Origin of the sequence: Aeromonas sp. FDAARGOS 1410, from assembly GCF_019048745.1 — a bacterium.
Lineage (GTDB): Bacteria > Pseudomonadota > Gammaproteobacteria > Enterobacterales > Aeromonadaceae > Aeromonas > Aeromonas jandaei.
In genome coordinates this window covers 3,997,312-4,052,027 of sequence record NZ_CP077401.1, presented here as the reverse complement: position 1 = coordinate 4,052,027, position 54,716 = coordinate 3,997,312, and the positions used below count along the sequence as shown (strand labels likewise).

General features: G+C 58.4%; 61 protein-coding genes (2 of these 61 only partly in view). 25 read left to right on the top strand and 36 right to left on the bottom strand.

The window, feature by feature from the left end:
• The 5 genes in view from I6L40_RS18860 to I6L40_RS18840 are tightly spaced (at most 26 nt apart) and all read right to left on the bottom strand, a layout consistent with a single transcriptional unit that may run on beyond the window.
• A protein-coding gene (locus tag I6L40_RS18860) for a hypothetical protein (RefSeq protein ID WP_208737773.1) crosses the window boundary here: on the bottom strand, positions 1 to 89 show its 5' end (the start). 475 nt of this gene lie to the left of the window's left edge; the window shows 89 of its 564 coding nt (coding positions 1-89); its start codon is at positions 87 to 89; its stop codon lies off the left edge, out of view.
• Positions 89 to 334: an acyl carrier protein gene (locus I6L40_RS18855; protein ID WP_033114589.1), complete on the bottom strand. Its 246-nt coding sequence runs from the start codon at positions 332 to 334 to the stop codon at positions 89 to 91. The genes I6L40_RS18860 and I6L40_RS18855 overlap by 1 nt, the downstream gene beginning before the upstream one ends.
• Positions 335 to 339: 5 nt before the next feature.
• Positions 340 to 600, bottom strand: a complete 261-nt coding sequence (locus I6L40_RS18850) for a phosphopantetheine-binding protein (RefSeq protein WP_208737774.1) — start codon at positions 598 to 600, stop codon at positions 340 to 342.
• On the bottom strand, positions 581 to 1,333 hold the full coding sequence (locus I6L40_RS18845; RefSeq protein ID WP_254204058.1) for a 1-acyl-sn-glycerol-3-phosphate acyltransferase: 753 nt from the start codon (positions 1,331 to 1,333) through the stop codon (positions 581 to 583). Before I6L40_RS18845 ends, I6L40_RS18850 begins: the two co-directional genes overlap by 20 nt.
• A 26-nt stretch (positions 1,334 to 1,359) precedes the next feature.
• Positions 1,360 to 2,073 carry a beta-ketoacyl synthase chain length factor gene (locus I6L40_RS18840; RefSeq protein WP_216994702.1) on the bottom strand — a complete coding sequence of 238 codons (714 nt, stop codon included), beginning with the start codon at positions 2,071 to 2,073 and terminating at the stop codon, positions 1,360 to 1,362.
• Between the two features lie 252 nt (positions 2,074 to 2,325).
• Here I6L40_RS18840 and I6L40_RS18835 point away from each other — a divergent pair, with 252 nt between their 5' ends.
• From I6L40_RS18835 to I6L40_RS18825, 3 genes are read left to right on the top strand one after another with little or no spacing between them, the layout of a single operon-like run.
• Positions 2,326 to 2,721: a hypothetical protein gene (locus tag I6L40_RS18835; RefSeq protein WP_201931388.1), complete on the top strand. Its 396-nt coding sequence runs from the start codon at positions 2,326 to 2,328 to the stop codon at positions 2,719 to 2,721.
• A gap of 12 nt (positions 2,722 to 2,733) precedes the next feature.
• Positions 2,734 to 3,795: a methyltransferase gene (locus I6L40_RS18830; protein WP_209297076.1), complete on the top strand. Its 1,062-nt coding sequence runs from the start codon at positions 2,734 to 2,736 to the stop codon at positions 3,793 to 3,795.
• Between the two features lie 19 nt (positions 3,796 to 3,814).
• Entirely contained in the window at positions 3,815 to 4,027 is a 213-nt protein-coding gene (locus tag I6L40_RS18825) for a hypothetical protein (protein WP_209297075.1), read from the top strand.
• A gap of 41 nt (positions 4,028 to 4,068) precedes the next feature.
• On the opposite strand, the gene I6L40_RS18820 is transcribed toward I6L40_RS18825, so the two are convergent.
• Positions 4,069 to 4,977, bottom strand: coding sequence for a pseudouridine-5'-phosphate glycosidase (locus I6L40_RS18820; protein WP_216994701.1), 909 nt, complete (start codon positions 4,975 to 4,977; stop codon positions 4,069 to 4,071).
• Complete coding sequence (locus tag I6L40_RS18815; protein WP_043850319.1) at positions 4,971 to 6,062, bottom strand: PfkB family carbohydrate kinase; 1,092 nt, start codon at positions 6,060 to 6,062, stop codon at positions 4,971 to 4,973. Before I6L40_RS18815 ends, I6L40_RS18820 begins: the two co-directional genes overlap by 7 nt.
• A gap of 204 nt (positions 6,063 to 6,266) precedes the next feature.
• Here I6L40_RS18815 and I6L40_RS18810 point away from each other — a divergent pair, with 204 nt between their 5' ends.
• Positions 6,267 to 6,719 carry an RNA methyltransferase gene (locus I6L40_RS18810; RefSeq protein ID WP_071914654.1) on the top strand — a complete coding sequence of 151 codons (453 nt, stop codon included), beginning with the start codon at positions 6,267 to 6,269 and terminating at the stop codon, positions 6,717 to 6,719.
• Positions 6,720 to 6,736: 17 nt separating this feature from the next.
• Here I6L40_RS18810 and I6L40_RS18805 read toward each other — a convergent pair whose 3' ends face one another.
• Both I6L40_RS18805 and I6L40_RS18800 read right to left on the bottom strand, forming a co-directional pair.
• Positions 6,737 to 7,006, bottom strand: coding sequence for a FlxA-like family protein (locus I6L40_RS18805; RefSeq protein ID WP_239693843.1), 270 nt, complete (start codon positions 7,004 to 7,006; stop codon positions 6,737 to 6,739).
• Between the two features lie 181 nt (positions 7,007 to 7,187).
• Positions 7,188 to 7,928: an ABC transporter substrate-binding protein gene (locus I6L40_RS18800; RefSeq protein WP_071914696.1), complete on the bottom strand. Its 741-nt coding sequence runs from the start codon at positions 7,926 to 7,928 to the stop codon at positions 7,188 to 7,190.
• Positions 7,929 to 8,122: 194 nt separating this feature from the next.
• Between I6L40_RS18800 and I6L40_RS18795 the strand changes: the two genes are divergently transcribed.
• On the top strand, positions 8,123 to 8,554 hold the full coding sequence (locus I6L40_RS18795; RefSeq protein WP_033114597.1) for a universal stress protein: 432 nt from the start codon (positions 8,123 to 8,125) through the stop codon (positions 8,552 to 8,554).
• A 67-nt stretch (positions 8,555 to 8,621) separates the two neighbouring features.
• On the opposite strand, the gene I6L40_RS18790 is transcribed toward I6L40_RS18795, so the two are convergent.
• The 4 genes from I6L40_RS18790 to crp form a co-directional block, all read right to left on the bottom strand.
• Positions 8,622 to 9,257 (bottom strand): murein L,D-transpeptidase catalytic domain family protein, encoded by a 636-nt coding sequence (locus tag I6L40_RS18790; protein WP_033114598.1) that lies wholly within the window; start codon positions 9,255 to 9,257, stop codon positions 8,622 to 8,624.
• A gap of 176 nt (positions 9,258 to 9,433) precedes the next feature.
• Entirely contained in the window at positions 9,434 to 10,546 is a 1,113-nt protein-coding gene (locus tag I6L40_RS18785; protein ID WP_041210524.1) for a porin, read from the bottom strand.
• 327 nt (positions 10,547 to 10,873) lie between these two features.
• Positions 10,874 to 11,674, bottom strand: a complete 801-nt coding sequence (locus I6L40_RS18780; protein WP_071914650.1) for a putative RNA methyltransferase — start codon at positions 11,672 to 11,674, stop codon at positions 10,874 to 10,876.
• Positions 11,675 to 11,782: 108 nt separating this feature from the next.
• Positions 11,783 to 12,421 carry a cAMP-activated global transcriptional regulator CRP gene (gene crp / locus I6L40_RS18775; RefSeq protein WP_005335304.1) on the bottom strand — a complete coding sequence of 213 codons (639 nt, stop codon included), beginning with the start codon at positions 12,419 to 12,421 and terminating at the stop codon, positions 11,783 to 11,785.
• A 333-nt stretch (positions 12,422 to 12,754) separates the two neighbouring features.
• On the opposite strand from crp, the gene I6L40_RS18770 reads away from it, so the two are divergent.
• On the top strand, positions 12,755 to 13,159 hold the full coding sequence (locus I6L40_RS18770; protein ID WP_033114601.1) for an OsmC family protein: 405 nt from the start codon (positions 12,755 to 12,757) through the stop codon (positions 13,157 to 13,159).
• Positions 13,160 to 13,208: 49 nt separating this feature from the next.
• Entirely contained in the window at positions 13,209 to 13,505 is a 297-nt protein-coding gene (locus I6L40_RS18765; RefSeq protein ID WP_033114602.1) for an MliC family protein, read from the top strand.
• Between the two features lie 88 nt (positions 13,506 to 13,593).
• Here the strand turns inward: I6L40_RS18765 and I6L40_RS18760 are convergent, their stop codons facing one another.
• The 3 genes from I6L40_RS18760 to I6L40_RS18750 are packed head-to-tail and all read right to left on the bottom strand — an operon-like array spanning position 13,594 to position 15,290.
• A complete protein-coding gene (locus I6L40_RS18760) occupies positions 13,594 to 14,127 on the bottom strand; it encodes a DUF4136 domain-containing protein (RefSeq protein WP_071914647.1) in 534 nt (177 codons plus the stop codon).
• A gap of 16 nt (positions 14,128 to 14,143) precedes the next feature.
• Positions 14,144 to 15,013 carry a phosphoribulokinase gene (locus tag I6L40_RS18755; RefSeq protein ID WP_041210528.1) on the bottom strand — a complete coding sequence of 290 codons (870 nt, stop codon included), beginning with the start codon at positions 15,011 to 15,013 and terminating at the stop codon, positions 14,144 to 14,146.
• A gap of 52 nt (positions 15,014 to 15,065) precedes the next feature.
• Positions 15,066 to 15,290: a YheU family protein gene (locus tag I6L40_RS18750; protein ID WP_041210529.1), complete on the bottom strand. Its 225-nt coding sequence runs from the start codon at positions 15,288 to 15,290 to the stop codon at positions 15,066 to 15,068.
• Positions 15,291 to 15,387: 97 nt separating this feature from the next.
• Here I6L40_RS18750 and I6L40_RS21090 point away from each other — a divergent pair, with 97 nt between their 5' ends.
• Together I6L40_RS21090 and I6L40_RS18745 are read left to right on the top strand one after the other, a co-directional pair.
• The gene (locus I6L40_RS21090) at positions 15,388 to 15,861 is read left to right on the top strand and encodes a hypothetical protein (protein ID WP_254204057.1); all 474 of its coding nucleotides are present in this window, start codon (positions 15,388 to 15,390) and stop codon (positions 15,859 to 15,861) included.
• On the top strand, positions 15,747 to 16,538 hold the full coding sequence (locus tag I6L40_RS18745) for a membrane-associated sensor domain-containing protein (RefSeq protein ID WP_254204110.1): 792 nt from the start codon (positions 15,747 to 15,749) through the stop codon (positions 16,536 to 16,538). Before I6L40_RS21090 ends, I6L40_RS18745 begins: the two co-directional genes overlap by 115 nt.
• Here the strand turns inward: I6L40_RS18745 and I6L40_RS18740 are convergent.
• From I6L40_RS18740 to I6L40_RS18730, 3 genes are all read right to left on the bottom strand, one after another.
• A complete protein-coding gene (locus tag I6L40_RS18740; RefSeq protein ID WP_216994700.1) occupies positions 16,517 to 17,503 on the bottom strand; it encodes a hydrolase in 987 nt (328 codons plus the stop codon). The two genes, I6L40_RS18745 and I6L40_RS18740, sit on opposite strands and share 22 nt — an antisense overlap.
• Before the next feature lie 68 nt (positions 17,504 to 17,571).
• A complete protein-coding gene (locus tag I6L40_RS18735) occupies positions 17,572 to 18,471 on the bottom strand; it encodes a chemotaxis protein (RefSeq protein ID WP_041210532.1) in 900 nt (299 codons plus the stop codon).
• Positions 18,472 to 18,629: 158 nt separating this feature from the next.
• Entirely contained in the window at positions 18,630 to 19,280 is a 651-nt protein-coding gene (locus tag I6L40_RS18730) for a hypothetical protein (RefSeq protein WP_216994699.1), read from the bottom strand.
• Between the two features lie 39 nt (positions 19,281 to 19,319).
• Here I6L40_RS18730 and I6L40_RS18725 point away from each other — a divergent pair, with 39 nt between their 5' ends.
• Both I6L40_RS18725 and slyD read left to right on the top strand, forming a co-directional pair.
• A complete protein-coding gene (locus I6L40_RS18725) occupies positions 19,320 to 19,523 on the top strand; it encodes a YheV family putative zinc ribbon protein (RefSeq protein WP_033114610.1) in 204 nt (67 codons plus the stop codon).
• 143 nt (positions 19,524 to 19,666) lie between these two features.
• A complete protein-coding gene (gene slyD / locus I6L40_RS18720; protein WP_216994698.1) occupies positions 19,667 to 20,344 on the top strand; it encodes a peptidylprolyl isomerase in 678 nt (225 codons plus the stop codon).
• A gap of 82 nt (positions 20,345 to 20,426) precedes the next feature.
• On the opposite strand, the gene I6L40_RS18715 is transcribed toward slyD, so the two are convergent.
• Positions 20,427 to 20,642: a SlyX family protein gene (locus I6L40_RS18715; RefSeq protein WP_033114612.1), complete on the bottom strand. Its 216-nt coding sequence runs from the start codon at positions 20,640 to 20,642 to the stop codon at positions 20,427 to 20,429.
• Positions 20,643 to 20,656: 14 nt separating this feature from the next.
• Entirely contained in the window at positions 20,657 to 21,625 is a 969-nt protein-coding gene (locus tag I6L40_RS18710) for a WD40 repeat domain-containing protein (protein WP_216994697.1), read from the bottom strand.
• 118 nt (positions 21,626 to 21,743) lie between these two features.
• Between I6L40_RS18710 and fkpA the strand changes: the two genes are divergently transcribed.
• Together fkpA and I6L40_RS18700 are read left to right on the top strand one after the other, a co-directional pair.
• Entirely contained in the window at positions 21,744 to 22,538 is a 795-nt protein-coding gene (gene fkpA, locus I6L40_RS18705; protein ID WP_033114614.1) for an FKBP-type peptidyl-prolyl cis-trans isomerase, read from the top strand.
• 150 nt (positions 22,539 to 22,688) lie between these two features.
• Positions 22,689 to 24,095, top strand: a complete 1,407-nt coding sequence (locus tag I6L40_RS18700) for a sigma-54 dependent transcriptional regulator (protein ID WP_071914637.1) — start codon at positions 22,689 to 22,691, stop codon at positions 24,093 to 24,095.
• 56 nt (positions 24,096 to 24,151) lie between these two features.
• On the opposite strand, the gene I6L40_RS18695 is transcribed toward I6L40_RS18700, so the two are convergent.
• The 3 genes from I6L40_RS18695 to I6L40_RS18685 all read right to left on the bottom strand — a co-directional run bounded on the left by I6L40_RS18695 (position 24,152) and on the right by I6L40_RS18685 (position 25,970).
• Positions 24,152 to 25,021: a tetratricopeptide repeat protein gene (locus tag I6L40_RS18695; protein WP_071914635.1), complete on the bottom strand. Its 870-nt coding sequence runs from the start codon at positions 25,019 to 25,021 to the stop codon at positions 24,152 to 24,154.
• A gap of 113 nt (positions 25,022 to 25,134) precedes the next feature.
• Entirely contained in the window at positions 25,135 to 25,470 is a 336-nt protein-coding gene (locus I6L40_RS18690) for a hypothetical protein (protein ID WP_042030818.1), read from the bottom strand.
• 155 nt (positions 25,471 to 25,625) lie between these two features.
• Positions 25,626 to 25,970 (bottom strand): DUF2956 domain-containing protein, encoded by a 345-nt coding sequence (locus I6L40_RS18685; RefSeq protein WP_071914633.1) that lies wholly within the window; start codon positions 25,968 to 25,970, stop codon positions 25,626 to 25,628.
• Between the two features lie 259 nt (positions 25,971 to 26,229).
• Between I6L40_RS18685 and ushA the strand changes: the two genes are divergently transcribed.
• Complete coding sequence (ushA, locus tag I6L40_RS18680) at positions 26,230 to 27,954, top strand: bifunctional UDP-sugar hydrolase/5'-nucleotidase UshA (protein WP_071914631.1); 1,725 nt, start codon at positions 26,230 to 26,232, stop codon at positions 27,952 to 27,954.
• Positions 27,955 to 28,423: 469 nt separating this feature from the next.
• On the opposite strand, the gene I6L40_RS18675 is transcribed toward ushA, so the two are convergent.
• Positions 28,424 to 29,296 carry a Tim44 domain-containing protein gene (locus I6L40_RS18675; protein WP_216994696.1) on the bottom strand — a complete coding sequence of 291 codons (873 nt, stop codon included), beginning with the start codon at positions 29,294 to 29,296 and terminating at the stop codon, positions 28,424 to 28,426.
• Positions 29,297 to 29,431: 135 nt separating this feature from the next.
• On the opposite strand from I6L40_RS18675, the gene I6L40_RS18670 reads away from it, so the two are divergent.
• The 4 genes from I6L40_RS18670 to I6L40_RS18655 all read left to right on the top strand — a co-directional run bounded on the left by I6L40_RS18670 (position 29,432) and on the right by I6L40_RS18655 (position 32,737).
• On the top strand, positions 29,432 to 29,581 hold the full coding sequence (locus I6L40_RS18670; protein WP_216995458.1) for a hypothetical protein: 150 nt from the start codon (positions 29,432 to 29,434) through the stop codon (positions 29,579 to 29,581).
• A gap of 77 nt (positions 29,582 to 29,658) precedes the next feature.
• Positions 29,659 to 31,053 carry a replicative DNA helicase gene (gene dnaB, locus I6L40_RS18665; RefSeq protein WP_041210543.1) on the top strand — a complete coding sequence of 465 codons (1,395 nt, stop codon included), beginning with the start codon at positions 29,659 to 29,661 and terminating at the stop codon, positions 31,051 to 31,053.
• 191 nt (positions 31,054 to 31,244) lie between these two features.
• A complete protein-coding gene (gene alr / locus I6L40_RS18660; RefSeq protein ID WP_043850337.1) occupies positions 31,245 to 32,318 on the top strand; it encodes an alanine racemase in 1,074 nt (357 codons plus the stop codon).
• The gene (locus tag I6L40_RS18655; protein WP_058058222.1) at positions 32,318 to 32,737 is read left to right on the top strand and encodes a secondary thiamine-phosphate synthase enzyme YjbQ; all 420 of its coding nucleotides are present in this window, start codon (positions 32,318 to 32,320) and stop codon (positions 32,735 to 32,737) included. The genes alr and I6L40_RS18655 overlap by 1 nt, the downstream gene beginning before the upstream one ends.
• A gap of 120 nt (positions 32,738 to 32,857) precedes the next feature.
• Here I6L40_RS18655 and pepE read toward each other — a convergent pair whose 3' ends face one another.
• From pepE to I6L40_RS18615, 8 genes are all read right to left on the bottom strand, one after another.
• A complete protein-coding gene (gene pepE / locus I6L40_RS18650; protein ID WP_071914629.1) occupies positions 32,858 to 33,595 on the bottom strand; it encodes a dipeptidase PepE in 738 nt (245 codons plus the stop codon).
• Between the two features lie 213 nt (positions 33,596 to 33,808).
• Positions 33,809 to 35,617: a carbon starvation protein A gene (locus I6L40_RS18645; RefSeq protein ID WP_071914626.1), complete on the bottom strand. Its 1,809-nt coding sequence runs from the start codon at positions 35,615 to 35,617 to the stop codon at positions 33,809 to 33,811.
• A gap of 213 nt (positions 35,618 to 35,830) precedes the next feature.
• Entirely contained in the window at positions 35,831 to 36,568 is a 738-nt protein-coding gene (btsR, locus tag I6L40_RS18640) for a two-component system response regulator BtsR (protein ID WP_071914624.1), read from the bottom strand.
• Positions 36,562 to 38,256, bottom strand: coding sequence for a sensor histidine kinase (locus I6L40_RS18635; RefSeq protein ID WP_071914622.1), 1,695 nt, complete (start codon positions 38,254 to 38,256; stop codon positions 36,562 to 36,564). Before I6L40_RS18635 ends, btsR begins: the two co-directional genes overlap by 7 nt.
• Before the next feature lie 246 nt (positions 38,257 to 38,502).
• Entirely contained in the window at positions 38,503 to 39,882 is a 1,380-nt protein-coding gene (locus I6L40_RS18630; RefSeq protein ID WP_071914620.1) for an endonuclease/exonuclease/phosphatase family protein, read from the bottom strand.
• Between the two features lie 214 nt (positions 39,883 to 40,096).
• On the bottom strand, positions 40,097 to 40,897 hold the full coding sequence (locus I6L40_RS18625; RefSeq protein ID WP_071914619.1) for a heme ABC transporter ATP-binding protein: 801 nt from the start codon (positions 40,895 to 40,897) through the stop codon (positions 40,097 to 40,099).
• Between the two features lie 11 nt (positions 40,898 to 40,908).
• On the bottom strand, positions 40,909 to 41,940 hold the full coding sequence (locus I6L40_RS18620; protein ID WP_071914618.1) for an iron ABC transporter permease: 1,032 nt from the start codon (positions 41,938 to 41,940) through the stop codon (positions 40,909 to 40,911).
• Complete coding sequence (locus I6L40_RS18615; RefSeq protein WP_216994695.1) at positions 41,937 to 42,788, bottom strand: hemin ABC transporter substrate-binding protein; 852 nt, start codon at positions 42,786 to 42,788, stop codon at positions 41,937 to 41,939. The genes I6L40_RS18620 and I6L40_RS18615 overlap by 4 nt, the downstream gene beginning before the upstream one ends.
• 167 nt (positions 42,789 to 42,955) lie before the next feature.
• On the opposite strand from I6L40_RS18615, the gene hutX reads away from it, so the two are divergent.
• Both hutX and hutZ read left to right on the top strand, forming a co-directional pair.
• Positions 42,956 to 43,468, top strand: coding sequence for a heme utilization cystosolic carrier protein HutX (hutX, locus tag I6L40_RS18610; RefSeq protein WP_071914616.1), 513 nt, complete (start codon positions 42,956 to 42,958; stop codon positions 43,466 to 43,468).
• Positions 43,465 to 44,022, top strand: a complete 558-nt coding sequence (gene hutZ / locus I6L40_RS18605) for a heme utilization protein HutZ (protein ID WP_041210555.1) — start codon at positions 43,465 to 43,467, stop codon at positions 44,020 to 44,022. Before hutX ends, hutZ begins: the two co-directional genes overlap by 4 nt.
• 77 nt (positions 44,023 to 44,099) lie before the next feature.
• Here hutZ and I6L40_RS18600 read toward each other — a convergent pair whose 3' ends face one another.
• Genes I6L40_RS18600 through I6L40_RS18590 form a run of 3 tightly spaced genes read right to left on the bottom strand, consistent with a single transcriptional unit; the run spans position 44,100 to position 46,070 of the window.
• Positions 44,100 to 44,483: a hypothetical protein gene (locus I6L40_RS18600; RefSeq protein ID WP_071914615.1), complete on the bottom strand. Its 384-nt coding sequence runs from the start codon at positions 44,481 to 44,483 to the stop codon at positions 44,100 to 44,102.
• Positions 44,484 to 44,521: 38 nt separating this feature from the next.
• On the bottom strand, positions 44,522 to 45,076 hold the full coding sequence (locus tag I6L40_RS18595; protein ID WP_071914614.1) for a cysteine hydrolase family protein: 555 nt from the start codon (positions 45,074 to 45,076) through the stop codon (positions 44,522 to 44,524).
• Between the two features lie 25 nt (positions 45,077 to 45,101).
• Positions 45,102 to 46,070 (bottom strand): ChaN family lipoprotein, encoded by a 969-nt coding sequence (locus I6L40_RS18590; protein WP_071914694.1) that lies wholly within the window; start codon positions 46,068 to 46,070, stop codon positions 45,102 to 45,104.
• A 181-nt stretch (positions 46,071 to 46,251) separates the two neighbouring features.
• Between I6L40_RS18590 and I6L40_RS18585 the strand changes: the two genes are divergently transcribed.
• From I6L40_RS18585 to I6L40_RS21085, 5 genes are all read left to right on the top strand, one after another.
• Entirely contained in the window at positions 46,252 to 48,357 is a 2,106-nt protein-coding gene (locus I6L40_RS18585; protein WP_216994694.1) for a TonB-dependent hemoglobin/transferrin/lactoferrin family receptor, read from the top strand.
• A gap of 116 nt (positions 48,358 to 48,473) precedes the next feature.
• Positions 48,474 to 49,370, top strand: coding sequence for a LuxR family transcriptional regulator (locus I6L40_RS18580; protein ID WP_083593539.1), 897 nt, complete (start codon positions 48,474 to 48,476; stop codon positions 49,368 to 49,370).
• Positions 49,371 to 49,597: 227 nt separating this feature from the next.
• Entirely contained in the window at positions 49,598 to 50,116 is a 519-nt protein-coding gene (hcp1, locus tag I6L40_RS18575) for a type VI secretion system effector Hcp1 (RefSeq protein WP_010634242.1), read from the top strand.
• Between the two features lie 333 nt (positions 50,117 to 50,449).
• Positions 50,450 to 52,531, top strand: a complete 2,082-nt coding sequence (gene tssI / locus I6L40_RS18570; protein WP_216994693.1) for a type VI secretion system tip protein TssI/VgrG — start codon at positions 50,450 to 50,452, stop codon at positions 52,529 to 52,531.
• A 9-nt stretch (positions 52,532 to 52,540) separates the two neighbouring features.
• Positions 52,541 to 54,716: the 5' portion of a hypothetical protein gene (locus I6L40_RS21085; RefSeq protein WP_239693824.1), read on the top strand. It continues 407 nt past the right edge of the window; the window shows 2,176 of its 2,583 coding nt (coding positions 1-2,176); the start codon lies at positions 52,541 to 52,543; its stop codon lies off the right edge, out of view.

The window sequence follows — 54,716 nt, the reverse complement described above, 5'->3', positions numbered from 1 at the left end:
AGGCTTCTCTCCCCGTGGGACAGGCCAAGATAGACCAGCAGGGGATAGAGCAGCAGCAAGGCGCCCGCCAGCAGGTTGATGCGACGCATTACTCGGCGAGCAGGCGTTCGACGGCGTCGACCACGTCGGCGACGGTGCGTACCGACTTGAACTCTTCCGGCTTGATCTTCTTGCCGGTCAGTTTTTGCAGGTGCACCACCAGATCGATGGCATCGATGCTGTCGAGTTCAAGCTGTTGATAGAGCTTGGCATCCATGGTGACGTCTTCGGGGTCGATTTCGAACAGCTCGACCAGGGCGCGGCGAATTTCGTTGAAGATCTCATCTCTGGTCATGGCGATTATCCCCGCTGCTGGGTGACGAGGGCAGCCAGGGCTGCAACAGAGGCAAAGTGACGACGGGTATTCTCGTCATCAGCCGAGAGCACGATGCCGTAGCGTCCCTTGATCGCCAGTCCCAGCTCCAGTGCATCGATGGAGTCGAGGCCGAGACCGTCATTGAAGAGCGGGGCGTCGGTGTCGATATCGGCAGTCGTCATGCCTTCGAGGTTGAGGCTGTCGATGATCAGTTGTTTGATTTCTTCAGTTAATGTTTGTTGCATCTTGAGTCCATACAGAGGCGGATTGGGCCGGGCTCAATACCCGTTTGAAATAGTGAGTGAGATGCCGCGCGGCCAGCGAAGGGGCCTCTTCGTGCGGCATCAGGTCCCGAGCCTGACACTGTGGCAGAAACTCTACCGTAAAGAGTGGCTTGTGCGCGGGCACATGGAACCATTTGTGCTGTTTGGTCAGAAACGGGGCCGAGCAGTGAATGCGAACCGGTTGTAGCCAGGCCTGACAACGGACGGCCAGATGGGCTGCGCCGCGTTGCAGTTGCAGCGGCTCGCCGGGGGTCGTGCGGGTGCCTTCCGGAAAGACCAACAGTACCGCACCTTGTTGCAGGCGTTCACAACATACCGGTAATAGTGTTTCGGCCGCGGCATTGGGAATATAACCGGCGGCCCGCACGATGCCGGCGACAAACGGATTATGCCAGAGCGCCTCTTTGACAATACAGTCGCACTCCGGCATGTAAGCCGCCAGCAATACATAATCGAGCAGGCTGGGGTGGTTGGCCAATACCAATACGCCACTCAGTTGTTGGGGCATATTGTGAAAGCGATAATCCAGCACCCTTAATTGCCTGAGCACATTGAGGAAAAAACGAAAACTTATTCTGATGGTGCTTTGGGCAAGGTGGCGACGCGTTTCCCCGCGTACCAATAACCAGAGCAGTGGAAACCAGACCAGCGTCAGCAGCAGGCAACCAATTCCGAACAGGGTAAATCCCAGCATGGTACCAATCAGGCGCCAGAGCCGATTCAATTGCGCTGCCATAGCCACTCCCTGCGCCCGTCGGTGATGCTAAATTCTGGCATGCCGTCCAGCAAGGCGCGCCAGCACGCGAGTGCATCGCTCTTGCCGGTTGCGCCAGTGTCCGTCGCCAGCGCACTCCCCTGCCACTCATCGCCCCGGCTCAGCAACATTGCCACCGCATGGGGCGGTGGTTCATCGCCGAGCCAGGGTTGGCTAAATGTCGGCAGCGTACCCTCAAAGGCCACCACCAGTACCCGTTCCATACCGTCGGCGAGCATGCCGATGGCTTCCTGCAGGGCCGCGGCAAAGGTACCGCTCCCCGCTGCCAGCGAGCTCATGGGGATGGGCTGCTTGCCCTGAATGGAGGTCAACCCGGCTGCGGTGTTGTGTACTGACTGGGAGAAATCGGTGGGGGAGAGACTGCGCGCCTGTGCCAGTGCCGTCAGCAGGCCAATGGAGCGATCCAGCTCCCCGTGGCGGCTGGCAAACACAGCCCCCTCTACCGTATGGCGCGACATCATGTCGAGGGCCATTTCTACCGCAAGGCGGCTACCCAAGCTCATGCGGCGTGCCACCATCATGGGGATGTGGGGCGTTGCCACAGGCGATTGCGTTGGCCAGATCCCCTCTTTCGCCCAGCCTTGCCACTGCTCCCGGGTGGTGAGACCCGGCGCCAGCGCGTAGCTTTCAACGATGGAAAAAGAGGAATTCTTGTACACGAAACGACCTTGACAGGATGATGCTAACGGGGAGACTCGACCACGGGCTCCCCCAGTGGTTCAGCTCCAGTTAAGGATTTGAATAGGACGTGCATATTACCACCATTTCAAATCAAGAACAGAGGCAAGCAGTGACGCAAGTTACAAGTATGAAGAAAGTATTCACCCTCACCTTTATTTATTGAAAGGACACACATTTTATTGTCTCATTGGGTCGGCTTTGACAGGTTCCAATTACAAAGGGTTACAAAAATGAAAATGCTCAAAATTATTATCAGCGCATTAACACTGCTGTTGGTTGCCGGTTGCTCCACTTCCCAGCCGGTCATGAATATGACCAATAGTCTGGTTCCGGCCAATCTGAGTGAAAAGGATGTTTCTCGCGCCATTATTAATGCCGGTGTTAGTAAAAAGTGGGTAATGCGTGAAGATCAGCCCGGGTTAATTACTGGCCATATTCAGGTTCGCCAACATCAGGCCAATATCAGCATTCCTTATAACACCGTTAATTACTCCATTAATTATGTGAGCAGCGTCAATTTGGATGACAAGGGTAAAGGAAAAATCCACCGCAATTACAACCGCTGGATTATTGGGCTGAACGAAGCAATTCAAATCGAATTGAATCGCGCCAGCAGCAACAAGTAAGGTCGGTGTCTCTTGAATCACTATCAGGCGGATCGTCATAACGCACTGGATGCCATCAGTCAGGCCCAGCGGATCGCTTTTGCGCCCATGCTGTTTCAGGCAGCCTGGAGCTTGCGTGAGTTCGGCATTCTGGCGTTTCTTGCCAAAGAGCGGCAAGGGGCGACCGCGGCGCAGATCGCCGAGGCGACCGGCTTGACCGAGTATGCGGTCAGCGTACTGCTCGACATGGGGCTGGGGGGCGGCATCTGCCACCTCAACGGGGAGTGCTACCTGCTGGACAAGGTGGGTCACTATCTGTTGAGCGATCCCATGACCCGGGTCAACATGGATTTTGTCCAGCACGTCTGTTACAAGCCCCTTGCCCACCTGCAGCAGGCCATCGAAAGCGGTACGCCTGCCGGGCTCAAGGAGTTTGGCGACTGGTCAAATCTCTATGCCCATCTGAAGGATCTGCCTGAGCCTGCGCGCAGCAGCTGGTTTCGTTTCGATCACTTTTATTCGGACTGGGCGTTCAAGCAGGCGCAGGATCTGGTACTCGGCTACGAGCCGCGCCACCTCTACGATCTGGGGGGTAATACCGGCAAGTGGGCCATCTCGTGTGCCCGGCGCAGTCCCGAACTGCAGGTGACCATTCTCGATCTGCCCGAGCAGATTGCCATGGCCAGCGAGCAGATCCGGGTCGCGGGGCTTGCCGAGCGGGTGCAGGGGTATCCTGTCAACCTGCTGTCGGAGCAAGCGTTGCCCGGTGAGGCGGACATCTGGTGGATGAGCCAGTTTCTCGACTGCTTCAGCCATGACGAGATTGTGGCCATGCTGCGGCGGATCAGAAGCAGCATGAAGGAGGGGGCCAGGTTGTGCATTCTGGAGCTGTTCTGGGATCGGCAGCCGTTCGAGGCAGCGAGCTTCAGCCTCAATGCCACCTCTCTCTACTTTACCTGTCTGGCCAATGGCAACAGCCGCTTCTACCACTCCAAGGAGTTGTACCAGTGTCTGCGCGAGGCCGAGTTCCATGTCGAGGAGGATCACGACATTCCGGGGCCGGGCCATACCCTGCTGGTTGCCAGACCACTGTGATAACGCCGGGAGAAGTGACATGAGCACAGTACAGATGAAATGCGTTCTGCTGATTGCGGGCGTGTTGCTGACGGGGTGTGCCGAGATGAAGGGGGTTGGTCGAACGATTGGCCATACCTCTCGTGATGTCACCCGGGAGATCGGTCATACGACCCGTGATGTGACCAGGGAGATAGGTCACGGCACGCGCGATACCGTCAAGGGCATCGGCAACGAGATAAAAAACATGTGATAGCAGGAGGGCCAACAGGCCCTCCTTTCATTTGCGCTTGATTACAGTGCGGCGGCGATGCGGGCACCGAGCGCCGCGTTGTTCAGTACCAGCTGGATGTTGGCCGCCAGCGAGTTGCCGCCAGTCAGCTCGCAGACACGTGCCAGCAAGAAGGGGGTAGACACCTTGCCCTTGATCCCCTGCTCGTCCGCTTCATGGAGCGCTCGGGCAATGGCTGCGTCGATATCGGCTTTCGGCATGGCGTGTGCGGTCGGGATGGGATTGGCCACCACGGCGCCGCCCGCCAGTCCCAGCTCCCACTTGAGGCGCAGCGCCTCGGCGATGGCTGCCGGACTCTCCAGTCGATAATCAACCTTGAAGCCGCTCTCGCGGGTGTAGAAGGCGGGCAACTCTTCGGTTTGATAGCCGATCACCGGCACCCCTTGTGTTTCCAGATACTCCAGTGTCAGCCCGATATCGAGGATCGACTTGGCGCCGGCACAGACTACGGCCACCGGCGTTTGCGCCAGCTCCTGCAGATCGGCCGAGATATCGAAGGTCTCCTGCGCGCCGCGATGTACCCCACCAATGCCACCGGTGGCAAAGACCCGGATCCCCGCCATGGCAGCGATGATCATGGTGGAGGCGACCGTGGTGGCTCCCATTCCCTTGCGCGCCAGTACGAACGGAATGTCGCGGCGGCTGCACTTGGTCACGCTGTGGCCAGCCCGGCCCAGCGCTTCCAGCGCACCGGCATCCAGACCTACCTTGAGGCGGCCGTCGAGGATGGCGATGGTGGCCGGGATGGCACCGTTGTCGCGCACCACCTGTTCAACCTGACGGGCCGTCTCCACATTCTGCGGATAGGGCATGCCGTGGGAGATGATGGTGGATTCGAGGGCGACCACCGGTTTGCCGGCGGCCAGTGCGGCAGCAACTTCCGGTTGGATATCGAGGTAAGCGTTCAGCATGAGTACTCCTCCAGTATGCGGTCAACGGCGGTCTTGCTCAGACCGGAAAAAACGGTATCGGAACAATTGACGGTGAGGGCGGCGCAGCCCAGGGCAAAGCGGGTGGTCTGGGCAATGTCGAGCTCTTGCAGCCAGGCGTGGGCGAGGCCAGCCATAAAGGCATCCCCGCCGCCGGTGACGTTGAGTACCGGACTACCCAGCACCGGCAGGTGGCCCTGCTGCTCGCCATCGCTGTAGAAGATTCCCTGTTCACCCAGACTGAGGAATAGTCGCTTGACCCCGGCGCGGTGGAACCAGGCGGCCACCATGGGCCAGGTTTCGGGCCCGGCGATGGTCATGCCGCACAGCTGCTCGGCTTCGCTGCGATTGGGTTTGAGGGTGTGGATCTTGCCGAGCCAGGGGCGGATCTTCTCCACCTTGGCCACCGAAACAGTATCGACAAAGATGGCGTGCTCACCTTGCCGCTCGAACAGCCAGTCGAGGGTGTGGATGGCCAGATTGGTGTCGAGCACCCAGAGCCGGGCACCGCCGAGAAAGCCACCGAGTGGGGTCAGGCGGGCAGGAGTGAGCTGCTCGATAATGGCCATGTCATTGATGGCACAGCTCATTTCGCCGCTACCATCATGCAGGCTGAGATAACAGGAGGTGGTGTGGCCATCGAGCACCAGAGTCTGGCGCACATCGACGCCGGCCCGCTGGCTCACTTCCAATAGATGGTGACCATACTGGTCGTTGCCGACTGCGGTCAGCAGTCGGGTATCGCTGCCGAGCCGTGCCAGATTCTCTGCGATATTGCGGCCAACACCACCGGCCGAGGTGCGCACCTTGCCCGGATTGGAGTCGCCGAGCAGCAGGTTGTCGTGGCTGGTGCCGCAAATATCCATATTGGCACCGCCGATCACCACCACGTAGGGGCCTTCTCGCAGTACATAACCTCTGCCTTGCACATACCCCTGCCGGATCAGGCTGGAGATGTGGCTGGCCAGCGCAGAGCGGCTGATACCGAGGCGATCGGCCAGCTCCTGCTGGGCAATCATGGGATCCTGACGCAGCAGGGCGAGGATCTCTTGTTCACGCTCAGTCATAGACAAACATCCATTTGCAAACGTTTGTTCATTATTGCTGAGAAACGTTTGCCGGCTATCGACTTGTACAAAATTTGTCGGCTTGCGCACAAAAAATCGACATTCAAAGCTGGGTTGGCAAGCGGTTTATCTGGGGAGGGGACTTTTAACGGGTCGGTGGCCCTGCAACGGCTTATAATGGCCGCCGCAAGATGAGGAGAGATGATGGAAAAGAGAGCATTCTGCTGCATAGGGCTGGTCAATCCCAAATCCCCGGAAAATGTCGGTGCCGTGATGCGAGCTGCGGGTTGCTACGGGGTGGATGAGGTCTACTACACCGGCAACCGCTTCGAACTGGCGCGCCGCTTTGCCACCGATACCAAGCAGATGGTGGAGAAGATCCCGTTGCTCGGGGTTGATGACCTGCTGCAATTCATGCCGGAAGGGAGTGTTCCCGTGGTGGTCGATCTGATCGATGGCGCTACACCGCTCCCCGACTATATCCATCCGGAGCGCGCTTTTTATATCTTCGGACCGGAGGATGGCACGCTCGATCCTGCCCTCTACGGGGCGGTGAAAGATGTGGTTTATGTGCCGACCCAAGGCTGCATGAATCTGGCCGCATCGGTCAACGTGATCCTCTATGACCGACTGGCCAAGGGGTATGGCAAGCCCTGAGACTGGGCTGTAGCTGGCTAAACCTTGATGGTAAAGGTGCTGTTCAGTGGCAGAGTGGTGCGATCGGTTGCCGCAGGTGTCCCTTGCTCTTGGGGGGCAGGCTCGTCTCCTTTGGCTTTATCAGCCTGCAGGCGAGCAATTTCAACCATGATCATTGCCAGTTGTTGCTGCAGAACCTTTATCTGGTCTTGCCGCAATTTGGCGGACTCTTTGTCATTCGGGGCATTTTCATCAGGCTTGAGAAGCGAATTGATCTGTTTTTGAATCTTGGCGGCCTTTGCTTGCAGCTGTGCGATTTTTCCTTGAGGTTCACCTGATTTATCGCTGCCAGCAGCCGGATCTGCACGGCCTAAGGAGGCATGTATATCTGCATGTTTTTACTCTTTTTTATAGATAAGCACCTCCCTCTATCGGCCAACATGCTGAAGACTTGACCATGACGTTTATATAGTTATATCTGTCATTACCTTATTTCCCTGCCTTCGCTTCCTGCTCCTTGATAAAGCCCTGGTAATAGTCGTAAAGCTGATGGCGCCGATAGATATTGGCCAGCTTGCCGCTGCGGATCAGATTGACCATCTCCCTATCCCAAAGCTGCTGCAGTGCTTCCCCTCGCTCGCTGTCGCTAAAAACAGGATAGGTGGGGATCCAGCGTAAAAAGATGCGGCTCATGCTGGTGGGGGGCGGATTGGCGACGTGCAGCACACCGACGGTCATGTAATAGCGATAGCGCTCCTTCTCGAGCAGCAGGAGGGCTATCTCGTAGCTGTCCACTTCATGCCAGTTCATGGGTACTGATATGTATTTGTCCAGTGCCCATCCCCGCTGCCATAACACCTGCTGGCCAGCCAGACTCTGCTCCCCCTGCCATTTGGGCTGCCACTGCTTGAGCATGATGACAGAGAGATCGTCAGCTGAATCTGGGTATTCCGGCATACGCACATCGCCCAGTTCATGTTGATAGACCCCCAGTGCCATGTCCCCCTTGTTGCGGGTCACCATGGCGAGGGCCCGCTTGTAGGGAACAATATGGGGGACGATGGTGTAACCATGGGGTTGATAGATGCTGTTGACCAAATCGAGGTAGAACCCTTGTCCATCGGTTTGACAGAAACCGGGCCAGTTGTCGCAATAGACGTGGAGTGATTCTGCGCGGCAGAAGAGAGATGCGCAGAGATAACAGACCAACAGACAACCGATACGCAGTATGGTCACAATCGGCCTCTCGAGGGCAGCTAAAAAGGGGAAGTTAATACCTTATTTTACACCATGCTCTCTCCGGGAGGCGCGGTAACCATCCCTTTGAATGCTCGTTTTGCGACAGGGTCGAGAGTTATTTACAGTCGGGTTGATATGATCTCGTTGAGATTCAATAGCACCCCAATCAGTAGAGGAGACTGCTTATGCCATCGATCAAGACACTGCTTTGTCCCGTCGACTTTTCTCAAATGTCCAAAGCGGTTCTCGACTATGCAGTATTCATGGCGCAAAGCCATGACGCCCGGTTAAAGCTGGTTCACGTCGTCGATCAACTGCATGGTTTTGACAGCTACAAGATCCTGCACATGACTGCTGTCGAGATTACTCACGAGATGGAGCGTCAGGCCAGAACCCAGCTTAAGGAGCTGGTGGCTACCTTGCCGATTCCCGCCACGTTTGACATCCGTTTTGGCCGCGCGGCCGATGAGATTGTCATTCAGGCCAATGATGATGAGGCGGATCTCATCGTGATGGGGAGCCATGGTCGCTCCGGCATCAGCCACCTGCTGGTGGGCAGTGTTGCCGAATCTGTGGTACGTCATGCCCCTTGCCCGGTGCTGGTCGTTCGCCAATAAAACGAGCTGTACGGTTATTTAAAAACAAGTGTTCAAGGAAAGGGTCAGCGATTGCTGGCCCTCTTCTTTATCCGTGAGCGTAGATCACGCTCCCCCCCTTGATGGTATCTATGATGGCTCTGGCCTGCTCCTGGGGAAGGGCAGGGCAACCCCAGCTTCTGCCCAGCTTGTCATATTTGAGCAGATGGCGCGGGCTGGCATAGTCTGCTCCGTGCACCACGATGGCTCGCTTGCGGGCATTGCTGTTCAGACCCGGAGTCAGACCATCCAGCCGCAGCGAGTAGCCATGCTTGCCAAGATAGGTTTCGGCGGTGCGATAGACACCGAGAGAGCTTTTCATCGAGTTGGGTTGGTTGGAGAACTGATGGGCGGCCAGTTCGCCAGAGTTGCGACCGTGGCTGACCCAGGTGTAGTAGAGCAGTTTGTAGCGTTTCATATCGATGACCAGCAGCCGGCGCAGAGTAGATGGTTTGCTGTAATCGATGATGGTCAGAATGGATTTGTTTTTATGGCGCACGCTCTGGTAGCTATTGAGCGCTTTGCGAAAGGTTTGCTGATCGAGTTTGCCGGCGAGGCCGAGCTGACGGTAGAGGCTCTTGTCCCAGCTTGCCTGCGCGGGGGCGGTAAAACCGAGACTTCCCAACAGCAGCGACAGTATCAACCACATCTGCCACCAGATCTTGTTCCAGAACAGTCGTTTCATCCGTGAATGTCCTTCTGTGCACCTTTTTTGTATGCAGATAGCGGCACTTGGCAACTCTCCGCTCGATAGTTATATGCAAGGTGCTGAAAAGGCGCAATAAAAAACCGGCCGCAAGCGGCCGGAAGAAATTCAAACAGTGGACATTGATTTCACAGGTATAACTGACTTCTAAAAACTTAGAAGTTGTACTGCAGGGCTACAGCAACAACGTCATCGGTGTTCTGACCCAGGGAGTTGACGGACTTGCCATCTACGGAATCCAGCAGGTTCAGTTTGTAGTCGATGTAAGCGTTGAAGTTGTCGGTGAAGTTGTACCAGGCACCGATAGATACGTACTCGGTGTAGGTATCATCGATACCGTGAGCGCCATCTTTCACGTCAGTGCGCAGGTAGGCCAGAGAAGGCTTGAACTTGCCGATGGTGTACTGGGCAACGGCTTCGTAACCATCCATCTTCTCGGCGTAGCCGTTCTTGACGAACAGGTGATCTTCACCGTGGGAGTAGGTAGCGGCCAGGTAGAGGTTATCAGCAGCGTACTTGGCACCAAAGCCCATCAGCTTGGCATCTTTCTCGCCACCGAAGGCAGCGTATTTAGCCTGCTCGTCGGTCTTGCCTGCCTGGTTGTATACGGCACCCAGGCTCAGACCCATGTTGAAGTCATAGTTGGCGGAGAAGGCAAAGCCCTCTTTGGAACCGGTGCTATTCCAGTTGGTGCCAGCAACATACGGGTTGTTACCGTTGAAGGATTGGTTGATTTCGCTGCGGCCGGAGTTCTGCGGATCGTTGTTACCGGTGAACTGGGCGCCCAGGGTCAGACCCTGATAGGTGTAGATGTACTGGGCCAGGCCATTGGTACGACCGGTACCGAATACTTCGGTATTTTTACCCAGGCCGTCACCGCCCCACTCGGGCAGTACGTCGGTGTAGTTGTTAACGGCTTTGGTGAACAGGCCATCCTGACGACCGTAGCTGAAGGCACCGAAGCGGTCGTGCTTGATACCGGCGTAGGCATAACGCAGTTCATCGTTGTCAGAACCGGAAGTCGGCAGGTTGTATTCGGCAAAACCGAACGCTTTCATTTCCGGAGCAATTTTGGTTTCGCCTGCAACGTGCAGACGGAAATAGCTCTGGTCACCTTCGGCGCTGTTGTTGTCAGTGCCATAGTAAGCACCTTGAGCGCGGCCGCCGATGTCCAGCTTGGTGTCGTTCTGGTTGTACACAGTAGCAGCATGGGCACCGCTCGCCAGCAGCAGGCTGGAGATGGCCATAGTCAGTGCAGACTTCTTCATATGCTTATTCCTCTGATGTAAACACTTCCGAACCTGTATTCGGTTCTGTTAAATCGGAAATGGTCCGATAGCCACACGGTAGGCGCCCTAACCTTGACTGGCGCTGAATCTATCTGTGTTTAATTGGCGCCATAAGGAGATGAATATGTTGAGTGTGTCAGGTTTGTACAGTTTAAAAGTCTAGTTAATTCAGATTGTTAGTTTTTTAATCTGACTTTGGCTGGGGGGAGGGCAAAGGGGAGAGCAATGATTGAGCGTGTGAACCAAATCACGTTTTGATGTTCAAAGGGGGTCGGCGAGAGCAGGGAGCCTGCTCTCGCACTGTGATCAGAGCGGTTTTTGCCACAGGGTCAGCAGCAGATCCTGTTCCAGTTCGTCTGGGCCCTGATGGGTGAACGCGTGGCGCTGCTCACCCGTGGCCCGCCAGCCGAGGCGGCTGGTTTCCAGAATAAAGCTGCGCAGTCCCTGATCGAGAGTCTGGGAGAATTGAGCGCGTTGCTGCGCAATCTTGGTCAGGCCTGCGAGGGCCGGCCAGCTGAGCGGGTGTTCCATGCTGATCGGGTTGAGGCTGACTCTGAGTTGCCACTGATGGCGGGGGCCCGGCTGCAGATAGAGCAGATAGCCGCCCGGTGCCAGCCAGTTGACCAGCTGCTCTGTTTTGATCTTGAGGTCGTTGACCAGCAGCAAGTCAGCGGAGTTTGGCATAAGCGGGGCTTTGGCTGGATCGGCAATGACGAAACTGCCGTCAGGCTGCGCCTTGGTGGCGGCAAAGATGGCATTCTTGGCGATATCGACGCCGGCAAACTGCCAGCCCGGCAGGCGTTCGGCCAGCGCGCGGCAGTAGTAGCCCTCGCCACAGCCCAGATGGATCAGTTCGCGCGGCTCGAGGGGGGTGAGCAGGCTGGCCATTGCTTCGACGAGCGGCATTTGGTGGCCCTGTTCGAGAAAGTGACGCTTGGCGCGCATCAACGCCCGGCTGTCGCTGTCCTTGGGGTTTTTCTTGCCGGGGATGAGATCCAGATAGCCTTCCGGGGCGGGATCAAAGTGGTGCTTGTTGTCGCAGTAGCGACCTTTGGAGGCTTCATGCAGATGAAGCTGGCTGCGGCAACGGGGACAGTGAAGGTGCATAGCGATTCTCTTGGCGAAAGCTGGAACGGGCGTTCGGGATTATAGGGGAGGTGATCAAAAAAGGCTGCCGTAGCAGCCTTTTGGAGCCAGTGGTCCGGGACCAGTGGATCAGCGGGTACCGAATACCACAATGGTTTTACCGTGGGCAGAGATGAGCTCCTGCTCTTCCAGCATTTTGAGGATGCGGCCAACGGTTTCACGGGAGCAGCCGACGATCTGGCCGATCTCCTGACGGGTGATCTTGATCTGCATGCCATCCGGGTGGGTCATGGCATCCGGTTGTTTGGCCAGGTTCAGCAGGGTCTGGGCAATCCGGCCGGTTACATCCAGGAAGGCGAGGTTACCCACTTTCTGGCTGGTGTGCTGCAGGCGCTTGGCCATCTGGCCGGAGAGGCGCATCAGGATATCCGGGTTGACCTGGATCAGCTGACGGAACTTCTTGTAGGAGATCTCGGCAACTTCGCAGGAGCCCTTGGCGCGTACCCAGGCAGAGCGCTCGGGATTTTCGTTCTCTTCGAACATACCCATCTCGCCGAGGAAATCCCCCTGGTTGAGATAGGAGAGGATCATCTCTTTGCCCTCGTCGTCCTTGATCAGCACGGCAACCGTGCCCTTGACGATGTAGTAGAGGGTTTCCGCTTTTTCACCCGCGTGGATCAGGGTGCTCTTGGCGGGGTACTTATGAATGTGGCAGTGCGACAAGAACCATTCCAGGGTGGGATCGCTTTGCGGTTTGCCAATAACCATGAGAATTCCTCTGTAGTGTCTTTTTATGGACTCGAGCGTCCAGGCAAGCAGCCAACTCTTGCCATTCCTTGTATTAGTCGCAGTAGGATAAGAGCCTTTGTCTGTGCTGACAAGGCTTTGCGCCCTTTTGAATAGAGCCCTTTGAGTAATGCCTGCTGCGCCGCTTCAGCCATTCTAGGGAAGATAGGGGGGGGAGATGTTGATTTTGATCTATTAACCTCCCAATCATCTTGCCCCTGTGGTTACCCGGTCGGGTGAAGAGATGCCGAAGCCGTGATGGCTGGGGTATGCTAGGAGCATCATAAGCACAGGCTTAACCAAAGAGGATGCGAGATGAAAGCCAAGGTCAGCTGGGTTGAAGGGATGAAGTTTGTCGGGGAGAGCGAATCAGGGCACAAGGTGATCCTGGATGGCGCCAACCCGGGCGAGGGGGCCAGCCCGCTGGAGATGGTGTTGCTGGCCGTGGGTGGTTGCAGCTCCATCGACGTGGTATCCATTCTGGAGAAGGCGCGTCAGGTCGTGACGGCTTGCCATGTTGAACTCGACGGTGAGCGGGTTGACAGCGTGCCCCGGGTCTTTGAAAAGATTAATCTCCATTTTGTGGTGACCGGCAAGGGGCTGGCAGAAAAGCAGGTCGCCAGAGCGGTCGAGTTGTCGATGGAGAAATATTGTTCTGTTTCCCTGATGTTGGAAAAAGCGGTACAAATTACCCATAGTTATCAAATCCTTGAGGCTTGATAACCGAAGCGTTGTTCCATCGATAACGCCATGACATAAGGAAAGTGCAATGAAAAAAATGATCGCTCTGCTTCCCCTGTTGGGTCTGGCTGCGTGCACCAGCCCGCAACCCACCAAGTATCAGTACAGTCAGTACCAGTGCGGGGAAGAGCTGTTGGCCATTACCTATGATGCTCAGGCTGACATGGTGCAGTTCCCCTATGCCGGGGTCTATCACAAGCTGGGCCGTGTCGAATCGGATAACGGTGCCAAATATTCCGACGGCGTGACCACCTTCTGGAATCAGGACAAACAGGCACTGCTGACTCAGAAAGGGGTGACCCTGCTCACCTGCAAGCTGAAGTAATCCCGGCGCGTGCCAACAAAAAGAGCGGCTTGTCATCTGACAAGCCGCTCTTTTTATTCAAATCATCAGCAAGAAACTGATGAGGACGTCAGTGGGTGGGGACTGGCGCCAGCAGTTTGGCCGCGAGCTGCTGGCTGAGAGCCTGGCGCTGGTTATCGGCAATGGCTGCATCGCTGGCCAGCGAGATGACGCTGCTCCAGACGGCTTTCTGGGTTTTGCGGTCGAGCAACACAATGGCCAGGGTGCCCTTGCGCTGATCCGGTGCAGCCTGCACCCCAGGGGTCATACCCAGGCGGGCAAAAATCTGGCCATCGCTGATATCCTTGTCACCCGCCACACCGATAGCGACCCAGAGATCCGCTTCATCAAGAGGAACGCTCTGCCACCCCTTGCCATTTAGTTCTTTACTGACCGCATTCTGGATGGGTTCGAGCCACCCTTCGGCCTGATCGCCGGCAAACTGATACTGTTCCGCCAGGGCGTAGCGCGGAGTGGCGCCGAAGGTCCAGTCACCGAGCGAGCGAGCCACCATGGTTCCGGGTTCAAACGTTGGTGCTGACGGCCCGCTGCTGCAGCCACCCAGCAGGGCGAACAGCACCACAGAGAGAGAGGCAAAGCGCATCATAAGCTCCTTTGTATCAGGTGATTTTGCCCGTTTCGAGCAGTTGCTGGATCAGCGGCTTGAGGATCAGCTCCATCGCAAAGCCCATTTTGCCACCCGGAACCACGATTGTGTTCATCCGCGACATGAATGAGCCGTCGATCATCGAAAGCAGGTAGGGGAAATCTACCTGTTTGATGCCGCGAAACCGGATCACCAGCATACTCTCGTCCAGGCTCGGGATCACCTTGGCGCTGAAAGGGTTGGAGGTATCCACCGTCGGAACCCGCTGGAAGTTGATGTGGGTGCGGGAAAACTGCGGGGTGATGAAGTTGATGTAGTCATCCATCGAACGAACGATGGAGTCGGTTACCGCCTCACGGGAGTGGCCCCGCTCCGAGGTGTCGCGAATGAGCTTCTGGATCCACTCCAGGTTGACGATGGGCACCACGCCGATGAGAAAGTCCACGTGGCGAGCCACATTGTGATCTTCGGTGACCACACCGCCGTGCAACCCCTCATAGAAGAGCAGATCGGTATCGTTCGGCAGATGCTGCCAGGGGGTGAAGGTGCCGGGCATCTGGTTGAAAGGCACCGCTTCATCAAAGCTGTGCAGATAGCGACGGTACTGGCCGGTGCCATCCTGGCCATAGCCCTGAAAGAAACTCTCCAGTAGCCCGAAATCATTGGCCTCGGGGCCGAAATAGCTGATGTGGCGCCCCTGTTCACGGGCCTTGCGGATCGCCACGTCCATCTCGGGGCGGGTGTAGCGGTGAAAACTGTCGCCCTCGACCACTGCCGCCTGGTAACCAAGCTGATGAAACATGGAGCGAAAGGCGATGGTGGAGGTGGAGGTGCCGGCACCGGATGAACCGGTGACGGCAATAATGGGGTGCTTGGCCGACATAGAATTCTCTCTTCCTTGGAAATTCCGTTATAAAGGCTGGCTTCGGGTTCGGTCAAGCTGACTCGTCAAAGCGATCTTTGGGCACAATATTGACCGACTCGTGCAGCTCGCTGTAGACGATCACCGCCTTGCCTTGCTGTAATTGGCTGCGCACTTCCTCAACCTTGGTACCCAGTGATACATCCTGTTCGCCATACTCGGTTCCTTCCTGCAGTACGAAATGTTCGATCAGGTTGGTCAGGGTGTCGGCATCCAACTCTTGCCAGGGAATTATCATGAAGGGATCTCGATGCAAAAAGATATAACCACCGAGCTATTGTTGTGTTGAATTGCGCGAGTGCAACCAATTTCTACTTTTTTCGCCGGAGTCCGAGATGTTGTCTGAAGAGCAGCGCAGTGCGCCGTTAACCCTGGCGGATCATCTGAATCAGGCGCGCCGGCAGGCCATTGGTCGCGGCATGGTGTGGTTCTGGCTGCTGAACTGGCTGGTGGTGCTGTTTCTGGCGATTCGCTATGAGGTTTACAGTCAGGCAGGCCTTGCCAGTGATCACATGCTGCCATGGAGTTTTCAGAGTGAGTTGGCCCTGGTGATGGTGGCATTGTTGTTGCTGCCTGTTATCAGCCTGTTTTGTGACCATCTGCAGGATCGTACCTGGTTACGGATAGCTGCGCTGGTGATGGTGGTCTGGGGGGGATCTGGACCCTGTATATCTACACCCTTGGCCAGGTTGAGCTGCGTGGCGGCCTCAGTTATGCCCATGGGATCATGCGGCTCAACCTGCTGGCGGCACTCATCGCGTTTTATCCCGATCGCAAGGTGTTTTACGGCTATCTCTTGGGGCCGCTGACTGCTGGCGTGGGAATCGAGCTTTTTTTAAAGGTCGATTTTCCCCAGATCTATCTGCTTGGCGTGCTGTTCGGCATTATTGCACTGGAGGTGGGACGACGAATGCTCAACCGCTGGTTCGAGCTGGCGATTGTGCGTGAGCACGAGAATCTGGCCCTGTTGCGCCGTCTGGACCGATTGGCCAAACAGGATCCCCTGACCGGCGTTGCCAACCGGCGTCACTTCAATGTTGAGCTGGAGCGGGGGCTCACTCATAGCGGAGAGAGCGGCATGCCTCTCTCGCTCATTCTTATCGACGTGGACTACTTCAAGCGTTTCAACGACCGCTATGGTCATCAGGCCGGGGATATATGTCTCAAGGAGGTGGCAACTGCGCTCACCCATTCGGTTCGTAATCCGTCAGATTTGGTTGCCCGTTATGGCGGTGAGGAGTTTGTCCTGTTGCTGCCGGATGCGGATCAGCAGGGGGCTCGTGAGGTGGCGCGGCGGCTGCAGGACGGGATGGCCAGCCTGCAGCTGGAGCATCAGGCGTCCGATGTCGCCTCCTGGGTGACGGTGAGCCAGGGGATTGCCACACTGCTGCCCGGTGAAAGTGCAAGCCAGCTGCTGGAGCGGGCTGATCAGGCGCTCTATCGGGCCAAGGAGTCGGGGCGTAATCAGTTCTGTGTCGCGGCCTGACTCTGTTCGGCGATCCAGCGGCTGATCCGCTCGTCCAGCCAGAAGCGGGGACGCCACGGAGTGCCGTGCAGGAAGCCGACATGACCGCCACGGCGGCTCAATTCATAGCGCACATGGGGCGAGAGCTGCTCGGGGCGCGGGATGACGGCATCGGACATAAAGGGATCGTCGGCGGCGTGCAGGATCAGGGTGGGGATGGGGATCTGGCCCAGCAGTGGTAGCCCCGAGCAGCTCTGGTAGTAGTGGCTGGCGCTGTGAAAACCGTGCAGCGGCGCGGTTACCAGCTCGTCAAAGTCACGCAGAGTGGCTATTTCTTGCACTTGCTTCGGTTGCCAGCGCTCGCCCGCTTTTTGCTGCTGACTGATCTTGTTCAACAGGTTGCGGCGCATGGTGCGCAGCAGGTAGTTCTGATAGACCTTGGAAAATCCCTGATTGACCCGCTCGGCACAGCTGGCCAGTTGCAGCGGGGCCGAGACCACCACTGCCGCCTTCAGCGCCGCAGGGCAGGCGCGTGCCAGCAGATTGACCAGCATATTGCCCCCCAGAGAAAAGCCGATGGCGATCAATGGCTTGTCCGGAAAACGCCGGCTCAGCTCGGCAATGACCTCCTGGGCATCGTCGATGGCGCCGGAGTGATAAGCCTGCAGATGGCGGTTTGGTTCGCCACTGCAGCCACGAAAGTGCATCAGCACAGCCGCCATCCCCTGTTGTTGCAGATGGCCAAACAGCCCCTTGGCGTAGTGGGAGTGGATGCTTCCCTCCAGGCCATGAAATACCACCACCAGCGGCTGCGTATCAGCCGTGATCTCGCCGCTCCATGCGAGATCGACAAAATCCCCGTCAGTCAGTTCGAAGCGCTCGGCCACAAATCGGGCCGGAGTCCGGCGCAGCCATTTGGGCAGAATGGTTTGCAGGTGGGGATTGCGAGCCCACCATGGGGCGTGGAAGTGGCTTTCTGTGAGCATGGCGATGATCCGCTACGGCGATAGATAAGATGACAAACCGGCGAGCAGGGCTGCCCGCCGGATGGGGATCAGACCAGCAGTTTGTCGTGGTGCTCGGCACCGCGCAGCATGGCCTGGATCAGCTCGTTGGCCTCAAATTTGGTCAGCGCCTCGTGGGCGCCCACCTGATGGGCACGTTCGACACTGATTTCGCTCGAGAGAGAGGTGTGCAGAATGATGTAGGCGCCGGCCAGCTTGCTGTCGCTTTGCACCTCGAAGGCGAGCTCGTAGCCATCGAGCCCCGGCATCTCGATATCGCTCACCAGAATGTCGATCGGTGTTTTCTGGCTTGCCCGCTCCTGCATCAGGGCCAGTGCATCCTTGCCGTTGGTGCTCACCTCATAGGGGATATTGATGTAGTCGAGCGCCGCCATCAGCTGACGACGGGCGACGGAGGAGTCATCTACCAGCAGGATCCGCATCGGCTTGATCCGTTCGCGCTGCACATCGGTCAGCACCGGATAGAGGTGGCTCGGGTCATCGGGGTAAACCCGCGACAGGATGAGTTCGACGTCCAGCAGCTGGATCAGCTGATCGTTGACCCGGGTTACCCCGGTCACAAAGACGTTGTGACCCAGCGAAGCGGGAGGGGGCTCGATATCGCGCCAGTTGCACTCGGTGATCTTGTCGATACCGCGCACTAGAAAACCGACCAGAGTGCGGCGGCAATCGGTGATGATGATAAAGCAGTGCGGCATCTCCTCCTTGCTGATGGGGCGATAGCCCACCGCCATCGCCATGTCGATCACCGGAATGGTAGAACCGCGCATGTTGGCTGCCCCCAGCACGGTGGGGTGAGAGTGGGGCATGGCCGTCAGCTGGGTATAGGGCACTATCTCCTTCACCTTGAGAGTGCCGATGGCAAAAGATTGCTTGGCAGAGAGATGAAACAGCAACATGCCCTGTGATTGATTGGCTTTGCTCGTCATGGCAGGTGTCCTGTTGGTCGAAACTGTGGCTGTCATTTCTGGCCTCTAGCATAAAGGATTGCGGGGGCGATGGCCCCTTTGTTAACGGCCATCTGGCAAAAAGCTGGACTCAATCAGCCAAGATTTTAGCTCATTGGCTCCGGACGGCCCTATTCCCCCTAATCTTGTACCACTCCCCAGCGCTGGCAGGCAGCTTGCAGTGTGGCCTCATCGCCATAACCCAGTTTGTTGGCGACCTGAACGGCTTTGCTGCCACCCTTGAGCAGTCTGAGTGCCTGCAGCAGTTGCCACTGTTGTTGCAACTCTTCCCCTGCCAGCGGTACATCGCCACGTTGCTGCCACTCAGCCAAGGCTTGTGCGTCGCCGCGGGCCAAAGCCTGCCAGCATTGCTGCAGCGCTTCATTATCTTGTGGCTGGATGGAGCACTGCTGCAACTCATCGAGGATCACCTGCAGGCGGTGGCCATAGGCCCCTTGCCACGCTTGCGGTCGTTGCCACAGGGCAAGGGAGTCGAGCAGAGCATTGAGCAGGGGCGTGGCTTGCAGCCAGCCTGCCTGCTGCGGCTGGGTCACGCGCAAAGAGACGTTCAGCTGATCGTAATCACAACCGCTGAGCGGGCTGAAGGCGGCCAGTGCATCGGCACAGAGCCAGAAGCAACTGCCAGCCGGCAGCAGGAGTTCATGCTGACCAAGTCTCAGCAGTGCCGCGCCCCGGGTGATCCGCAGCAGTTGTCCGACCGGCGTGCGTTTGCGGTTGCCAGCCTGCAGGCCGTGACAGGAAAAATGGTGATACTCGATGGCGTGATGCATGTAAAAACCCTGATATGATGCTGCCTGGAGGTAACAAATATGGAAACCAGACGTAAAAAACGCTTCATTGCCGGTGCAGTTTGCCCAGCGTGCGGCAAATTGGACAACATGATGCTGTATATGGAGCATGGAGTCGAGAAGGTGACCTGCGTCGCGTGCGGTGATACCCAGGTGCAGACGCCGGAAGAGGTGGAGCGGGTAACCCGTGAAGCCGAAGAGGTGATCGGCGTATTTCGTCCCTGATAGCCCTGAAGAGTGCAGGGCGTTGTTGCCCAAACTGGTGGCATCGCCGATTTTTTCATCGCCCGCTGACGGGGCATGGCATATGCGCGGCCCGCTTTTTAGGTTATTCTGGGCCCGTTTTTTTCTATCCGCAGGATCCTGACATGAAAGTAGCTCCTCTGAGCGTGGTTACGCTGGAATACACAGTCACCGACGAGCACGGTGAAGTCATCGACAGCACTGTCGGCAAAGAGCCGCTGGTCTATCTGCACGGCACCCGTTATCTGGTTTCCGGCCTCGAAGCCGAGCTGGAAGGTCGTGCGGTAGGTGAAGCCTTCGAAGTGACCCTGACCCCGAGCCAGGCCTACGGCGAATACGACGAGTCTCTGGTGCAGGAAGTGCCGGGCGAGCTGTTCGACGGCATGGAAGTCTCCGAAGGGGATACTTTCGTGGCTGAAACCGACGACGGTCATCGTCCGGTGACTGTAGTTGAAGTGTCTGAAGAGTTCGTCAAGGTAGATGGCAACCATCCGCTGGCTGGCGTGACCCTGGGCTTCAAGGTCGAGATCAAGGACGTGCGCGCTGCCACTGCCGAAGAGCTGGCTCACGGCCACGTGCACGGTGCTGGCGGTTGCGGTCACGACCATGGTCATGACCACGATCACGGCCATGGCGGTTGCTGCGGTGGTCACGGCCACGGTCACGACCACGACGAAGAGCACGCTCACGGCGGTTGCTGTGGCGGTGCCGGTCACAGCCACGATCATGACCACGGCGACGACCATGGTCATGGCGGCTGCTGCGGTGGTGGCGGTTGTGGTGGCAAGGGCCATCACCACTGATCACGGCCACGCCGATGATAAAAAACCCGCGATTTATCGCGGGTTTTTTATTGGACAACATTTGCCGGGCAGACAGCGCTCATCAGTAGTGAGGAGGCGGGGTCTCTTCGGCCATGCTGGCGATCTGGCTCGGTTGCACGCTCTTGAGCTTGTCGATCAGCAGCTGGATCTGGTGCTTGAGCCGGTCGAGCTCGCGCCCCTGGGTAGTGACCTCGTCGTTGAGCAGCTCTATGGTGTACTCCGCATAGGCGAGACGGGTTTCCAGGGTTTCGATGCGTTCGTTTAAATGCTGACTCATGGGCCTGCGGGTCCTTACTTGATGGTCCAGATTTCGGCCAGGCCACTGGAGCTGGCGCTGACAAGGTGACTATTGTCGCGCAAAGCCACGCCGTAGACCACTGCACTGGGGGGTTTTACCTTGGGATGGGGAGAAACCAGCCAGCTTTGCAACAGGGCACCATCGTTCACCTGCCACAGCGAGAGCTGACGGGAGGGGGCGCCGGTGATGAGCCATTTGCCGTCATTGGCGAAGCGGGCGCTGGTGTAGACCTCGAACCTGTGTCCGAATTGCAGCTGGCTCACCTCTTTACCGGTTTTCAGATCCCAGATGCTGCCCCGGCTGCTGTCGGCGGTGAAGGCGTAGCGACCGTTCGGCTCCAGGCGTGCCATTACCACCCGGCCGCCATGGTTGAAGCGCCAGACCACCTGACCGCTGCGGGTATCCCACAGATAGGCGCTGTAGTCGTTGCCGCCGGTCAGGGCGTAGCGGCCGTTGGCGGAGAGATCCACCGTATTGATCTGCTCGGTGTGACCGAGAAACTGCAAGCGCCGTCCGGTTTGGGTGTCGACCCACTCCGCTTTGCCATCTTCACGTCCGATCAGCACATTGCGTCCATCTGCCGAGAGGGCAATGTCCCTCAGCCTGGATTCAGGAAGCGAGTAGTAGCCTTGCGCTTGGCCGTTCTGGAGCTGCCAGATGGCAAAGGTGGTGGCTGTGGCGGTCACGGCGTGACTATCCCCTTGCGCAAAACGGACGATGGAGACCAGATCATCGGGTGAGTCGGATTGTTTCCAGCGCCAGCGCTGGCGGTTCTGCTCCAGATCCCAGACCACGACCCCCTGGCCGAGGCTGGAGACGATGGCCTGCTTGCCGTCACTGGCCAGATCGGCGGCCAGCAGACCCGAGCTGGCGAGGGAAAGTTGCCGGTCTGGTCGGGCACTCTGCTCGCAGCCGGTGAGCATGAGGCAGAGCCCTAGCAGATAAATGGCACTTTTTATCATTTTTGATGTCTCACGCTTTTGTTACCTGCAATCACGGCGTTAGTATAAGGCGCTTATCACGATAAACCTCTCATTTCACGATGGAACCGAGAGCGGTATTTGGAGTTTGGAGAAACTGATGAACAAATTTCTGAAGGTGTCCCTGTTGGCTGCGGCGGTTGCCGTAGGTCTGACTGCTTGCCAAAAAGACGAGAAGCCGGCTGCCAATAGCGCCGAGGTGAAGGCAGAGGCCAGCAAACCGGCAGCGTCTACCAAGGCGCAGAGCTTTGAAGAGCAATCCGGTTACGCCATCGGCCTCTCCATGGGTCGCTACATTGCCAACACCCTGGAGCGCCAGCAGGAGCTGGGTATCAAGCTGGACAACGCCGTCATCCTGAAAGGGGTCACCGATGGTCTGGGCAAAGAAGCCAAGATGACCGACGAAGAGATCCAGAAAGTACTGCAGCAGTACGACGCCAAGATCAACGAGCTGACCAAGGCCAAAGCCGAGAAAGATGCCGTTGAGAATCTGAAGAAAGGTGAAGAGTTCCTGGCTGCCAACGCCAAGAAAGAGGGCGTGAAGAGCACCGAATCCGGCCTGCAGTATCAGGTCGAGAAGATGGGCACTGGCGCCAAGCCGAAAGCGACCGACATCGTCAAGGTTCACTACACCGGTACTCTGACCGATGGCACCAAGTTCGACAGCTCCGTTGACCGTGGCGAGCCGGCAACCTTCCCGCTCAACCAGGTTATCCCGGGCTGGACCGAAGGCGTGCAGCTGATGCCGGTTGGCTCCAAGTTCAAGTTCTTCCTGCCGTCCAAGCTGGCCTACGGCGAGCACGGTGCTGGCTCCATCCCGGCTAACGCCGTGCTGGTGTTTGACGTCGAACTGCTGGCTATCGAGAAGCCGGCTGCAGAAGACGCCAAGAAGTAATTTCTTTGTATCGATGAAAACGGCTCCTTAAGGAGCCGTTTTTACTTGTGCATCCTCTCGTTTCGCGGGATAAACTGAGAGCATTGCGCATGGGATATCAGCGGTAGCGCTAAAAATAAAGAACAAAATCAATTAACAAGGATCAATCCTGTGGCTGAGAACGCACCCCGTGTCCTGTTGGTGGAAGATACCCGGAGTCTGGCTGTAGTTTATGAGCAGTACCTGCGCCAGGATGGCTATGAGGTGGTGCTGGCCGATTGCGGACAGCAGGCGCTGGAGGTATTGCTGACGAGCCCCCCTCCGGTGGTGCTGCTTGACCTTGAGTTGCCCGACATGTCGGGCATGGAGATCCTGCAACAGATCACCGAACAGCAGCTCCCCTGCGCCGTGGTGGTGATCACCGCCCACGGCTCGGTGGATGTGGCGGTGGAGGCGATGCGTCTCGGTGCCTTCGATTTTCTGACCAAGCCGTTTGACAGTAAGCGGCTCTGCGCCACAGCCCGCAATGCCTTGAAACACCAGCAGTTGAGCTCGCTGGTTGCCCACTATCGCGAGAACTTCGAGCGGCAATCCTTCTTCGGTTTTATCGGTGCCTCCATGGCGATGCAGGCGGTTTATCGCATCATCGAGAGCGCGGCGCCGAGCAAGGCGACCGTCTTTATCACCGGCGAGAGCGGTACCGGCAAGGAGGTGTGTGCCGAGGCGATCCACCAGTGCAGCCCGCGCCGCGAGCAGCCCTTTATCGCCCTCAACTGCGCCGCCATTCCCCACGATCTGATGGAGAGCGAGATCTTCGGCCATGTGAAGGGCTCCTTCACCGGAGCCCAGGGCGATCGCAAAGGGGCAGCCAGTCTGGCGGATGGTGGCACCCTGTTTCTCGACGAGATCTGCGAGATGGATCTCGACCTGCAGAGCAAGCTGCTGCGTTTTATTCAGACCGGTACCCTGCAGCGGGTCGGCAGCGGCAAACTGGAGACCGTGGATGTGCGTTTTATCTGCGCCACCAACCGAGATCCACTGCTGGAAGTGAAGGCGGGCCGTTTTCGCGAGGATCTCTACTACCGGCTCCACGTCATCCCCCTCTATCTGCCGCCGCTCAGGGAGCGGGGCGAAGATATTCTGCTGCTGGCCCGCAGCCTGCTGCAGAATTATGCGAAAGAGGAGAACAGGCGCTTTCGCGACTTCGATGCCGCCGCGGCGCGGGTGCTGCTCGACTACCCTTGGCCCGGCAACGTGCGCGAACTGCAAAACGTGGTGCGCAATATCGTCGTGCTCAATGACAAGGAGCTGGTCAGCCCGGATATCCTGCCGCCGCCCCTCAACGGCGTGCGGGCTCTGGCTGTTGCAACGACAGCTGCCCAGCAACCCGCAGCGACAGCCACCACTCCCGCAGTTGGCGGGCCGATCAGGCCGCTCTGGCTGGTGGAAAAAGAGGTGATAGAGCAGGCCATTGCCAGCTGTGACGGCAATATTCCCAAGGCGGCGGCGCTGCTGGAGATCAGCCCCTCCACCATCTATCGCAAGAAGCAGGGGTGGGAAGAGGCCAATCTGGCCTGAACCAGCTTGCCAAAAGAGAAGGGCGGCCAGAGAGCCGCCCATATCTTTTGAGTCGTTCAGAGTTTGGCTAGGCGTTTGAGCCGGGTCAGCCGTTCCGCTTCATGGCTCTTGCTCCAGCTATCGCGCGAGAGCAGAAACCAGGCGCGGGCAAAGTATTCGGCCGCCGCCGGATCATCCAGCGCCAGCGCATTCTCCCCCAGCTCCTCGAACAGATCTCCATCTTCCGCAGCGCCGGCGTCGCTCATATCTGCTTTAAGCTGGGTCAGTTCTGCCATCGCTTGTTGATGCAGACCCATGGCCCGGCTCAGGCGGGCCAGACTCCAGCGGGCGATAAAAGCCTTGCCCTGCTCCTGATGCGCTTCATGCCAGCTCAGACACTTCTGTTGCAGCGCTTTTGCCTCGTCAAATCGCCCCAGCTCGAACAGGGTCCAGCCCAGATTATGGTAAATGGCAGGTAGCCAGCTGCGCACCCGCTCATCCGGGCTGCGCTCGGCCAGCTCCATCCCCAACTGATGCCAGCGGCTCTGCTCTGGCGGCGGCACCGTCATGGCCACCATCTGGGCGGCATCGATGGCGAGATAGAGCTCCTTGCTCTTGAGTCCCTGTTGCCAGGCCTGCTCAAACTGCGCTTTGGCCTGACTCTGATCGCCAGCGGCATGGAACAGGCGGCCCCGCTCGATATGCAACCTGACTCGGGCTCTGGGGGTAGCCCCGGTGAGGCGCTTCTCTACGTCATCAAGGGTCTGTCTGGCTTGCTCTGGCTGGTGTTGCAGGGCGTGGGTGCGGGCAATCTGAGTCAGCAGCTCCAGCTCGAGCTGCAAATCTTGGTCGGCGCGCGCTGTGGGCAACAGGGCATCGAAGCGCTGGGCAGTGGCGACGGGATCCTGATAGTCCCATAGCGCCATGAAATCGGGCGGATTCTCCATCTGGCCTCCTGGCTGGCGATCCTTGCACCAAGATGCCTGCAGGTTATTGATTGCACAAGGGGCGCTCGTCACAGAGCGCCCCTTGAGTCATGTCAGCGTCATCGGCCAGCCGGTCAGTAGACCATGGCCAGGCTCATCAGCATCAGACCGAGGGCGGCAAAGGCTCCCTCCTTGATGGCCAGACGTGGCACCAGTGCCTTGGGCAGGCCCGGAAACAGGCTCAGGGCAAAGCCAAGGCCCGGCATCAGCCAGTGGAAGGCGGGATTGCGCAGGGCGGGGTCGGCGGCGCCATTGATGATGATCAGCAGAATAAAGAGGGTAAAGGCGGGCAGAATAAACCAGCGCACTGTGCCGGCGGCAACGGCCCGCAGCGGCGAGATGCGATAGAGCAGCATGGTCACCAGAAAGAGCACAAAGGGGGCCAGCAGGTAGAGCGGAGCGGGGTTCATAACGAATTTCCTGAAAACAGATGACCAGACAGTCTGGGTTGGCAACAGCGTAGGTAGGGGCAAACAGAGGCGGGATTTAATCAGCCTTCAATTAGCCTGACCAGCCTGATGGCCCTGCTCTGTGAAGCGGATCCCGGACAAAGGTTTGCCAGCTTTTAGCGCAGCCACAACCAGACGGCGACAAAGCCGAGCCAGCTGGCGGCCAGCAGGGCCCATGGCAGCGGATGGTGGCGAGTGACCTCGATGACCTCAAGGGCTTCATCCTGTTCGTCGTCTTGCTGCGCTTGCTGGCTCTGTTTCGCTTTGGTCTGCAGCTTCTTCTGGCGACTGGCTTCGCGAGCCCGCACCTTCATCTGCTTTTTATACTCGTCGATCCCTTTCTGGATCCCCTGAGCGATAAGTTGGGTCTGCTCCTTGGTCTGCCCCGGCTTCTGGTTGGCGCGGGCAATTTTCATCGCCTCCTGCTGGGTCTCGGGGGAAATCTTGTCGTACTTGGCCATCAACACACTCCTCGGACATGGGGGAGGGAGTATGCCACAAAACAGCGTTTCGTGGCGCTTGGCACGGCATGGCCGCAAATGAGAAACGTCTCAATAAAAACATTTAAAAATCAGTCGAGAAGCGGATGTTGGGCCAGTGATCACAATTAACAGAATTTGTGAGTCATCGATGAAAAATGGCCACTGGTTGTTTGTTATATTTGCGCCCGACCTGCTGGATAGGGTCGCTAAATAACAAAACAATCAAGGTGATATGGAAATGAATAATAAATTTATCAAAGGCGGCGTGGCCCTGGCCGTGTTTGCTGCACTGACTGGCTGTAATACCTCAAAAAACGACAGCGTGGCACCCTGCACCGAAAATGTCTGCAAACTGACCATTCTGCACACCAACGATACCCACGGCCGTTTCTGGAACAACGCGGAAAACGAATATGGCATGGCGGCCCAGAAGACGCTGGTCGAGCGGCTGCGTAGCGAGGCCAAGGCGGCTGGCAGCGATGTGCTGGTGCTCTCCGGCGGTGACGTGAATACCGGGGTACCCGAGTCGGATCTGCAGGATGCCGAACCCGATTTCATGGCGATGAACAGCATCCGCTACGACGCCATGGCGGTGGGCAACCACGAATTTGACAACCCCCTCAGCGTGATCGAGAAGCAGCGTCAGTGGGCCAAGTTCCCCATGCTCTCCGCCAACATCTATGACAAGGCGAGTGGCAAGCACTACTTCGACCCCTACAAGGTGTTCAAGCTGGAGAGCGGTCTCAAGGTCGCCGTACTGGGCCTTACCACCGAGGATACCGCCCAACTGGTGGATCCCAACAACGTGAAAACTCTGGAGTTTCGCGATCCGACCACGGAAGCTGCCGCACTGGGCAAGCAGATCCGTGACAAGAAGGAGGCCAATCTGGTCTTCGCCATCACCCACATGGGCCACTATGCCGATGGCCAGCACGGCAGCAACGCGCCGGGCGATGTGGAGATGGCTCGCAAGCTGCCGGTTGGCACCCTGGATGCCATTATTGGCGGCCACTCCCAGAATCCGGTCTGTATGGAGCCGGGTACCGCCAACAAGTACGCCAACTTCAAGCCGGGTGATACCTGTCTGCCGGATCAGCAGAATGGCACCTGGATCATGCAGGCCCATGAGTGGGGCAAATATGTGGGTCGTGCCCAGTTTGACTACCAGAATGGCAAGCTGACCCTGACCAGCTATGAGCTGATCCCGGTCAACCTCATCAAGCGCAACGCCAAGGGCGAGGCGATCGATGCCAACGGTGCTGTGACCAAAGACACCAGCAAGATGCAGTTCGTGCAGGACGAGATCGTGAAGGATCCCGAGCTCTACAATACCCTGCTCGCCTATCAGGAGAAGGGCCAGCAGGAGCTCAGCGTGGTGATCGGTTCCACCGATGGGCTGCTGGTTGGCGATCGCAACTCGGTGCGCAACAAGCAGACCAACCTTGGTCGCCTGATCACGACGGCGACCACCGGCAAGCTGGGCGTTGACTTCGGTATCGTCAACTCGGGTGGTGTGCGTGACAGCATCCCGGCTGGCGACATTACCTATCGCAGCGTGCTGCTGGTGCACCCCTTTGGCAACACGGTCAACAAGGCGGTGATGAAGGGAAGCGAGCTGGCGACCTATCTGGGTCAGGTTGCTACCAAAACCCGCAACACCGGTGGTTACGCCCAGTTTGGCGGCATCAATATGGCGGTGGATTGCCAGGCCAAGAGCGTGAATATCACCAGCATCGGTGGCAAGGCGTTTGACCCGGCCGCCACTTACAGCTTCGCCATCCCGAGCTTCAGTGCCTCCGGTGGCGATGGTTATCCGAAGATCGATACCATCAACGCCGGCCTGGTCGATGCTGCCGTGCTGAAGGAGTACATCGAGGTCAAGAAGACCATCAACGTTGCTGACTATCAGCCGGCCAACGAGGTGAGCTATCTGAACTCTACTTCTGCAGAAGGGTGTAACTAAGCAACCTTGCATAGCCATCACAGGAGCCGTACTTGGCGGCGCCATTCAAACAGATCCCCGGGCCTTGCCCGGGGATTTTTTTATCTTGTGACGATGACTGGTGCCGCTTGTGCTGTTGCTGTCCGGCGCTTGGTATTCCGGCGATAAGCCGCTTTGCCATTGATCTTCAAACTCATGTTCGATGCTTTCCCTTCAGAAACCTCTTGGCGAGATCGGCCATGTTCTTTTGAAGGGCCGCTGGCAGCGCTAAAGGCACAAGGGGATGCACATCCTGCCACTGTAAATTCAATTTATAGGTTTTGCTGAAATGGCATCATTTTGACTTATACCAAACCGGTGGCAGAAGAGAGGCTCTGCCAGATCCGTTTATTGGCCCTGACAAGCCCTCCGCCGATTTTTGTGGCGATAGCGTGAGCAAAAAAAGAGGCAGCCGGATGGCTGCCTCTGCGGTTTTTCATGAACGCTGCGATTACAGCTGCTCGATACCAACGATATGCCAGGGGGCATTGTTCTTGGCCAGATCGCGTTCGAGGTGCCACACCTCTTTGATGTCTTCCTCGACCTGCTCCTGGCGGTCCATGTAGCGGCCGCTGAAGCGCACGCTCACCTGGGCCCAGTCGCTGCCGTAGTCGGCGCGCACCAGCTGGGTGTCGACATACATCACTTCGGTATGCTGGTCGCCAGTCAGTTCGGCGCGCTCGGCTTTGAGCTGCTCGAACAGCTCGGGGCTGACGTACTCGCGCACTTTTTCCAGATCGTTCTTGTTCCACGCCTCTTGCAGGGTGCGGTAGTGGTCGCGGGCACCGGCCAGGAAGCCGTTCATGTCAAAGCCCGGCGGCAGGCGGAACGGCACATCGCTGTCGGCAAAGCCGGTCGCTTGCGGGGCGCTGTGGCTCTGCTCGAACTGCTGCGGGGCCGCGCTCTGGGGCGGCTGATAGCCGGCATAGGCCGTCTGTTGCGGTTGTGGCGCTCCCATCTTGCCCCGGCGCATGGCCCGGAACAGGAATACGGCACCCAGTGCCAGCAGGGCGATCAGCAGGAAGTCCATCCCTTGCAGACCTTCAAAGGCGCCGCTGCCCAGCAGGTAGGCAAACAGGCCACCGGCCAGCAGACCGCCCAGCAGACCGCCCAGCAGACCACCCATCATGCCGCTCTTTTTCGGCGGGGTCTGGGCACCCAGGGTCGGGTTCTTGTTGTCGACCGGTTTGGCCGCAGGCTGTGCCGGCGCTGTCTTGTAACTTTTGCCAAAGGATTTGCCGCCACCAAACTTCTTGGCCTCGGCGTGCGGTGCCCCCAGGCCGATGGCCAGGATCATGGCAAACAGGGTCAGCATCTTTTTCATTTTGACTCTTTCACTCTCGTCTGTAGTTGGGGCATGCTCTGCTTAGGCAAGCTCAGCAAGGCGCATGGCAGGCTGCCTGTCCCTAAATGTGTCGCAGCTTGTATTCATCAATATCACCTCTGGCATGAATTATTCATGAACGAGATTGCCGCGATGCGGCGTCAAACAAGAGGAGTAAACCGGATGAAAAGCAGAAGATTGAGTCGCAAGGAGCGCAAAATGCGAAGCAAAATCAAAATGGTCAAGGCTGAGCAGACCCTGGTCTGGCCCTTTATGATGGTATGAGCCGCCAGATAGGGCTCGCCGTAGTTGGCTTTCTTTTGTAAAATTCCCGTCCCCTTCCCGCTGCGGTTTTTATGTGTATGGCAGAGCAAGTGACGGCGAAAAAAGACGCCAAGACACAACAGCTGAAAGTTCCCCCCCACTCTTTTGAGGCCGAACAGTCCGTACTGGGCGGCCTGATGCTGGATAACGACGCCTGGGATCGGGTCGCCGAGCGGGTGATCGACAAGGATTTCTACAGCCGTCCGCACCGGTTGATCTTCCAGGCCATGACCCGCCTCTCCAACGCGGGCAACCCCATCGACCTCATCACCCTGCAGGAGGAGCTGGAGCGTTCCGAACAGCTGGAGGAGGCAGGTGGCTTCGCCTATCTGGTGGAGATCGCCAAGAACACCCCGAGTGCCGCCAACATCAACGCCTACGCCGAAATCGTGCGCGAGCGGGCGGTGGTGCGGGAGATGATCTCTGTCGCCAACGAGATCGTCGAAGCGGGCTACGAGCCGCAGGGCCGAACCTCCAACGATCTGCTCGATCTGGCCGAGAGCAAGGTATTCCAGATCGCCGAGCAGCGCACCAGCGCCAACGAAGGCCCCCAGCCGCTCAAGCTGATCCTCGAGCAGACTGTCGACAAGATTGAAGAGCTGTTCAAGACCCCGCACAACGGGGTGACCGGTGTATCCTCGGGCTACAACGATCTGGACAAGATGACCGCCGGTTTGCAGCGCTCGGATCTGGTCATCGTCGCCGCCCGTCCCTCCATGGGCAAGACCACCTTTGCCATGAACCTCTGTGAGCATGCGGCCCTCACCGCCGACAAGCCGGTGCTTATCTTCTCGCTGGAGATGCCCTCCGAGCAGATCATCATGCGTATGCTCGCCTCGGTGGGTCGTATCGACCAGACCAAGGTGCGTACCGGTCAGCTCGACGACGAGGATTGGGCCCGTCTCTCCTCCACCATGGGGTTGCTGCTGGAGAAGGGCAAGATGTATATCGATGACTCCTCCGGCCTGACCCCGACCGAAGTGCGCTCGCGCGCCCGTCGGGTGGCACGGGACAACGGCGGCATCAGCATGATCATGGTGGACTACCTGCAGCTGATGCGGGTACCCAGCCTCTCCGACAACCGGACTCTGGAGATCGGTGAAATCTCCCGCTCCCTCAAGGCGCTGGCCAAAGAGCTGCAGTGCCCGGTGGTGGCGCTCTCCCAGCTCAACCGAAGTCTGGAACAGCGGGCCGACAAGCGTCCGGTCAACTCGGATCTTCGTGAATCGGGCTCCATCGAGCAGGATGCGGACTTGATCATGTTTATCTATCGTGATGAGGTTTATCACGATGACAGCCCTGACAAGGGGATTGCCGAGATCATCATCGGCAAGCAGCGTAACGGCCCCATCGGAAGAGTGCGTCTCACCTTCCAGGGGCAGTTCTCCCGGTTCGACAACTACGCCGGCCCGGCGTTTGACGACGATTATTGATGTAAACCCAAGGTGATGGCGATTTCGTCATTACCACGACTGCCCTGATCGATAGCCAGTCATTGGCTGCCGCTCAGGGCCTGTTTTCCCGGTTCGACAATTATGCCGGTCCGGCCTTCGACGACGATAAGTGAGTGGCGGTCTTCTGCCCGATGAGGGGGAGACCATTTGTGCCCTCGTAAGGGAAAACCATGAAAGCGGCTACTGCCCAAATCAACACTGCGGCCTTGCGCCACAACCTAGCCGTGGTCAAGCGCCACGCTCCCGCTTGCAAGATCATCGCTGTGGTCAAGGCCAACGCCTATGGCCACGGACTGCTGCCGGTCGCCCGCACCCTGGTGGATGCGGATGCCTACGCGGTGGCCCGTATCGAAGAGGCGCTGATGCTGCGCTCCTGCGCCGTGGTCAAACCCATCGTGCTGCTGGAGGGCTTCTTCTCCGCCGACGATCTGCCGGTGCTGGCGGCCAACAACCTGCAGACGGCGGTTCACACCTGGGAACAGCTCGAAGCGCTGGAGCAGGCCGAGCTGCCAGCCCCTGTGGTGGCCTGGCTCAAGCTCGACACCGGTATGCATCGGCTCGGGGTACGGGCCGACGAAATGCCTGCCTTTATCGAGCGCCTTGCTAAGTGCAAGAACGTGGTGCAGCCGTTCAACATCATGACCCACTTCAGCCGCTCCGATGAGCTGGAGCAGCCCACCACCCGCGAGCAGATCGACTTGTTCAGCAAGTTGACCGCGCCGCTCCTGGGCGAGCGGGCCATGGCCAACTCGGCGGGCATTCTGGCCTGGCCGGACTCCCACTGCGACTGGGTGCGCCCCGGTGTCATCCTCTATGGCGTGTCGCCATTCCCCAACACGGTGGCAGCCGATTACGATTTGCAGCCGGTGATGACCTTGAAGACCCAGCTGATTGCGGTGCGGGATCACAAGGCGGGCGAGCCGGTGGGCTACGGTGCCAACTGGGTGGCGGATCGCGATACTCGCCTCGGCGTGATCGCCATCGGCTACGGTGACGGCTATCCGCGCATGGCGCCCAACGGCACATCCGTGCTGGTCAACGGCCGCATCGTGCCGCTGGTGGGGCGTGTCTCCATGGATATGAGCACTGTCGATCTGGGCCCGGGCGCGACCGACAAGCCCGGCGACGAGGCGGTACTGTGGGGCGAGGGGTTGCCGGTGGAGCGGGTGGCCGATGAGATTGGCACCATCCCCTACGAGCTCATCACCAAGCTCACCTCCCGCGTCTTTATGGAGTACGTCTGATGTGGCAGCAGTGCCTGCTGACTCTGAAGCCCCGTTCGCGGGGCTTTCATCTGGTGACCGACGAGCTGGTGGCCAAGCTGCCGATGCTGGCGGATTACCGGATTGGCATGGCGCACCTGCTGCTGCAACACACCTCCGCCTCGCTCACCCTCAACGAGAATTGCGACCCCAGCGTGCGCAGCGATATGGAGGCCCATCTGCACCGGCTGGCGCCGGAGGATGCCCCCTACTATCGCCACACCTATGAGGGGCCGGATGACATGCCCGCCCACATCAAATCCTCCCTGCTCGGGGTGAGCCTGCAGCTGCCGATCCGCGATGGTCAGCTGGCGCTCGGCACCTGGCAGGGGATCTGGCTTGGTGAGCATCGTGTCGATGGCGGCGCCCGTAAGGTGCTGGTGACCCTGCAGGGTGAGTAAGCAGGCTGCAACCAGCTGAAAGATGACGATAAAAAAGAGGGATGGCATTGAGCCATCCCTCTTTTGTTTTTACGGTTTCGCGAGCTATCCGCTTGTCAGTGGCACGGCGCTCTGCGTGGCTCAACCGACCTTGAAGGGGGTCAGTTCGGCCAGCGGGGTTGCGTCCATAAAGGCTTGCGGCTCCTGACCGTGTTTGAAGATCTTGAAGTCCTGCTCGCGTGCGCTCCAGTACTCCAGACGCTCGCTGCCGTTTTCTCCGGTGATTTGCAGCAGGCTCGCTTCACGCAGGGCCACCACGTGCTCGCTCGGGTTGATGGCGCAGAACTCGGCCAGACGCTCGTCGCGGGTCTCGCCCATGTGGCCGCTGATGCTGGCGTCCAGATAGTGCGGGTTGATCTGCAGCGGGAACAGGCCCAGCGCCGGCAGTACGGCGGCGCTGCAAACCGGCATGTCGTTGGTGGTACGGATGCTCGGGGTCGCCACGTTGCAACCGGCGCTCCAGCCCACATAGGGGACACCCCGCTCGCGCACGGCACGCTGGATCGGCACGATCAGGCCGTTTTCATGCAGCATCTGGTTGAGGCGCCAGGTGTTGCCGCCGCTGATAAAGATGGCGTCCGCCTGATTGATGGCATCAACCGGATCATCGAAGTGGTGGATGCTGATGGCATCGACTCCCAGACTCTCCTGCAGCTCGTTGGCACGGGCATCCCAGTCGCTGCGGATCACCGCGTAGGGGATGAGCAGGATGCGCTTGACCTGTTTGCGCGCGAGCAGGCTTTGAACCCGATCCCGGGCCCAGCCGAGCAGACCCGGAAATTCGTTGGCTTTACCGTTGCTAAGCAGAAGCAGTTCCATCAAATCGTTCCTCAAAAAGTGAAAGCGGAGGAGAGGCCACCCCGGTTTGCCGTCGGCCAGCAGGGTGACAGGAGCGGGCATACTACCACTTTCGGATAGACGGTTCTGTGATCGGGGGGCTCATTAATGAGTTGTTCCTCAATGAGTCCGCATGAAAATCACCACATAAACAGAGGCCCCGCTTGTGCGGGGCCTTGGTCATGGTCGGGATGATCAGGAGGCGGTTGCCTCGACCACCTTGTAGGAGGGCTGCTGGCGCAGCTTCCACAACTCGCTCCACTTGCGCAGGGCAGAGAGCAGGATCAGCATCCCCAGCACCAGCATGATGAGGGAGATGATGCCGTTCATCGGGTTGTAGCCCTTGGCGGCCGAGTTGAAGTAGACGTTGCTCATCATCCAGTAGGCGGCGTAGTTGACGGTGACGAACAGGTAGGCCAGCGGGATCAGGCAGGTCAGCATGTAGCGGCGCTTGCTGGCCAGTCGCAAGATGATGGTGGCACCGATGATGAGGCCCACCGAGGCCATCAGCTGGTTCGATACCCCGAACAGCGCCCACACAGATCCGATATCACCGGACATCAGCAGGTAACCCCACATCACGCAGGCGAGTACGCTGGCGCCGATGGCACCCGGCATCCAGTCGATGCGTTTGAGGGGCGGGTAGAACTCGCCGAAGAAGTCCTGAATGAGGTAGCGGGAGACCCGGGTACCGGAGTCAACGGCGGTCAGGATGAACACCGCTTCGAACATCACCACGAACTGGAAGAAGTAGGAGGCGAGGTTACTGAACCAGGGCACCTTGGTGAAGATGTAGGACATGCCCACCGCCAGGGTGACGGCGCCGCCGGTGCGGCCGTTCAGGTCCATGCCGATCTCCTGGGAGAGGAACGGCAGATCCACCACCTGCATCCCCAGTTTGGCGAAGGCTTCCGGGGTGGCGTTGATGGCGAAGTAGTCAGCCGGGTGCAGGGCTGTGGCAGCGATCAGCGCCATCACGCCCACCACGCACTCGGCCAGCATGGCACCGAAGGCGACCGGCAGGATGTCGTTCCACTTGTCCACCAGTTTCGGGGTGGTGCCGGAACCGATAAAGGCGTGGAAGCCGGAGATGGCGCCACAGGCGATGGTGATTGAGATAAATGGCCAGACCGGGCCGCCCAGTACCGGGCCGCCGCCGTGGACGAACTGGGTCATGGCGGGGAACTGGATCTCCGGGTTGATGCAGATGACACCGATCACCAGCGCGCCGAACACGCCGATCTTCATAAAGCTGGAGATGTAGCCGCGCGGGGTGAGCAGCAGCCAGACCGGCAACGCGGTGGCGAAGAAGGCGTAGATGGGCAGTGCCAGACTGATGGTCTCGGCACGCAGGGTCAGCCAGGCACCGAAGGCGCTCTCCTGCACGTAGGGGCCGAAGAAGACGCAGGCCAGCACGGCGATGAAGCCCACCCAGGAGGCGGCTTGCAGGTTACCGGTCAGCTTGTGCCAGATCCCCACCACCATGGAGATGGGGATGGTCATGAAGACGGCAAACACGCCCCAGGCGTTACGCTCCAGCGCGTGCACCACCACCATGGAGAGACCCGCCATGGTGATGGTGATGATGAAGAGCATCGCAAGGCCGGTACACCAGCCGGCGATGGGGCCAAGCTCGGCCTTGGCCACCTCGGAGAGGGACTTGCCCTGATGCTTCATGGAGGCGAACAGCACGACTGTGTCATGCACAGCACCGCCGATGACGCAGCCGATCAGCAGCCAGAGAAAGCTTGGCAGGTAACCGTACTGGGCGGCCAGTACCGGGCCGACCAGCGGGCCGGCGGCGGCGATGGCCGCGAAGTGCTGGCCGAAGTTGACCCACTTGTTGGTTGGCACATAGTTCTTGCCATCTTCCAGCTGGTGGGAGGGGGTGACTTGCTTGTCGTCAGCCTGCAGCACCTTGCGCACAAAGAACACGCCGTAGAGGCGATATGCAATGGCGAGGATACAGAGGGCCGCAATGACAAAAGTGATTGCGTGTTGCATGGGGGAGTTTCCTTTTCCTGTGGCCAATCTGGCCGGGCTCAGGCTGCACTTTACGCAGGCGACAGGGAAAGGGGAGTGCAGAAAAGGTCAGTGGCAGAGGGCTGCCCGCGAGCGGCAGAAAAGCGGCCCCGAGCGGTTTGAGGGATGAACCGGCGGGCGTGGCAAGCGGGTGAGTGGTAACGGGCAGGGGGGCGGGGTGAGTGGCCCGCCCCCTCAGGGGATCTCCAACAGCTCCTTGAGGGGCTTGAGGTAGCGGCGGCTCACCGGCACCTTGTGGCCGCCCTGAGTCACCACTTCCGCCAGCCCGCCCTCCAGCAGCAGGATTTCGCGGATCTGGCCCGGGTTGAGCAGGTACTGGCGGTGACAGCGCACGAAGCCGGTCTTCTCCTCCAGGGTGCGCAGGGTCAGCTCGGTGGTGCCCTGCTGCTGGCCGCTGATCACCCGGTTGCCGGTGAGATCGCTGTGGATGAACTCCACCTCGCCAAGAGGCAGCAGCAGAATCCGGTTGTGGCCGCTGCAGGGGATGCTGCGCAGGGGCTGGGCGATGCGGGTCGGATCCGGCAGCGGTTGACCAGCCAGTTCACCTTTTGGCGAAAGCAGCCGGTTGATGCGTTCCAGTGCCTTGTTCATCCGCTCTGCAGTGACCGGTTTGAGCAGGTAGTCGAGGGCGTTCTCCTCAAACGCGCGCAGAGCAAACTCGTCGTAGGCGGTGATGAAGACGATGTGGGGGCGCAAGTCCGGGTCCAGCATGCTCACCAGCTCCAGCCCGTTGATGCGCGGCATCTGGATGTCGAGAAACAGCAGGTCGGGTTTGAGGCGGTGGATGGCGGGCAGCGCCTCCATGGCGTGGGCGCACTCTCCCAGCAGGCGGATATTGCCCGCCTGCTCCAGCAACAGGCGCAGCTCCTCGCGGGCGAGGGGTTCATCGTCAACGATCAGGGCGGTCAGCATGGGCTCTCCTGCAGGGGAAGGGTGATCCTCACCCGGGTTGATTGATGGGGGACGCAGTCGATGGCGACCCCATACTCGGCGCCGTAACGGGCCTTGATGCGCCGATCCACTATGTTCATGCCAAGGCCGCTCCCCTCCTGTTTCGTCTGGTAGAGCCCGGCGTTGTCGCACACCTCCAGCAACACCCGCTGCGCCTCAATCCGGGCGGTCAGGGTCAGCAGGCCGGGTTCGAACATCTGGGAGATGCCGTGCTTGACCGCGTTCTCGACGATGGGTTGCAGGGAGAAGGTGGGCAGCCGGTACTCCAGCAGCGACTCGGGAATATGGATCTGCACGCTCAGGTGCTCGGCGAAGCGGGCCTGTTCGATGTGCAGATAGGCGTTCACATGCTCCAGCTCGTCGGCCAGGGTCACCTCGTCCCCCTGGCGTTTGAGGTTCTTGCGAAAGAAGGTGGAGAGATTGTGCACCAGGGTGCGGGCGCTTTCGGGATCGCGCCGGATCACCGCCGACAGGGTGTTGAGGGCGTTGAACAGGAAGTGCGGGTTGATCTGCGCCTGCAACAGCTTGATCTCCGACTGGGCCAGCAGTCGCTTCTGCTCGTTGTATTTGCCCGCTAGGATCTGGCCGGAGAGCAGCCGGGCAATCCCCTCTCCCAGGGTGCGGTTGATGGAGGAGAAGAACTTGCGCTTGGGCTCGTAGAGTTTGATGGTACCAACCACCGACCCTTCTTCCCCCCGCAGCGGAATGACCAGCGAGGAGCCGAGCCGACACTGGGGATGCAGGTTGCAGCTGTAGGGGATGAGGTTGCCGTCGGCATAGACCACCTCGTTGTGCTGGATCGCCTTGAAAGTGTGGGCCGAGTTGATGGCGGTGCCCGGCAGGTGGTGATCCTCGCCGATGCCGATAAAGGCGAGCAGCTTCTCCCGATCGGTGATGGCCACCGCGCCGACCCCGGTCTCCTCGTAGAGGATGCGCGCCATCTGTTGACACGCCTGCTGGGTGAAGCCCTTGTCCAGCACCCGCATCGCCCGCTCGGCGATCTTGAGGGCGCGGGCAGAGAAGGCGACCGAGTATTTCTCCAGCATGGCGCGGTGATCGAGGATCATCCGCATGAACATGGCGGCCCCCAGGGTATTGGCTACCAGCATGGGGGCTATGATGTTCTCGATAAGGTGGACGGCGTCGTCAAACGGGCGGGCCACTAGCAGAATGATCCCCATCTGCATCAGCTCGGCGATGAGGGCCACCGAGCCCACCACCCAGGGGCTGAACAGCAGATCGAGCCGGTGGCGGGCGACGAAGTGGCGGTGCACCAGTCCGCCGAGCAGCCCCTCGGCGATAGTGGAGAAGGTGCAGGCCAGCGCGGTGAAGCCCCCCAGCGAGTAGCGATGAATGCCGCCGGTGAGCCCTACCAGCAGCCCCACCACCGGGCCGCCGACTATGCCCCCCAGCACGGCGCCGATGGCGCGGGTATTGGCGATGGAGTCCTCGACCCTGAGGCCAAAGTAGGTACCCATGACGCAGAAGCCGGAGAAGATGAGGTAGCAGAGGATCTTGTGGGGCCAGCTCAGGGTCACCTGAGTGAGGGGCATGAACAGCGGCGTCTTGGAGAGCAGCCAGGCGATCACCAGATAGACGCAGAGCTGCTGGAACAGCGAGATCACCAGAGTGAATTGTTCAAACGCCACGGCTCATTGCCCCGGTAATGGTTGGTCATTTAATGGACGCGGAGTATTAGCAAACCCCATACCCCCTTGCAAGGCAGGGGTATCGGAATGGTGGCGTAGCGCACGATTTGCCGAATCGTCTGCCGTAGTGGCGGGCGGTAACTGTCTGGTTACTCAGCATGGAGTCTGAGCTGGCGGCAGACGAGGTGATATGGCGGGCACAAAAAGGGGGCCAGAAGGCCCCCGAATTGACGGTCAGTGGGTAGCTCAATCGAGTTTCAGATCGACCCAGACCATACGGTGATCCGAACTGACTCCCTTGGCGATGCCGAGTTTCGCATCATAGACCAGGTGGTAACCCGCCTCGAAGCTGGCCGGCCAGTAGACACCACTCTTCACTGCGTTGAGATTCGCTGAGGGGATGACGTGATCCAGCTGCAGCACGCTGGTGTTGGTGATCCGCTCCGGGTTGGGACGATTGAGGTTGCGTTTGCAGTCGGTCCCCTTGCTGACACACTCCGGGCCTCCTTCGCTGACCGGGATCAGGGTGCCATTGGTGATGGCCTGATTCATCAGCGGGTTGTTCAGCAGATCCTGAATGGCAGTCAGGTCACCGTCGCCAGTGAGCGGATCGGCATTGAGATCGCCGGCGATAACAAACTTGGCGTTTTTGGCCAGTCCACCCTTGGTGCCCTTGTCATCGGTCATGTAGTTGAGACCCTTGACGTAGTCGTTCCAGAAGGCGATCTCGGCGCGGTTGTGCTTGACGGTGTGACGCGCTGCGTTGGCAAAAATCGGCGGAGTCGGGTGGGAGATCAGGAAGTGGATCACCTCTTCCCCCTTCTCAGTTTTTATCCGCACCGGCACATCGGCGTGGTTCTTGGAAGATAGCGGGTACTTCTGCCACACCTCATCGGCATACCAGGCATCGCCGCATTCACGATATGGGTTTTTGACCCCGTTCTTGTCGAACAGCTTTTTGCAGTCATCGATGACGGGGTTCTTCTCGCCCGGCATATCCTTCCACTTGAAGTTCTGGAAGGTGCGGATCTGCTTGGTGTCGATGGGATATTTGGACATCACCGCAAAGGCGTACTGGCCGTGGTAGTTGCCAAAGCCCCAGGCATCATCGGGGCCGTTGTTGACCTTGCCGTCGAGGTTGAGGTCATAACCGCTCATCAGACCGGTATTGGTGGCGAAGTTTTGCAGCACCGGATAGCTGATGGCGGTTACTCCATCGCGCTGGGCATGGGCCAGATAGTTGTCATTGAAGGCTTTCAGGTCGGCGGTGTTTTCACCTTTGCCATCGTTGTCGAATTCGTTGAGCAGGAAGACATCCGGGCGGGTGCGCTGGATTATTTCCGCGACATTGCGGATCTGCTGTACGCGTTTGGCTTTGATTTCTGCAGCGCCACTCAGGCGACCTTCGGTAAGCTGGGTCAGCAGCTCATCCTGTGCGGAGCGGGTCAGTGCCAGCTCACCGGTCAGTTCGCCAGCGTTATCGCGGTCAAAGGAGAGGTTGAAGGTGGCAAAACGGACCATGGAGTTGGGAGCCTTTGCTTCGTTGTTGTCGGTATCACTGTTGCAGCCTGCCAGCATCCCGAGGGAAATGGCGGCGGCCAGTAGGGTCTTGTTGATATTTTTCATTGCAATTATTCCGTAGCATCAATGAGTTATGCCTTCTGTGAGGCTGCGCCATTATAGAGATCGCTCAAAACTACGGGATGTTTGTCTGGCCAAAGTGTGAGGCTATTCACAGCCAGTTTGGGTCGATGATGAATATTGGCTGGCCTGTATGACTCGGGGTAAATCAGGTCACTTCGGCCCGAGTTGCGGTAAGGGACGACAGTTTTCCAATCCCCTACACCACCATCGGCAGGCCGCTTTCTGGATGGTGGAGCACCTGAGCCGGATAGCCGTAGAGGCGGGAGATAAGCTCGGGGGTGAGCACTTCGCCCGGTGTGCCATCAGCCATCAGTTTACCCCGTTCCAGCATCACCAGCCGGTCGGCATAGCGGGCCGCCAGATTGAGATCGTGCAGCACCACCAGCACGGCGGTGTTGCTGCTGGCCAGCGCCCGGGCCATAGCCAGCAGCTGGTGCTGATATTTCAGATCGAGGGCCGAAGTGGGCTCATCGAGCAGCAGCAGCCGTGGTTGTTCCGATTGCTCGGGTGAATCAGGGGCTTGCCAGATCTGGGCCAGTACCCGGGCAAACTGCACTCGCTGCCGCTCGCCGCCGGAGAGCCCGGGATAGAGCCGTTTGGCCAGATGTTCGACCCCCGCATGGGCCATGGCGGCGGCCACTATCTCCTCCTTGCGGCGAGCGGGTTCGCTGTGGGGCAGGCGTCCCATGGCCACCACCTCTTCACAGAGAAAGGGGAAGTTGAGCGACGAGCTCTGCGGCAGCACCCCGAGCCGGTGGGCCAGCTGGCTGCTATCCCACAGCTGACGCTCCCGGCCAAACAGGGTGATGGTGCCTTCATGGGACAGCTCACCGGTCAGGCATTTTAGCAGGGTGCTCTTGCCCGCTCCGTTGGGGCCGAGCAGGGCGGTCAGGGTGCCGCTGTGCAGAGCGAGATCGAGCCCATCCAGGATCTGGCGCTGGCCACGGCGCAGGCTCAGCCGGGAGCAGGTCAGCAGGGGGGAGGCAAATCGTTCCATAGCAATCCGTGTTAAAGCGCGCGGCGGCTCTTGATTAGCAGCCAGATGAAAAAGGGGGTTCCGAGCAGGGCGGTAATGATGCCGACCGGCAGCTCGGCCGGGGCCAGCAGGGTGCGCGCCAGCATGTCGGCTCCCAGCAGCAGGGCTGCTCCCATCAGGGCGGAGAGGGGAAGCAGTCTGACATGGTTGGGGCCGGCCAGCAGGCGCACCAGATGGGGCACTACCAGCCCGACAAACCCAATCATGCCGGCGACGGCCACCGCCACGCCGACACCGGCGGCGGTGAGCAGAATCATGCGGCGCTTGAGCGCCTGCACATCGATCCCCAGATGACGGGCTTCCCCTTCGCCGAGCAGCAGGGCGTTGAGGGGATTGGCATCGCGCATAAAGAGCCACAGCAGGGCCGCCAGCATAAGCAGCGCCAGCACCATGTCGGCAGGTTTGCCGGCGGCCAGGGTGCCCATCTGCCAGAGGCTGAGATCCCGCAGCATCTGATCGTCGGCGAGATAGCTGAGCAGGCCGATCACCGCGCCCGAGAGCGCCGTGATGGCGACCCCGGCCAGCAGCATGACGGTCACCGAGGTGCCCCCCTCCCGGGTGCCGAGCAGATAGACCAGAGTGGTGGTCAGCGCTCCGCCGAGAAAGGCGAGCAGCGGCAATAGCCCGATGCCGAGCTGCTGTTGCGGCGATTCACCGAGGGGAGCCAGCAGCACGATGGCCAAGGCCGCTCCGAGCGCCGCGCCGCCGGAGACCCCTATGATGCCGGGGTCAGCAAGGGGGTTGCGAAACAGCCCCTGCATCACGGCGCCACAGAGCCCGAGGATCCCGCCGACCGCGATGCAGAGCAGGGTACGAGGGAGCCTAATCTCCTGCACGATCAAAAGCTTGTGGGCCGCAATTCCGCTCCCCTGTCCGGCATAGAGCGCGCGCAGGCTCTCGCTCAGGGTGAGTGCCATCGGCCCGGTTGCCAGTGAACCGAGCAGCAGCAGGGCGAGCGCTGCCGTGGTGAGGGCCAGCAGCCAGGGGAGTGGCAAGCGCATCATGACCCCTGTTTGAGCCACTGGGCGATCTGGTTCGCCTGCTGCAGGGAGTTGAGGCTCAGGCCCCCTTGCAGGGCGTGACCGTCGATGGCGTGAATGGCGTTGCGCTTGCCGGCCGGGGTGGCGGCCAGTGCGGGGACTTCGGCCTGCACCTGGGCCGGGTCGGCATAGCGTTGCCAGTCGCGGCCGCTGACCAGCACCAGATCGGGCTGCATCTCGATAAGGGATTCGGCGGAGACGGGTTTGTAGTTGCGCAGCGTGGCTGCGGTATTGGTGCCGCCAGCCAGCGTAAGCAGGGCGCCGGCGGTGGTGTCGCCCCCGGCAATGCTCACCGGTTGCCCCTTGTGCAGCAGCAAAAAGGCAACCTTGAGCGGCTTGTTCAGTTTGGCTTGTGCCGCCAGCTGCTCGGTCTGGCTCTGGATCTGCTGTTTGAGCTGCTCGCCCGCGCCCTTGTCATCCAGCAGGCTGGCCAGGGTATCAATACGCTCATTGAGGTTGGCCAGAGTCGGTGCTGTTTCCAGCACTTCTACCTTGACCCCGGCACGGCGCAGCTGATCGAGGGTTGGTGCAGGCCCCATCTCGTCGCTGCCGACCACCAGAGTTGGTGCCAGACTGAGGATCCCTTCGGCTGCCAGTGCGCGCTGATAGCCCACCTTGGGCAACCCTTTTGGCAAGGGGCTGCTGACATCGGTCGCAACGAGGCGATCGTCGCCACCGAGCGCCAGAATAAGTTCAGTGGTGGCCGGGCCAATACTGACGATGCGGGTATTGGGCGCTGCGGCAGCATGAGTGAACAGGGGGAGCAGAGAGCTGCTCAGCAGGGTGAGTGCGAGGGCAAGAGGACGGCCCATGCTAACCTCCGACAGTAGGGTGAAACGGGTGTGCCGCCGAGAATATCAAGGGTTTGAATAAAATGCACTGAGAATGATAGCAATTATCAATTGCATTGATTCTGGTGCTTTATTAGAGTAGCCGCCATGATAAACAGCGAGGCGGGTGCCTCGCCGAGGGAGAAACGATGAGCATTGCACAACGCATTCAGGAGATGCTGGAGCAGGATCCCAGCGCTCACCCTTCAACCATTGCGACCCAGCTGGCCGTCAGCGAGTGGGAGGTGGTTCGCCAGCTGCCCGCGGAGCTGGTGACCCTGTTGCCAGCCGATCGCGCACAAGCTCTGCTGGAAGATCTGGCCGACTGGGGCCCGGTAACCACCATCGTCGAGTCGGAAGGTTCCATCTTCGAAGTGAAGGCGCCGTTCCCGAAGGGGAAAGATGCGCGTGGCTACTACAACCTGATGGGGCGCGACGGTGAGCTGCACGGTCACCTCAAGCTCGACAACGTGGCGGGGATTGCGCTGGTCAGCAAGCTGTTCATGGGCAAGGAGGGACACTCCTTCCAGTTCTTCGGCCACTCCGGTCGTTGCATCTTCAAGGTTTATCTCGGCCGCGACGAGAAGCGTCAGTTGCTTGCCGATCAGGTCACCCGTTTTATGGCCCTGCGCCACCCGTCTCAAGAGGAAGTAAAAGCATGAGTGAACGTCAGGAGCGTCTGCAGAACCGCCTGCAACCGGAGATCCGCGAGTTTCGCGACAGCTGCCGTACCCTGCAGCTCGCCACCGTCGACAGCCAAGGCAATCCCAACGCCAGCTATGCACCGTTCGTGCTTCAGGAAGATGGTTACTATGTGCTGATCTCCGAGATCGCCCGCCATGCCCGCAATCTGCAACAGGTACCCCGGGTATCCCTGATGCTGATCGAGGATGAGAGTGGTGCCCGCGAGCTGTTTGCCCGCAAGCGTCTGACCTTTGATGCGGTGGCTGAAGTCGTTGCCCGTGACGACGCTCGCTGGAGCAAGGCTGTGGCGGCGCTGGAGGGGCGTTTTGGCGAGATCATCAAGGGGCTCTCCAACCTCAAGGATTTCAAACTGTTCCGCCTCAAGCCGGAGCAGGGGCTGTTCGTCAAGGGCTTCGGCCAGGCGTTTGCGGTCTCCGGTGACGAGCTGGTGGACTTCGTCCATCTGGTGGAAGGGCACAAGCGCATCGACAACGGTGCCGAGCTCACCAGCCCGGCCGATGCGCCGGTCTGACGGCACGACATCAATTACAACAAAACGGGCAGCCAATTGGCTGCCCGTTTTTTATTGCGTTATCTCGTCCGGATTGCTTAATCCTGCCAGGAGGCCTTGTTGGGGAAGGTGCTGCGATCGGCAGCGGTTGCCGTCTCGTTGCACTCACCCCGCACCTTCCAGGAGGTCTGGCTCAGCACTATGTACCCTTCCCGGCAGTACTTTTTGCTGGCGAGGGTCTGGGTCAGCAGGTTCTCCTGCAATGCTTCCCGCAGCTCCAGCAGGCGCTGGCTCTGGGCGGCAGAGAGGCCGCGCGGCAGGGTATCGTTGGGCGCGGCTTCAAAGGTGAAGCGCTTGCTCCCCTCCTCGTTGATATGGGTCAGGAAGAGGGGCTCGGGCCCGTCATACTTCTGGCCAGGCAAGCTGGAGCAGGCCGACAGCAGGGGAAAGAGCAGCAACAGGGTGGCGGGCAACAGGCGCACGGCAAGACTCCGGTGAGAAACTAAGCGAGGGCGCCAGATTAACATGGCTGCCCAACGGGTGTTACTGCCAGCAGCTCGTCGGTGGTGAGCAGGGTCACACTGCGCCCATTCGGCAGGTCGAGATTGCGCCATATCCAGTTGTGATGCTCGATGATCTGGGGGGCGCCAAGGTGAGGGCGATTGGCGGTGGAGTGAGCATCGCTCAATACGAACACCTCGAAGCCATGAGAGGCTGCGCTGCGCACCGTGGTATCGACGCAGAAATCGGTGTTGCTGCCGCAGAGGATAAGCCTGTCGACCGGCTGTTCTGCCAGCAGAAACGCGAGCTCGGTGTCGAGGAAGCTGTCACATGCGCTCTTGCGTACCCGGCTATCGCTCTTGGCTGGCTGCAGCATACTGTGCAACTGCCAACCCGGGGTGCCGGGCTCCAGTTCGCCACCCGGCAGATCATCATGCTGGATATAGATGACTCGCCCCTGTTGTTGCCTGACATGGGCCGCAGCCCGATTGATATTGGCCAGCACTTGCTGTTGTTGATGATGGGTCTCCTTCATGACCCCTTGCTGCACATCGATGATCAGTAACACATCCATATTGTACCCGCCGTTTCCTTGATGATTAGGGTTGCAGCCACTGGCTGCAGTCACGGCTGCGGGATTGATGCAGCGCGCCCATATCTTGCTTCATCTCGGCACTGTTTTGCCAGCGTTCGGGGAGCGGCATCATCTTTACGGTTACATCGGCGGCTCGGCCCGGGGCTGTCTCTTCCCCGGTTTGCGGGACTACCAATGCCACCTTGAGTGCCGGATTGCGGCTGGCGATGCGACTGGCGATCCCGAGCCCCCCCTCTACATGGAAATTACCGGCGATATGCATGATCTGCTGGCCCGGGTGCTTGGCGAGATAATCCACCATGCTCTCGGCCATGGTGTCGTCCCAGCTGGTCTGGGCGGCGAAACGGCGGGCGTTGCTGTCGGCATCGCCGTGGTGCATGGAGGCCATGAACTTCTGGCGATAGGGGTCATCACCCAGTGTCAGTTGGCGGGCCAGCTGGCTGCGACGTGAGGTGGGCAACTTGTCTAACCAGGCGACTCCTTCCTGACCGACACAGCTCACCAGCGGTTTGGGGGCGTTGGCGGCGATCACCGACATGCGGTGCGTCTTGGCGAACTCCACCAGCGGGCGATAGTCGCTCGGGTAGTTGGGCCAGGCATGCCCTGCGCGGATCAGCGCAGCTTCACCGATCTTGCCTGCCAGATAGGCATCAAGGGTCGCTTGATCGGCCCGGCTGAACTGCTCCATGGAGAGGGTTAGCCCCCGTCCGTGTTGCTCTGCTTGCTGATACAGGGCGCTCAGCAGCTGTGACTGCAACAGGTGAATGGCTGGGTGGGTGTGCAGTTCGCCCACCAGAATGATGTCGGCCTCCGTGAGACGGGCAGTGGCCTGATCCAGAGTCAGGGTTTCCTGCTGCGAATTACTCAACTGATAGTCATAGAGGGTCGCCAGTGGGGGGGATACTGGTGGCTGGCTGGTAGCACAGGCAGCCAGCAGCAGGGGCAGAGCAAGCAGTGGGAGTCGTTTCATCAGTAATCTCGCGGTATAGAGAGGCCCGAACAGGGGTTGTGTCACAGGCATAAAACAGGAAATGGCTGGCAGTGTAAAACTAACAATTCTCTTTTTAAATGATAATGATTCTTTTTTATTGATCTTTGAGTCGGGGTGGGTAAGATGCGGCCTGTTTGATAATAGTTCTCAATAAGGATTCGCTGTGACCCATCAAAACGCACTCTCTCTGGTCGCGCTCGCCGTAGCGGCCGGTCTCTCCTCCCAGGTCTTTGCTGCCACTCAAAAGGCGGATGAAGTCGTGGTCGTCAGCGGCTCACGGATGGAGCAGAAGCTGGAAGATGTCTCCGGCCCCATTTCGGTGATTACCGCCAAACAGATCGAAGAGCAGGTGGTGACTGATGCCGCTGACCTGTTCCGCTATGAACCCGGTGTCGCCGTGCTGGGCGGGCAGGGAGATGCCCAGACCTTCATCATCCGCGGCATGGGTGAGAACCGGGTCAAGGTGGTGCGTGACGGGGTGCGCCAGAACGATGCCTACAGCAAGGGTGGAGTGGGTCAGAGCTACTTCGATACCGACATGATCAAGCAGGTGGAAGTAGCCAAGGGGCCTGCATCCGCGGCTTATGGCTCCGATGCGCTGGGTGGCGTTATTGCCATCACCACCAAGGATGCCAGCGACTTCCTCAAGGGCAAGGATAGCTATCTGGATGTGACCAGCGGTTACGCCTCCAGCAGTCACCAGAAGATGGCTGGTTTTACCGGCGCCCTGCGTACCGGTGACGTGGAGAACCTGCTGCGTTACACCTGGCGCGATGGTGGTGTCACCCAGAACTACGATTCAACCAAGACCGATTTCGATATCGGCACTCACGCCCTGCTGCTCAAGAGCAAGTGGAATCTCTCTGATGAGCAGTTCCTCAAGCTGACCGTCGATTATCTGACCGATGGCGAGGAGCCTGACGCGGTCAAGCTCAACAAGGTCGGTACCGGCACTGCCCGCGTGTTCGAGCAGCCCATCACCGACAAGCAGACCGACAACCTGTCGCTGGTGCTGGATCACGGCATCGCGCTGAATCAGAATTGGGCCGACCGGATGGATACCAAGGTCTACTTCGGACGCACCAAGCAGACGCTGGATCAGTACGCCTCATCCAAATATCCGGTTAACCCGCGCAACCCCTATGTGTTCAAGAACTCTCTCGATCACAACGTGTTCGATCAGAAGAACCTCGGCGCCCAGCTGCAGTTCCACAAGGCGGTGGCCAACCATCGTCTGGCCTGGGGGGCCGAGTATGAGCACACCGACAACGAACGCTCCCGCTACAAGGGGCCGACCAAACCAAATGATTTTGTCGGCTACAACGAGCTGAGCTTCCCGGCTACCACCAGCGAACGTGGCGCCCTGTGGGCCTTCGACGAGATGAAGTTTGGCGAGCGCTGGGTGCTGACACCGGGCGCCCGCTATGACTACTACCGGATGACCCCGGACAATGATCCCGCCTACACCGGTGACCAGTTGCACAAGTTCTCCGAAGGGGAGATCTCGCCCAAGCTCGGACTGGTGTTCAAGGCGCACGAGGCGGCCAACCTGTTTGCCCAGTACAGCCACGGCTTCAAGGCCCCCATGTATGACAGCGCCTTCTCCACCCTGAACCATCAGGCTTACGGCTATCGCATCGAGCCGAACCCGAACCTCAATCCGGAGAGCAGCGACGGCATCGATCTCGGTGTGCGTGGCAGCCACAATGGCTTCAGCTACGAGGTGGCCAGTTTCTACAACAAGTTCGATGATTTCATCGAGATGGTGGAAGTGGGCAAAGAGGGGCGCACCTCTGTCTACCAGTATCAGAACCTGAGCAAGGCGACCACCAAGGGGGTCGAAGCGAAAGCGGATTACTGGCTGACCGATCTGGTCAACGTCTGGGGCAACCTCGCCTACATCGATGGCAAGGATGGTGATGGCAACTACATCAACAGCCTGAGCCCGCTCAACGGCTCGGTCGGCGTTCGTCTGGAGCAGGAGAAGTGGAACTTCAATACGGCGTTGCGCTTTGCCGACGACATGGACAAGGTGCGCAAGGATGCCAAGGGCAACGAGTATGCGAAGGCGGCCGGTTGGGGCGTGGTGGACATGTATGCCCAGTTCAACCCGATGCAGGATCTGCAGCTCAACGTCGGTCTCTTCAACCTGTTTGACAAGGAGTACACCAGCTACGAGCGCATCGCCGGCCGTGATGCGGGTTCTGATAACAGCCTGATGACCGAGCCGGGCCGTAACCTCAGCGCCCGAGTCAAGTACCTATTCTAAAAACGACAACACACGCAGTGAACCCGGACTTGAGTCCACTCCGAATCCCCGCCCTGACAGGCGGGGATTTTTTATGAGGCATCCAGATATTGTGATGCTAACCCGTCACTGAGGCTATGAAAGAAGCATTTTCTTTGCGTAAACAAGATATTGTGCTATTTGTTCCATGCTTAATAACATCTAGAACATTTTGGCAACGGGGAAATGCGCTTTTGACTTCTACATCCCCCCACACTTTCGAGACGACCAACGCACTTGAGCTGATCACCCGGTTCAATGACGCATCCAATGAACAGACAATACTTGCTCTGCTGCGCCAGATCTGCGAGCTGATGGGATTTGACTACTTTCGCTTGGGATTTATCTCGCCCAGCTCCATTCAGCGGCCGGATGTGCGAATCTTCAATGGCTGTCCAGCAGAATGGGTTCAGTACTACAACGAACAAGCCCTTTATACCGTTGATCCGGTTGTCAAAAAAGGTATGGCTCAGAGTACACCGTTACTTTGGGCCAACCTCATTACTGAGTGTTGTGACCTGCAAGACAGCGCCGGGCTGGAAGTGATGCTACTGGCTCAGGAGGCCGGCTTGCGCGATGGCATCACCATCCCCTGGCACGGTGCAAATGGTCATATTGGACTGTTCTCATTGATTACCAGTGAGCCCCGTACCGAACATCAATGGTTGACTGCCATTCCGTTTCTGAGCTGGCTTGCGACCCATATCTTTGAAGCCGTGGCCAGGGTCTGCATTGCAGCCATGCCTCCTCGGGAGATGTTGACTACTCGCGAACTGGAGGTGTGCCAATGGGCTGCAGAGGGCAAACAGGTCAGCGATATTGCCCAGATCCTCGATATCAAACCCAGAACCGTGACTTTCCATCTGGAGAGAATTGCGGAGAAGCTGGGGGCAAGCAGCAAAAATCAGGCGATTTCCTGGGCCCTCAAGCAGGGGGTGGTCAAGCTCAATATTGATGCCGCGCAGGTCGAGAATGTGCTCGATAACAGTGAGTAGTTCTGTTCTAGGCAATCAATTGCTCATCTGGCAGATGAAATGGCTGTCTGTGCGAACTGTGCCGGTCAAAATGTTTTTCTGCGCAATTTATTGCATGGTTGCGCTGTGGGGGTTCAGCCTGCAATGGTTAAGGTGTTGATTTTTAAAAGATAAAAAAATGGCATGGTCGCTGCTAATAGTCTGGTCGAGTGCTATCTCATTTAACCAATCTATTTAGGAGCATACACATGCCAACTCCATGTTATATCAGCATCGAAGGTAAAACCCAGGGCAATATCACCGCCGGTGCCTTCACCTCCGATTCCGTCGGCAACATCTTCGTACAAGGTCACGAAGACGAGATGCTGGTACAAGAGTTCCAGCACGTTGTGACTGTCCCGACCGACCCGCAATCCGGTCAGCCGGCTGGTCAGCGTGTCCACAAGCCGTTCAAGTTCACCGTGGCCCTGAACAAAGCCGTGCCGCTGATGTACAACGCGCTGGCTTCCGGTGAGATGCTGCCGAAAGTGACCCTGAAGTGGTACCGCACCTCCGTTGAAGGCAAACAGGAACACTTCTTCTCCACCGTGCTGACCGATGCCACCATCGTTGACATCGACTGCCAGATGCCGCACTGCCAGGACCCGGCGAAGTCTGACTTCACCCAGCTTATCCAGGTCTCCATGGCTTACCGCAAGATTGACTGGGAACACACCGTTGCCGGTACTTCCGGTGCCGACGACTGGCGTGCGCCCATCGAGGCCTAATCCTCGTTTTGTTACTTTGGTATTCCTTGCAAGTAGTTATGTGTCTTATGGGCCGGTTGCCAAACCGGCCCTCTTAGCCCGTATTTCTCCGGCCCGCTCAGGTAGCCGGAGCTTTTCTGTTTTGCCATCCCTCTGCTGCGCATTCGATTGATGCGGGGGGATGGCAAAGCACTAAAGGGTGTCCTGTGATGCAGACCCAATCCGCCCGTAACCCGTGTTCGCCGCTATCTTGGTTGCCCGTTGTGGCACCGGAGAGGGCGGTAGCGTGGTTTGGCGGTTGGGGTCTTGAAGAGGGGCGCAGACATCGCGTGGCCGTGACAAGAGGGGAGAGCCATGGCTAATCAAACCGGATTGCAATTTACCGTCAAGGTGGGGGCGCTGCCCGAGAGCACCTTCGTGGTGGCGAGTTTCCAGCTGGACGAGGGGCTGAACCGGCCGTTCAACCTGCGCCTTGAGCTGGCCAGCAGCCAGCCCGATGTCGACTTTGGTGCCGTGCTGGACCAGCCCTGCGAGCTCATGGTGTGGTACAACGGCGAGCTGCAACGCCGGGTGGGCGGGGTAGTGAGCGAGTTTGCCCAAGGGGACAGCGGCTTTCGCCGTACCCGTTACCGCATTGAGGTGAAACCCGCCTTGTGGCGACTTGGTTTGCGCCAGAACTCTCGCATTTTTCAGGCGCAAAAGCCTGACGAAATCCTCAGTATCCTGCTGCAAGAGCACGGCATTACCGACTACGCCTTTGCGCTCAAGAATGAACATGCCCAGCGCGAATACTGCGTCCAGTACCGCGAGACCGACCTCGACTTTGTGAACCGCCTCGCAGCCGAAGAGGGCTTGTTCTACTTCCACGAGTTTGAAGCAGGCAAACACCGCATTGTATTTGCCGACGACGCGGCAGCATTGACTCAAGGCCCCGAGCTTTTCTTCAACCTCGGCAACCGCTCGCTGGAACAAGGCCCTTACGTGCGTCAGTTCCACTACCGCGAGGCGGTGCGCCCTTCTGATGTGGAGCTCAAGGACTACAGCTTCAAGACCCCGGCCTATGGCCTCTCCCATAAAAAGCAGGGCGCTGAGCTTGAGCATCAGCGCGATACCTACCAGCACTTCGACTACCCGGGCCGCTACAAGCAGGACCCGAGCGGCAAGGCCTTTGTCCAGCACCGGCTCGATGCCCTGCGCAATGACGCAGTCAGCGGCAGTGGCAAATCCAACAGCGCCGCATTGCTACCGGGCCAGCACTTTTCATTGACCGAACACCCCAACGGCAGCCTCAACACCGACTGGCAAATCGTCCATATCCGCCACACCGGTGAACAACCGCAGGCGCTGGAGGAAGAGGGTGGCAGCGGCCCGACCGTCTACCACAACGAATTTGGCGTGGTGAAGGCGAGCACCACTTGGCGGGCCCGCATCGGCAGCCCGGAAGCACCTCACAAACCCATGGTGGATGGCCCGCAAATCGCCATCGTGGTGGGTCCCGAGGGGGAAGAGATTTACTGCGACGAGCATGGCCGGGTGAAGCTGCAATTCCCGTGGGACAGATATGGCAGCTCCAACGACCAGAGCTCCTGCTGGGTGCGAGTGAGCCAGGGCTGGGCGGGCGGTCAATACGGCATGATGGCCATCCCGCGCATCGGCCACGAGGTCATCGTCTCGTTTCTGGAAGGAGACCCCGACCAGCCTATCGTGACCGGTCGCACCTTCCACGCCACCAACCGGCCACCGTATGAGTTGCCCGCCAACAAGACCCGCACCGTGCTGCGCACCGAAACCCACAAGGGCGAGGGTTTTAACGAGCTGCGCTTTGAAGACCAGGCGGGACAGGAAGAGATTTATATCCACGGTCAGAAAGACCTGAACGTGCTGATAGAGAACGACGCCGCCTGGCATATCAAACATGACGAGCATCGCGACATCGACTTTGATCGGGTAACCCGCATCAGAAAGGTGCCGGGCAAGGATGGTGCTCCGCCCAGCCTCGGTAATGACCACCTGACAGTTGAAGGTGAAAAACGCGACCACATCAAGGCGGACTATTCGCTGACAGTTGATACCTCCCTGCATCAGAAGCTAGGCCAATCCCTGTTGGTGGAAGCGGGTGAAGAGGTGCATATCAAGGTGGGTGACAAGCTGGTGCTGGAGGCGGGCTCCGAGATCACTCTCAAGGGCGGCGGTAGTTTTGTGAAAGTTGACCCGAGTGGCATCAAGCTGGTCGGCCCCGCCATCAAGCTCAATGCCGGCGGCAGCCCGGGCTCTGGCTCTGGCTGGGCTGGTCAGGCTCCCGTTACTCCCAAAGGGGTTGAGGTGGTCAAAGCCCCAGAACTGGTTGAACTGGTCAAGGCGATTGCCACCGAGAAGGCGATGGAGGCGCTCTTGAAAGACGAGAAGCCCGCTGCGTTCTATCTCTTTTCTGAATAAGGAGAAAGCATGAAGTTTGCATTTCCCATCCTCACAGCCACAGGGGAAGAATTCAAAGATGTCAAAGCCCTGACAGCACTTATTAATGGCGAGAAATCCGGTCATTATCTCCTGGGCAATCACAACAAGTGGCATGGCGGTATTCATATCAGCGACCAGAGTGCCCCCTGGTGCAAAGATAAATATCCTGTCAGAGCCATTGCTGACGGCAAAGTTGTGGCTTTTCGGATGATGAAGGATTATCTGACCTCTGAATTTCAGGGGGAGTCACTGCGTTATTCCAACTGCTTCTGCCTAGTCCAACACGAATATTGTGAAATAAATGCAGAAACAAAAGCTAAAAACGAGTTCACCTTTTATTCGCTCTATATGCACCTGTTGCCTTGGAATAAGTACCAAAGAACCGATACACTGGTGCTAAAAAAAGGTTGGAATGCTCGCAATTCCGTTCCCCACGCGAATCCTGATGCTGAGCAGCAGCGTGCCGATGCAGTCTTGCCCCGTTTCACTTTGCCTAAAGATACCGAACTGGAAATGGATAGCAGCACGCCATCCCAAAAGGGGAGTATCGGGGGCAAGGAGTATGATTTCATCAAGGTAAAGATCAAGAGCAAGCTGTCCAATGCCCAGATAAAAGAGGCTGAAAAGGCTGGCGTATTGGTCAGTGAAGGGAGTTCAGTCTGGATCGCCAATAGCCCGGATGCCGTGACCTTTATCAAGCCTAATGTGCCAACCTGGCTATTCGATCAGATAGATGCAGAGCTATTGAAGGATATGCCTGGGTGTGCAGACCCTGTTCTGGATGATAAAAGTGGTCGCTTGAGGGCCGGCAGTGGCAACGTCTTACTGCCAGCTGGCACCAAGTTGCAGTATGATGCGCACCAACTCGAATTCCATTGGATTGGTGATAAAGCGTGCAAGATGGCCAGATGCAAATATGTAATGCCGAGTGGGGGCGGCACTCAGGGGAATTGTGGTCTCGCCTGGGTGTGCGTAGAAGATGAATTTATCAAGGCTAAAAGGCTTCCTCCCTCCCATCTCGACGAGCTATATGTGCTGCCATCTCCCGTGGCAATTGCTGCAGGTGAAACCATAGGCTATCTCGGCTTGGTGGAAACGCCAGGGTCCCTGATTGGGGGCAAGCAGAGCAAGCATCAGGTTCATCTTGAGGTGTTTACCCAAGATCCTCGTCTGGACGATGTTCTGGCCAACAAAGCCGAAACAAAAGGCGGTGCAACCTATGCTAAAGTGCCTGCCGATGTGATCCTGCATGAGAAGAAGAGTGAGGGGGGACAATCCAAGTGGGTGGCAACCAAGGACAAAAGTCAGGAAGTGTTGGTTGAATCACCCAAGTTGGAAAAGGATGCTGCCAAGCAGGAGTGGGTCTGTGTCTCATCAGATAAATATGTCAAGAAAGAGCAAGTTGAGTTATTGAGTCAACATGACTGGTTGAAGATCGGTTTTAAAAAGGTCGATGGCTCAGGCTCTGACGGCTATCTGGATCCTGACGCGCCCTCCACCTTCTTTACCGAATTGGTAAAGAGTTTCGATACTGATAAGAATGGTGAGCTTAGCAGTGAAGAGATACAGACCGCTCTACAAAATAACGGTAATGCCGAACAACTTCATAATCTAATTGTGAAGCATCCCAGTGAATGGTACGAAAAATCATCAGGCAGTAGCTATGAATGGTTGGATAATCTTATGACCAAGATTGGCCTGCCAGACTTTGATTTATTAGTTGATCATGAAAAGCAGCGTATCGATAAGCTGGAGTGGATGCAGAGTGCCGCTAAATTAAAACTTGGAGAAAACATATGGCATTTTCATCCGATGGGGATAATCGGACTGATAAATAATATAGAAAACAACCTTATTACATTTGAAATGGTGTTTGCTGCTAATTTGAACCAAGGGCGAGTTAATTGCGAAAAAATTCTTCCATACTTAAATAAATATGCTCGTATTTATAATTTAAGGGATATGAGAGCGCTTGCTCACTTCTTATCTCAGGTCGGCCATGAATCTAACTTTGTTCCAATTAGTGAAAATTTAAAATATAGTCCTAAGGGTATGAGGAGGATTTTTGGTTGCAAAGGTGGGCCCAAAAATTATGATCCTTTGAAGGATGATGCTACTAAGGGAAGGTTAAGACCGAAACTCTGGACAGAAGAGAGTAAGTATG

Bases quoted from the DNA above. Each gene is read 5' to 3' on its own strand.
- fkpA (WP_033114614.1), top strand. From the start codon at position 21,744: ATGAACAAATTTCTGAAGGTGTCCCTGTTGGCTGCGGCGGTTGCCGTA.
- hutZ (WP_041210555.1), top strand. From the start codon at position 43,465: ATGAGTGAACGTCAGGAGCGTCTGCAGAACCGCCTGCAACCGGAGATC.
- crp (WP_005335304.1), bottom strand. From the start codon at position 12,421: ATGGTTATTGGCAAACCGCAAAGCGATCCCACCCTGGAATGGTTCTTG.
- I6L40_RS18765 (WP_033114602.1), top strand. From the start codon at position 13,209: ATGAAAAAAATGATCGCTCTGCTTCCCCTGTTGGGTCTGGCTGCGTGC.
- I6L40_RS18595 (WP_071914614.1), bottom strand. From the start codon at position 45,076: ATGGATGTGTTACTGATCATCGATGTGCAGCAAGGGGTCATGAAGGAG.
- I6L40_RS18730 (WP_216994699.1), bottom strand. From the start codon at position 19,280: ATGCATCACGCCATCGAGTATCACCATTTTTCCTGTCACGGCCTGCAG.
- I6L40_RS18740 (WP_216994700.1), bottom strand. From the start codon at position 17,503: ATGCTCACAGAAAGCCACTTCCACGCCCCATGGTGGGCTCGCAATCCC.
- I6L40_RS18750 (WP_041210529.1), bottom strand. From the start codon at position 15,290: ATGATAATTCCCTGGCAAGAGTTGGATGCCGACACCCTGACCAACCTG.
- I6L40_RS18815 (WP_043850319.1), bottom strand. From the start codon at position 6,062: ATGACTGAGCGTGAACAAGAGATCCTCGCCCTGCTGCGTCAGGATCCC.
- btsR (WP_071914624.1), bottom strand. From the start codon at position 36,568: ATGCTGACCGCCCTGATCGTTGACGATGAACCCCTCGCCCGCGAGGAG.
- hcp1 (WP_010634242.1), top strand. From the start codon at position 49,598: ATGCCAACTCCATGTTATATCAGCATCGAAGGTAAAACCCAGGGCAAT.
- I6L40_RS18835 (WP_201931388.1), top strand. From the start codon at position 2,326: ATGAAAATGCTCAAAATTATTATCAGCGCATTAACACTGCTGTTGGTT.
- I6L40_RS18735 (WP_041210532.1), bottom strand. From the start codon at position 18,471: ATGACGAGCAAAGCCAATCAATCACAGGGCATGTTGCTGTTTCATCTC.
- I6L40_RS18715 (WP_033114612.1), bottom strand. From the start codon at position 20,642: ATGAGTCAGCATTTAAACGAACGCATCGAAACCCTGGAAACCCGTCTC.
- I6L40_RS18710 (WP_216994697.1), bottom strand. From the start codon at position 21,625: ATGATAAAAAGTGCCATTTATCTGCTAGGGCTCTGCCTCATGCTCACC.
- I6L40_RS18845 (WP_254204058.1), bottom strand. From the start codon at position 1,333: ATGCTGGGATTTACCCTGTTCGGAATTGGTTGCCTGCTGCTGACGCTG.
- I6L40_RS18625 (WP_071914619.1), bottom strand. From the start codon at position 40,897: ATGGAACGATTTGCCTCCCCCCTGCTGACCTGCTCCCGGCTGAGCCTG.
- I6L40_RS18615 (WP_216994695.1), bottom strand. From the start codon at position 42,788: ATGGGCCGTCCTCTTGCCCTCGCACTCACCCTGCTGAGCAGCTCTCTG.
- I6L40_RS18630 (WP_071914620.1), bottom strand. From the start codon at position 39,882: ATGAAAAATATCAACAAGACCCTACTGGCCGCCGCCATTTCCCTCGGG.
- I6L40_RS18725 (WP_033114610.1), top strand. From the start codon at position 19,320: ATGGAAACCAGACGTAAAAAACGCTTCATTGCCGGTGCAGTTTGCCCA.
- slyD (WP_216994698.1), top strand. From the start codon at position 19,667: ATGAAAGTAGCTCCTCTGAGCGTGGTTACGCTGGAATACACAGTCACC.
- I6L40_RS18620 (WP_071914618.1), bottom strand. From the start codon at position 41,940: ATGATGCGCTTGCCACTCCCCTGGCTGCTGGCCCTCACCACGGCAGCG.
- I6L40_RS18645 (WP_071914626.1), bottom strand. From the start codon at position 35,617: ATGCAACACGCAATCACTTTTGTCATTGCGGCCCTCTGTATCCTCGCC.
- I6L40_RS18580 (WP_083593539.1), top strand. From the start codon at position 48,474: ATGAAAGAAGCATTTTCTTTGCGTAAACAAGATATTGTGCTATTTGTT.
- I6L40_RS18695 (WP_071914635.1), bottom strand. From the start codon at position 25,021: ATGGAGAATCCGCCCGATTTCATGGCGCTATGGGACTATCAGGATCCC.
- alr (WP_043850337.1), top strand. From the start codon at position 31,245: ATGAAAGCGGCTACTGCCCAAATCAACACTGCGGCCTTGCGCCACAAC.
- I6L40_RS18670 (WP_216995458.1), top strand. From the start codon at position 29,432: ATGAACGAGATTGCCGCGATGCGGCGTCAAACAAGAGGAGTAAACCGG.
- I6L40_RS18790 (WP_033114598.1), bottom strand. From the start codon at position 9,257: ATGAAACGACTGTTCTGGAACAAGATCTGGTGGCAGATGTGGTTGATA.
- I6L40_RS18795 (WP_033114597.1), top strand. From the start codon at position 8,123: ATGCCATCGATCAAGACACTGCTTTGTCCCGTCGACTTTTCTCAAATG.
- I6L40_RS18690 (WP_042030818.1), bottom strand. From the start codon at position 25,470: ATGAACCCCGCTCCGCTCTACCTGCTGGCCCCCTTTGTGCTCTTTCTG.
- I6L40_RS18770 (WP_033114601.1), top strand. From the start codon at position 12,755: ATGAAAGCCAAGGTCAGCTGGGTTGAAGGGATGAAGTTTGTCGGGGAG.
- I6L40_RS18820 (WP_216994701.1), bottom strand. From the start codon at position 4,977: ATGCTGAACGCTTACCTCGATATCCAACCGGAAGTTGCTGCCGCACTG.
- I6L40_RS18810 (WP_071914654.1), top strand. From the start codon at position 6,267: ATGGAAAAGAGAGCATTCTGCTGCATAGGGCTGGTCAATCCCAAATCC.
- hutX (WP_071914616.1), top strand. From the start codon at position 42,956: ATGAGCATTGCACAACGCATTCAGGAGATGCTGGAGCAGGATCCCAGC.
- I6L40_RS18655 (WP_058058222.1), top strand. From the start codon at position 32,318: ATGTGGCAGCAGTGCCTGCTGACTCTGAAGCCCCGTTCGCGGGGCTTT.
- dnaB (WP_041210543.1), top strand. From the start codon at position 29,659: ATGGCAGAGCAAGTGACGGCGAAAAAAGACGCCAAGACACAACAGCTG.
- I6L40_RS18850 (WP_208737774.1), bottom strand. From the start codon at position 600: ATGCAACAAACATTAACTGAAGAAATCAAACAACTGATCATCGACAGC.
- pepE (WP_071914629.1), bottom strand. From the start codon at position 33,595: ATGGAACTGCTTCTGCTTAGCAACGGTAAAGCCAACGAATTTCCGGGT.
- I6L40_RS21090 (WP_254204057.1), top strand. From the start codon at position 15,388: ATGTTGTCTGAAGAGCAGCGCAGTGCGCCGTTAACCCTGGCGGATCAT.
- I6L40_RS18785 (WP_041210524.1), bottom strand. From the start codon at position 10,546: ATGAAGAAGTCTGCACTGACTATGGCCATCTCCAGCCTGCTGCTGGCG.
- I6L40_RS18780 (WP_071914650.1), bottom strand. From the start codon at position 11,674: ATGCACCTTCACTGTCCCCGTTGCCGCAGCCAGCTTCATCTGCATGAA.
- I6L40_RS18675 (WP_216994696.1), bottom strand. From the start codon at position 29,296: ATGAAAAAGATGCTGACCCTGTTTGCCATGATCCTGGCCATCGGCCTG.
- I6L40_RS18855 (WP_033114589.1), bottom strand. From the start codon at position 334: ATGACCAGAGATGAGATCTTCAACGAAATTCGCCGCGCCCTGGTCGAG.
- I6L40_RS18685 (WP_071914633.1), bottom strand. From the start codon at position 25,970: ATGGCCAAGTACGACAAGATTTCCCCCGAGACCCAGCAGGAGGCGATG.
- ushA (WP_071914631.1), top strand. From the start codon at position 26,230: ATGAATAATAAATTTATCAAAGGCGGCGTGGCCCTGGCCGTGTTTGCT.
- tssI (WP_216994693.1), top strand. From the start codon at position 50,450: ATGGCTAATCAAACCGGATTGCAATTTACCGTCAAGGTGGGGGCGCTG.
- I6L40_RS18755 (WP_041210528.1), bottom strand. From the start codon at position 15,013: ATGTCGGCCAAGCACCCCATTATTGCCGTCACCGGTTCATCCGGTGCC.
- I6L40_RS18760 (WP_071914647.1), bottom strand. From the start codon at position 14,127: ATGCGCTTTGCCTCTCTCTCTGTGGTGCTGTTCGCCCTGCTGGGTGGC.
- I6L40_RS18825 (WP_209297075.1), top strand. From the start codon at position 3,815: ATGAGCACAGTACAGATGAAATGCGTTCTGCTGATTGCGGGCGTGTTG.